Annotated in this window: 68 protein-coding genes and 1 tRNA gene (2 of these 69 running past the window's edge); 30 read left to right on the top strand and 39 right to left on the bottom strand. The window is 48.1% G+C overall.

The features are described from left to right. The 17 genes from BEN74_RS04715 to BEN74_RS04795 form a co-directional block, all read right to left on the bottom strand. Nucleotides 1-259, bottom strand: partial view of a phage portal protein family protein gene (locus tag BEN74_RS04715; protein ID WP_068913291.1) — the start only. Its footprint begins 1,229 nt before the window's first position; the window shows 259 of its 1,488 coding nt (coding positions 1-259); the start codon lies at nt 257-259; its stop codon lies beyond the left edge, outside the window. A 10-nt stretch (nt 260-269) separates the two neighbouring features. Further along, entirely contained in the window at nt 270-1,805 is a 1,536-nt protein-coding gene (gene terL / locus BEN74_RS04720) for a phage terminase large subunit (protein WP_068913293.1), read from the bottom strand. Continuing rightward, a complete protein-coding gene (locus BEN74_RS04725) occupies nt 1,806-2,276 on the bottom strand; it encodes a DUF2280 domain-containing protein (RefSeq protein ID WP_068913295.1) in 471 nt (156 codons plus the stop codon). Between the two features lie 51 nt (nt 2,277-2,327). Further along, the gene (locus tag BEN74_RS04730; RefSeq protein ID WP_068913056.1) at nt 2,328-2,969 is read right to left on the bottom strand and encodes a putative metallopeptidase; all 642 of its coding nucleotides are present in this window, start codon (nt 2,967-2,969) and stop codon (nt 2,328-2,330) included. Then, nucleotides 2,929-3,405: a hypothetical protein gene (locus BEN74_RS04735; RefSeq protein WP_068913054.1), complete on the bottom strand. Its 477-nt coding sequence runs from the start codon at nt 3,403-3,405 to the stop codon at nt 2,929-2,931. The genes BEN74_RS04730 and BEN74_RS04735 overlap by 41 nt, the downstream gene beginning before the upstream one ends. A 635-nt stretch (nt 3,406-4,040) precedes the next feature. Then, nucleotides 4,041-4,117: transfer RNA gene (locus BEN74_RS04740), tRNA-Arg, on the bottom strand. Nucleotides 4,118-4,439: 322 nt separating this feature from the next. Then, complete coding sequence (locus tag BEN74_RS04745; protein WP_068913051.1) at nt 4,440-4,850, bottom strand: antiterminator Q family protein; 411 nt, start codon at nt 4,848-4,850, stop codon at nt 4,440-4,442. 10 nt (nt 4,851-4,860) lie between these two features. Beyond that, complete coding sequence (locus BEN74_RS04750; protein WP_086374423.1) at nt 4,861-5,274, bottom strand: hypothetical protein; 414 nt, start codon at nt 5,272-5,274, stop codon at nt 4,861-4,863. Further along, a complete protein-coding gene (locus BEN74_RS04755; RefSeq protein ID WP_068911309.1) occupies nt 5,271-5,810 on the bottom strand; it encodes a hypothetical protein in 540 nt (179 codons plus the stop codon). The genes BEN74_RS04750 and BEN74_RS04755 overlap by 4 nt, the downstream gene beginning before the upstream one ends. Beyond that, nucleotides 5,801-6,055, bottom strand: coding sequence for a hypothetical protein (locus tag BEN74_RS04760; RefSeq protein WP_068911308.1), 255 nt, complete (start codon nt 6,053-6,055; stop codon nt 5,801-5,803). Before BEN74_RS04760 ends, BEN74_RS04755 begins: the two co-directional genes overlap by 10 nt. After that, on the bottom strand, nt 6,052-7,419 hold the full coding sequence (locus tag BEN74_RS04765) for a DNA cytosine methyltransferase (protein WP_068911307.1): 1,368 nt from the start codon (nt 7,417-7,419) through the stop codon (nt 6,052-6,054). The genes BEN74_RS04760 and BEN74_RS04765 overlap by 4 nt, the downstream gene beginning before the upstream one ends. A gap of 97 nt (nt 7,420-7,516) precedes the next feature. Then, nucleotides 7,517-8,236, bottom strand: coding sequence for a hypothetical protein (locus BEN74_RS04770; protein WP_068911306.1), 720 nt, complete (start codon nt 8,234-8,236; stop codon nt 7,517-7,519). After that, nucleotides 8,217-9,272 carry a hypothetical protein gene (locus tag BEN74_RS04775; RefSeq protein ID WP_086374281.1) on the bottom strand — a complete coding sequence of 352 codons (1,056 nt, stop codon included), beginning with the start codon at nt 9,270-9,272 and terminating at the stop codon, nt 8,217-8,219. Before BEN74_RS04775 ends, BEN74_RS04770 begins: the two co-directional genes overlap by 20 nt. Before the next feature lies 1 nt (nt 9,273). Then, a complete protein-coding gene (locus BEN74_RS04780; RefSeq protein WP_068911305.1) occupies nt 9,274-9,600 on the bottom strand; it encodes a hypothetical protein in 327 nt (108 codons plus the stop codon). Next, complete coding sequence (locus BEN74_RS04785) at nt 9,597-9,812, bottom strand: hypothetical protein (protein WP_228200393.1); 216 nt, start codon at nt 9,810-9,812, stop codon at nt 9,597-9,599. The genes BEN74_RS04780 and BEN74_RS04785 overlap by 4 nt, the downstream gene beginning before the upstream one ends. A gap of 136 nt (nt 9,813-9,948) precedes the next feature. Further along, complete coding sequence (locus BEN74_RS04790; RefSeq protein WP_068911303.1) at nt 9,949-10,440, bottom strand: phage regulatory CII family protein; 492 nt, start codon at nt 10,438-10,440, stop codon at nt 9,949-9,951. A gap of 59 nt (nt 10,441-10,499) precedes the next feature. Further along, nucleotides 10,500-10,730, bottom strand: a complete 231-nt coding sequence (locus tag BEN74_RS04795) for a Cro/CI family transcriptional regulator (protein WP_086374280.1) — start codon at nt 10,728-10,730, stop codon at nt 10,500-10,502. A gap of 124 nt (nt 10,731-10,854) precedes the next feature. On the opposite strand from BEN74_RS04795, the gene BEN74_RS04800 reads away from it, so the two are divergent. The 5 genes from BEN74_RS04800 (at nt 10,855) to BEN74_RS04820 (ending at nt 13,059) form a co-directional block, all read left to right on the top strand. Then, entirely contained in the window at nt 10,855-11,526 is a 672-nt protein-coding gene (locus tag BEN74_RS04800; RefSeq protein ID WP_068911301.1) for an XRE family transcriptional regulator, read from the top strand. 129 nt (nt 11,527-11,655) lie between these two features. Beyond that, nucleotides 11,656-11,919, top strand: coding sequence for a type II toxin-antitoxin system HicA family toxin (locus BEN74_RS04805; RefSeq protein ID WP_068911300.1), 264 nt, complete (start codon nt 11,656-11,658; stop codon nt 11,917-11,919). Beyond that, entirely contained in the window at nt 11,916-12,425 is a 510-nt protein-coding gene (locus BEN74_RS04810; protein WP_068911299.1) for a type II toxin-antitoxin system HicB family antitoxin, read from the top strand. The genes BEN74_RS04805 and BEN74_RS04810 overlap by 4 nt, the downstream gene beginning before the upstream one ends. Before the next feature lie 21 nt (nt 12,426-12,446). Next, entirely contained in the window at nt 12,447-12,752 is a 306-nt protein-coding gene (locus BEN74_RS04815; RefSeq protein WP_068911298.1) for a hypothetical protein, read from the top strand. Between the two features lie 31 nt (nt 12,753-12,783). Beyond that, nucleotides 12,784-13,059, top strand: a complete 276-nt coding sequence (locus BEN74_RS04820; protein WP_068911297.1) for a SinR family protein — start codon at nt 12,784-12,786, stop codon at nt 13,057-13,059. Here BEN74_RS04820 and BEN74_RS19665 read toward each other — a convergent pair. Then, nucleotides 13,043-13,417, bottom strand: coding sequence for a hypothetical protein (locus BEN74_RS19665; RefSeq protein WP_228200394.1), 375 nt, complete (start codon nt 13,415-13,417; stop codon nt 13,043-13,045). The genes BEN74_RS04820 and BEN74_RS19665 overlap by 17 nt on opposite strands. A gap of 201 nt (nt 13,418-13,618) precedes the next feature. On the opposite strand from BEN74_RS19665, the gene BEN74_RS04830 reads away from it, so the two are divergent. The 10 genes from BEN74_RS04830 to BEN74_RS04865 all read left to right on the top strand — a co-directional run bounded on the left by BEN74_RS04830 (nt 13,619) and on the right by BEN74_RS04865 (nt 19,227). Beyond that, nucleotides 13,619-14,149, top strand: coding sequence for a pentapeptide repeat-containing protein (locus BEN74_RS04830; protein WP_119285030.1), 531 nt, complete (start codon nt 13,619-13,621; stop codon nt 14,147-14,149). A gap of 67 nt (nt 14,150-14,216) precedes the next feature. Next, nucleotides 14,217-14,453: a hypothetical protein gene (locus BEN74_RS19295; protein WP_162898137.1), complete on the top strand. Its 237-nt coding sequence runs from the start codon at nt 14,217-14,219 to the stop codon at nt 14,451-14,453. After that, entirely contained in the window at nt 14,453-15,037 is a 585-nt protein-coding gene (locus BEN74_RS04835) for a hypothetical protein (protein ID WP_068911295.1), read from the top strand. The genes BEN74_RS19295 and BEN74_RS04835 overlap by 1 nt, the downstream gene beginning before the upstream one ends. An 11-nt stretch (nt 15,038-15,048) precedes the next feature. Continuing rightward, on the top strand, nt 15,049-16,170 hold the full coding sequence (locus BEN74_RS04840; RefSeq protein WP_068911294.1) for an ATP-binding protein: 1,122 nt from the start codon (nt 15,049-15,051) through the stop codon (nt 16,168-16,170). Then, nucleotides 16,167-17,372: a hypothetical protein gene (locus BEN74_RS04845; RefSeq protein ID WP_068911293.1), complete on the top strand. Its 1,206-nt coding sequence runs from the start codon at nt 16,167-16,169 to the stop codon at nt 17,370-17,372. Before BEN74_RS04840 ends, BEN74_RS04845 begins: the two co-directional genes overlap by 4 nt. Further along, on the top strand, nt 17,372-17,509 hold the full coding sequence (locus BEN74_RS19300; RefSeq protein ID WP_162898138.1) for a hypothetical protein: 138 nt from the start codon (nt 17,372-17,374) through the stop codon (nt 17,507-17,509). The genes BEN74_RS04845 and BEN74_RS19300 overlap by 1 nt, the downstream gene beginning before the upstream one ends. Continuing rightward, nucleotides 17,506-17,757 (top strand): hypothetical protein, encoded by a 252-nt coding sequence (locus tag BEN74_RS04850; RefSeq protein WP_068911292.1) that lies wholly within the window; start codon nt 17,506-17,508, stop codon nt 17,755-17,757. Before BEN74_RS19300 ends, BEN74_RS04850 begins: the two co-directional genes overlap by 4 nt. Continuing rightward, nucleotides 17,757-18,143, top strand: coding sequence for a hypothetical protein (locus BEN74_RS04855; protein WP_068911291.1), 387 nt, complete (start codon nt 17,757-17,759; stop codon nt 18,141-18,143). The genes BEN74_RS04850 and BEN74_RS04855 overlap by 1 nt, the downstream gene beginning before the upstream one ends. Then, entirely contained in the window at nt 18,143-18,328 is a 186-nt protein-coding gene (locus BEN74_RS04860; protein ID WP_068911290.1) for a helix-turn-helix transcriptional regulator, read from the top strand. Before BEN74_RS04855 ends, BEN74_RS04860 begins: the two co-directional genes overlap by 1 nt. A gap of 116 nt (nt 18,329-18,444) precedes the next feature. Next, nucleotides 18,445-19,227, top strand: coding sequence for an rRNA large subunit pseudouridine synthase E (locus BEN74_RS04865; RefSeq protein WP_068911289.1), 783 nt, complete (start codon nt 18,445-18,447; stop codon nt 19,225-19,227). A gap of 686 nt (nt 19,228-19,913) precedes the next feature. On the opposite strand, the gene BEN74_RS04870 is transcribed toward BEN74_RS04865, so the two are convergent. After that, nucleotides 19,914-21,257, bottom strand: coding sequence for a dicarboxylate/amino acid:cation symporter (locus tag BEN74_RS04870; protein WP_068911288.1), 1,344 nt, complete (start codon nt 21,255-21,257; stop codon nt 19,914-19,916). Nucleotides 21,258-21,670: 413 nt separating this feature from the next. On the opposite strand from BEN74_RS04870, the gene BEN74_RS04880 reads away from it, so the two are divergent. After that, a complete protein-coding gene (locus BEN74_RS04880; RefSeq protein WP_068911286.1) occupies nt 21,671-22,672 on the top strand; it encodes a glycosyl transferase family protein in 1,002 nt (333 codons plus the stop codon). A gap of 111 nt (nt 22,673-22,783) precedes the next feature. Continuing rightward, on the top strand, nt 22,784-23,152 hold the full coding sequence (locus BEN74_RS04885; RefSeq protein WP_068911285.1) for a DUF2004 domain-containing protein: 369 nt from the start codon (nt 22,784-22,786) through the stop codon (nt 23,150-23,152). A 171-nt stretch (nt 23,153-23,323) separates the two neighbouring features. Here the strand turns inward: BEN74_RS04885 and BEN74_RS04890 are convergent, their stop codons facing one another. Beyond that, a complete protein-coding gene (locus tag BEN74_RS04890; protein ID WP_068911284.1) occupies nt 23,324-23,596 on the bottom strand; it encodes a YeaC family protein in 273 nt (90 codons plus the stop codon). A 3-nt stretch (nt 23,597-23,599) separates the two neighbouring features. Beyond that, the gene (locus BEN74_RS04895) at nt 23,600-24,538 is read right to left on the bottom strand and encodes an NAD(+) kinase (RefSeq protein ID WP_068911283.1); all 939 of its coding nucleotides are present in this window, start codon (nt 24,536-24,538) and stop codon (nt 23,600-23,602) included. Nucleotides 24,539-24,689: 151 nt separating this feature from the next. Between BEN74_RS04895 and mrcB the strand changes: the two genes are divergently transcribed. Next, a complete protein-coding gene (gene mrcB / locus BEN74_RS04900) occupies nt 24,690-27,083 on the top strand; it encodes a penicillin-binding protein 1B (protein ID WP_068911282.1) in 2,394 nt (797 codons plus the stop codon). 14 nt (nt 27,084-27,097) lie between these two features. Next, nucleotides 27,098-27,646, top strand: coding sequence for a hypothetical protein (locus BEN74_RS04905; protein ID WP_068911281.1), 549 nt, complete (start codon nt 27,098-27,100; stop codon nt 27,644-27,646). A 39-nt stretch (nt 27,647-27,685) separates the two neighbouring features. Here BEN74_RS04905 and BEN74_RS04910 read toward each other — a convergent pair whose 3' ends face one another. Continuing rightward, nucleotides 27,686-28,585: an NUDIX domain-containing protein gene (locus BEN74_RS04910; protein ID WP_068911280.1), complete on the bottom strand. Its 900-nt coding sequence runs from the start codon at nt 28,583-28,585 to the stop codon at nt 27,686-27,688. Nucleotides 28,586-28,727: 142 nt separating this feature from the next. Here BEN74_RS04910 and hemP point away from each other — a divergent pair, with 142 nt between their 5' ends. After that, on the top strand, nt 28,728-28,898 hold the full coding sequence (gene hemP / locus BEN74_RS04915; protein WP_067670649.1) for a hemin uptake protein HemP: 171 nt from the start codon (nt 28,728-28,730) through the stop codon (nt 28,896-28,898). A 121-nt stretch (nt 28,899-29,019) separates the two neighbouring features. Here hemP and BEN74_RS04920 read toward each other — a convergent pair whose 3' ends face one another. The 3 genes from BEN74_RS04920 to BEN74_RS04935 all read right to left on the bottom strand — a co-directional run bounded on the left by BEN74_RS04920 (nt 29,020) and on the right by BEN74_RS04935 (nt 31,571). Then, entirely contained in the window at nt 29,020-30,363 is a 1,344-nt protein-coding gene (locus BEN74_RS04920) for a sensor histidine kinase (protein WP_068911279.1), read from the bottom strand. A gap of 3 nt (nt 30,364-30,366) precedes the next feature. Next, a complete protein-coding gene (locus BEN74_RS04925) occupies nt 30,367-31,032 on the bottom strand; it encodes a response regulator transcription factor (protein WP_068911352.1) in 666 nt (221 codons plus the stop codon). A 200-nt stretch (nt 31,033-31,232) separates the two neighbouring features. Beyond that, on the bottom strand, nt 31,233-31,571 hold the full coding sequence (locus BEN74_RS04935; protein ID WP_416240768.1) for a NirD/YgiW/YdeI family stress tolerance protein: 339 nt from the start codon (nt 31,569-31,571) through the stop codon (nt 31,233-31,235). On the opposite strand from BEN74_RS04935, the gene BEN74_RS19305 reads away from it, so the two are divergent. After that, nucleotides 31,570-31,716: a hypothetical protein gene (locus BEN74_RS19305; protein ID WP_162898108.1), complete on the top strand. Its 147-nt coding sequence runs from the start codon at nt 31,570-31,572 to the stop codon at nt 31,714-31,716. The genes BEN74_RS04935 and BEN74_RS19305 overlap by 2 nt on opposite strands. Nucleotides 31,717-31,737: 21 nt before the next feature. On the opposite strand, the gene BEN74_RS04940 is transcribed toward BEN74_RS19305, so the two are convergent. Beyond that, the gene (locus BEN74_RS04940) at nt 31,738-33,495 is read right to left on the bottom strand and encodes a GspE/PulE family protein (RefSeq protein ID WP_068911276.1); all 1,758 of its coding nucleotides are present in this window, start codon (nt 33,493-33,495) and stop codon (nt 31,738-31,740) included. A gap of 308 nt (nt 33,496-33,803) precedes the next feature. Between BEN74_RS04940 and BEN74_RS04945 the strand changes: the two genes are divergently transcribed. Both BEN74_RS04945 and BEN74_RS04950 read left to right on the top strand, forming a co-directional pair. Next, the gene (locus BEN74_RS04945; RefSeq protein WP_068911350.1) at nt 33,804-35,000 is read left to right on the top strand and encodes an MgtC/SapB family protein; all 1,197 of its coding nucleotides are present in this window, start codon (nt 33,804-33,806) and stop codon (nt 34,998-35,000) included. 180 nt (nt 35,001-35,180) lie between these two features. Continuing rightward, nucleotides 35,181-36,170, top strand: coding sequence for a hypothetical protein (locus BEN74_RS04950; protein ID WP_068911275.1), 990 nt, complete (start codon nt 35,181-35,183; stop codon nt 36,168-36,170). 13 nt (nt 36,171-36,183) lie between these two features. Here the strand turns inward: BEN74_RS04950 and tsaA are convergent, their stop codons facing one another. Next, nucleotides 36,184-36,909 (bottom strand): tRNA (N6-threonylcarbamoyladenosine(37)-N6)-methyltransferase TrmO, encoded by a 726-nt coding sequence (gene tsaA, locus BEN74_RS04955; RefSeq protein WP_171404880.1) that lies wholly within the window; start codon nt 36,907-36,909, stop codon nt 36,184-36,186. 105 nt (nt 36,910-37,014) lie between these two features. On the opposite strand from tsaA, the gene BEN74_RS04960 reads away from it, so the two are divergent. Next, nucleotides 37,015-37,794 (top strand): ferredoxin--NADP reductase, encoded by a 780-nt coding sequence (locus BEN74_RS04960; RefSeq protein WP_068911274.1) that lies wholly within the window; start codon nt 37,015-37,017, stop codon nt 37,792-37,794. 447 nt (nt 37,795-38,241) lie between these two features. Here the strand turns inward: BEN74_RS04960 and BEN74_RS04965 are convergent, their stop codons facing one another. Continuing rightward, on the bottom strand, nt 38,242-38,808 hold the full coding sequence (locus BEN74_RS04965; RefSeq protein WP_068911273.1) for a TetR/AcrR family transcriptional regulator: 567 nt from the start codon (nt 38,806-38,808) through the stop codon (nt 38,242-38,244). Nucleotides 38,809-39,045: 237 nt separating this feature from the next. On the opposite strand from BEN74_RS04965, the gene BEN74_RS04970 reads away from it, so the two are divergent. Both BEN74_RS04970 and BEN74_RS04975 read left to right on the top strand, forming a co-directional pair. Further along, complete coding sequence (locus tag BEN74_RS04970) at nt 39,046-39,885, top strand: hypothetical protein (protein ID WP_068911272.1); 840 nt, start codon at nt 39,046-39,048, stop codon at nt 39,883-39,885. Between the two features lie 700 nt (nt 39,886-40,585). Beyond that, nucleotides 40,586-41,374 carry a DUF2071 domain-containing protein gene (locus BEN74_RS04975; RefSeq protein ID WP_068911271.1) on the top strand — a complete coding sequence of 263 codons (789 nt, stop codon included), beginning with the start codon at nt 40,586-40,588 and terminating at the stop codon, nt 41,372-41,374. Between the two features lie 83 nt (nt 41,375-41,457). Here BEN74_RS04975 and BEN74_RS04980 read toward each other — a convergent pair whose 3' ends face one another. Next, nucleotides 41,458-41,946, bottom strand: a complete 489-nt coding sequence (locus BEN74_RS04980; protein ID WP_162898139.1) for a hypothetical protein — start codon at nt 41,944-41,946, stop codon at nt 41,458-41,460. A 76-nt stretch (nt 41,947-42,022) separates the two neighbouring features. Then, complete coding sequence (locus BEN74_RS04985) at nt 42,023-42,652, bottom strand: cation transporter (protein ID WP_068911269.1); 630 nt, start codon at nt 42,650-42,652, stop codon at nt 42,023-42,025. Between the two features lie 68 nt (nt 42,653-42,720). On the opposite strand from BEN74_RS04985, the gene BEN74_RS04990 reads away from it, so the two are divergent. Further along, complete coding sequence (locus tag BEN74_RS04990; RefSeq protein WP_068911268.1) at nt 42,721-43,158, top strand: Cd(II)/Pb(II)-responsive transcriptional regulator; 438 nt, start codon at nt 42,721-42,723, stop codon at nt 43,156-43,158. Between the two features lie 11 nt (nt 43,159-43,169). Here BEN74_RS04990 and arsH read toward each other — a convergent pair whose 3' ends face one another. The 4 genes from arsH to BEN74_RS05010 all read right to left on the bottom strand — a co-directional run bounded on the left by arsH (nt 43,170) and on the right by BEN74_RS05010 (nt 45,853). Further along, nucleotides 43,170-43,874, bottom strand: a complete 705-nt coding sequence (gene arsH, locus BEN74_RS04995) for an arsenical resistance protein ArsH (RefSeq protein ID WP_068911267.1) — start codon at nt 43,872-43,874, stop codon at nt 43,170-43,172. A gap of 109 nt (nt 43,875-43,983) precedes the next feature. Beyond that, complete coding sequence (arsB, locus tag BEN74_RS05000) at nt 43,984-45,030, bottom strand: ACR3 family arsenite efflux transporter (RefSeq protein WP_068911346.1); 1,047 nt, start codon at nt 45,028-45,030, stop codon at nt 43,984-43,986. A 10-nt stretch (nt 45,031-45,040) separates the two neighbouring features. Then, on the bottom strand, nt 45,041-45,514 hold the full coding sequence (locus BEN74_RS05005; RefSeq protein WP_068911266.1) for an arsenate reductase ArsC: 474 nt from the start codon (nt 45,512-45,514) through the stop codon (nt 45,041-45,043). A 15-nt stretch (nt 45,515-45,529) separates the two neighbouring features. Continuing rightward, nucleotides 45,530-45,853 (bottom strand): metalloregulator ArsR/SmtB family transcription factor, encoded by a 324-nt coding sequence (locus BEN74_RS05010; RefSeq protein ID WP_068911265.1) that lies wholly within the window; start codon nt 45,851-45,853, stop codon nt 45,530-45,532. 162 nt (nt 45,854-46,015) lie between these two features. Here BEN74_RS05010 and yegQ point away from each other — a divergent pair, with 162 nt between their 5' ends. Beyond that, a complete protein-coding gene (gene yegQ, locus BEN74_RS05015; protein WP_068911264.1) occupies nt 46,016-47,413 on the top strand; it encodes a tRNA 5-hydroxyuridine modification protein YegQ in 1,398 nt (465 codons plus the stop codon). Nucleotide 47,414: 1 nt separating this feature from the next. Then, complete coding sequence (locus BEN74_RS05020; RefSeq protein WP_068911263.1) at nt 47,415-47,669, top strand: YfhL family 4Fe-4S dicluster ferredoxin; 255 nt, start codon at nt 47,415-47,417, stop codon at nt 47,667-47,669. 179 nt (nt 47,670-47,848) lie between these two features. On the opposite strand, the gene BEN74_RS05025 is transcribed toward BEN74_RS05020, so the two are convergent. After that, the gene (locus BEN74_RS05025) at nt 47,849-48,262 is read right to left on the bottom strand and encodes a carboxymuconolactone decarboxylase family protein (protein WP_228200395.1); all 414 of its coding nucleotides are present in this window, start codon (nt 48,260-48,262) and stop codon (nt 47,849-47,851) included. 24 nt (nt 48,263-48,286) lie between these two features. On the opposite strand from BEN74_RS05025, the gene BEN74_RS05030 reads away from it, so the two are divergent. Continuing rightward, on the top strand, nt 48,287-49,222 hold the full coding sequence (locus BEN74_RS05030) for an AraC family transcriptional regulator (protein WP_068911261.1): 936 nt from the start codon (nt 48,287-48,289) through the stop codon (nt 49,220-49,222). 210 nt (nt 49,223-49,432) lie between these two features. Here the strand turns inward: BEN74_RS05030 and ahpF are convergent, their stop codons facing one another. From ahpF to BEN74_RS05050, 4 genes are all read right to left on the bottom strand, one after another. Next, a complete protein-coding gene (gene ahpF / locus BEN74_RS05035; RefSeq protein ID WP_068911260.1) occupies nt 49,433-50,998 on the bottom strand; it encodes an alkyl hydroperoxide reductase subunit F in 1,566 nt (521 codons plus the stop codon). Nucleotides 50,999-51,220: 222 nt separating this feature from the next. Further along, nucleotides 51,221-52,138, bottom strand: a complete 918-nt coding sequence (locus tag BEN74_RS05040; protein WP_068911259.1) for a hypothetical protein — start codon at nt 52,136-52,138, stop codon at nt 51,221-51,223. Nucleotides 52,139-52,192: 54 nt separating this feature from the next. Further along, nucleotides 52,193-53,326, bottom strand: a complete 1,134-nt coding sequence (locus BEN74_RS05045) for a toxic anion resistance protein (protein ID WP_068911258.1) — start codon at nt 53,324-53,326, stop codon at nt 52,193-52,195. A 17-nt stretch (nt 53,327-53,343) separates the two neighbouring features. Next, nucleotides 53,344-53,539, bottom strand: partial view of a tellurium resistance protein gene (locus BEN74_RS05050; protein ID WP_068911257.1) — the final stretch only. Its footprint extends 593 nt past the window's final position; the window shows 196 of its 789 coding nt (coding positions 594-789); its start codon lies off the right edge, out of view — the gene reads right to left on this strand; it ends in the stop codon at nt 53,344-53,346.

Below are 53,539 nucleotides of genomic sequence, written 5' to 3' on the forward strand. Positions count from 1 at the left end.
TTGATTCTGGTCGATCCATTGGCTCAACCCGCCATGATGCACTCTCGAGTTTATCTTGACGCTTTTCAATTGCCTGATAAATCTCGTCATCATACATCATGACTTTAAGCCGCGGGCGTGTGACCCCGGCTTTCCGCAAAACCTCATCGCCGTCTGGCATTTTGGTCAGATAGCTGATTAATGACAGCTCGGCGTCATGCGAATACAACCCGCCTGATTCTGGCTTCGCGTTTTCAGACTTCCTATTTTTCTTAGCCATAAATAAAACCTTAAGCTGCTGGTGGGCTGTAGTTAATCGCAATCACCGCGTCTTCAATCGCATCAATCAGAGTATCCACCTGGTCATCATGATCGTGAGTAAATGCAGCGTTGAATGCCTCACACTCTTCAAAGAACTCACCTACCCAGTGAGCATCTTTAGGCACCATCACAAAACGATCTTCAGGTTTATCCCTATAGTTCGCCTCAAGATGAACCTGCACATCCATAAAGCGGGATAACTTGTCTGTATTACGCTGCACTGGAATCACCGCAACTCCGGAGTAAGTGCCAAGTGTCTGGATTAATTGTGTTCCAGAGGCCTTATCCTCCACTTTCATGTAGCGAATAGGCTTCGTGTGCCAGGTATATTCTTTATGTTTATTCAGAAAGGCTTTTGCCTGGCGATTAAGCTCTGGTGCTTCCCATTTTCCGCGCAAAAGATCAATCAGGTATAGCTTGCCATCAACCCCCATGCCAACCAGAAGAAACACCGAGTAGTCATTGTGCTCTTTGATTTTCTGCGCCGTATCACCAAACACAGCGCGCCACAGCATCTCAGGAAGGTCTTTATAGAGCCCAAACCACTCAGACTTGATCAGGTCGCCACCCAACTTCTTAGGTTGCTGCATGTACTGGCTTGAGAATGTGTAGCGCGATACTGTGGCGCCATCCTTGTCCTTACCACCCTTTTCAAGTTGCAGCAAAGACTGCAATGATTCTTTCTTTGGCCAATAACTTTGGCGGCCCTGCTCATCGCGTTCAGCATCACGCGGCACCAACTTTTGAATGTGCTCAGGCAGGGTTGCTATGTAAGCATCATCAATCAGCGCCGGAATAGATATCTGCTCCCAATCTCCGGGTAAATTCCCGGTCATGACGAAATTTGTTGGGTCTTCAGTATGCAGGCGCTGCATGATCATGATGATTGGCGTGTCAGACTTGGCTTTACGCGAGTTCACCGTGTTGAGCAACTTGCGGTTTGCTGAATCCCGCTTAATCTTGCTGAAGGCATCCTCAGGCTTTAGCGGGTCATCAATGATGATGCAACCAGTGAACCCATCATCCGCCAATGTTCCTGCGCGGCGACCAGTTACCTGACCACCCATAGAGGCTACATAAACATGGCCAACATCATAGTCTTCAACCGTAATTTTCCACTCTTTCTTAGAGTCAGTGCTATTTGAAACGGTTAAATCCCACATCTGGCGGTAGTCTTTAGACTTCACAATGTCGCGCGCCGTATCCGATACACCCTCTACCAGCGACTGAGAGAAGGACAAATACAGAAACCGCGAACGCGCATTCAAAGCCAGTCCGCGCGGAATCAAATTGGTTGTCAGTTCAGTCTTGCCGGCCCCAGGCGGGACATTAATCACAACGTTCGCAATCTCGCCAGCAATGACCTGATCAATAATCCATGAGATATAAACATGGTGCCAGTTCACTGTAAATTTAAAGCCCATCCGAGGCTTGAAGAACCGCCGAGTGAAATATAAATGCTCATCTTCACACAGCTTCTTTTCAACCTGTGTTTGCAGATCCATTTAATATTCCTCTTGGGCTTTCCTCACCGCCTCATTGACTTGATCTTGAGTTGCCTGAACTACTGTTGGTTGAAACGGCTCACCATCTTTACCAGTGATTTCAATCTTCTTCTCGTAATAGCCTTTGACAATCTTCTGAATCTGATCTGAAAGCTTGATTGCATCACGGGTATTTCCCTGCTTTTTGATAAAGAGAGCGCTCAGAACTCTGAGCTGAACAATATCGTTTGCAGCTTCAATGTTGTAGATCGGCTGATCAATATATTTCTTCCGTGCTTCATGGAACAAATCCACAAATTCTTGAGATAGATCCGCACCCGCAGCCTTTGTTGGATCGTATGCCTCTACCTGTTGAGGGGATACATCTATCTTAAAGTTTTCCTTGATGGCCACTACAACTTCAGTAGGTGTCATAAACTGTGCAAGTGATCGAACAATAAAGACTTTTTCTGTTTTTTTAAGCCTTGCCATAAATCACCATCCATCAAGGTACATCAAGGAAAGTGGGCAAAAAATTTAAAGCTAACCTATTACACAGGTCCCACAACACGCAGCAATATTAGTTTCTGAAACAAACGGCGCATTCTTCGCAATTTCCAAAAGCCGTTTTACTGACTCATCCGCTCCCCAGCGTTTTGTTTCACCAAAGAACACTTCCACATCATGGCCGGCCAAGTAATGCTTCGGAAGCCCGGTGTGGTCACTATATTGAATCTCGCCATCTTCGTCGCGCTCTACACCGATGTGATACAGCTCATGCTCAATCAAGCGGCAGAACTCCAGATCATTTGAGTTTTCGCAGTAACTGGCGTCAATGGTAATGAGATACACCGGCACGGCGCCGAACCAGTCGCGCATCTGCTGTTCCTGGCGCGCTTTCTTCCATCCGCCCTGGTTAAACATCACCTTCTCACATTGGCCCAGCACCATGCGCTTTTTAGCCATGGCAGCTGATGAGGCCCATGCAAATGCTAAAAAGTTTTCATCGTCATGAAGCAGTTCAGCAATGTGGTCATGATCTGGGTTGTGCAGTTCACCGCCGATGGTCAGCCAGTTCGCCAATACCCATTCTTTAAGCTCTGGTGCTGGTGCAAGCAAAATAGCTTCTTGCTCTTCTGCCCGGTCAATTAAGTCTGTCGGCGGGAATGGTCTGATCTGTTCCATTGAATATCTGCCTTTTTAAATCTTTCAGCCATTGGGATGCTCGATAAGAATCAATCTGCAATGGGCCTGATTCTTCAATCCTGTAACGTTCCGCAGACTCCAATCGCACTACGGTAAAGCCCATTTCAGCTGCGTCATCGTAACGATCCAAGCTCCAAGCCTTATTTGCCAGTTTCCCACCGCGCCCACCAGACCAAGGCCCGCCTGAAATCTCAACTAAAATTCGATGTTCAATAAGATGAAAATCAAAACGCCAATGCTTGGTAGATTTAAATTGGAATTTCTTTTCGTATTTGATGCCAAGGACATTTAAAGCCTGTTCAAAGTCTTCTTCGGCCTCTAAGTATTTTTCTTTGGCCTTAGGTAAAGGTTTAGAGCGTGGTTTCGTTTTAGGTGGGCGCTTTTTAGTTTTCCCAAAATAGCTGTCAGCATCCATGTAGCGCTTCACGCAAATTCTTAATCTGCTCTTTTAGTCGAATCATCACACTATCAATTGCGATTAACTCACTGTGCCTCAAACCAGCCCGACTCAGATTCTGATACTTTGACAGCTCAGCGCTGCAAAATTCTAAGTCTTGTTTCGCTTGCACTTTATCTGTCATAAACACCACCAAATAAGAAAAGAAAACCCCTCAACATCTAGAATGCGAGGGGTTTTTATATGCCGTAATACGCCCGGCTAATCAGGCTTTCCTTTTCCGCAATGCCGACACTCGGCCTGCACAAAAATATCTGATTCATAGTCAAATGCATGAATGCAGAATAGGCGTTTTAAAAATTGGAGCATGTAAATCCCCTTTCAATTGAATCGAATTCGATCTAGTTAAAAGTTCAGCAAAAAAAAAGCCCACTTTTTAAAGGTGGGCTAAAATCAAGGACACCCTAACAGGATGCTAGAGCCTACAATTAGTTCCTAATGACTATTTTCTACACCAATCAAATAATTTTCAGTGGCAAAATATATCAAATGTAAAAATAATACCAACTAAATCACATTATTAAATTTTCTTAACCTATTGTTTAGAAAAAGCAAAAAATAATCAAATGATCAGATTTTCATTGTTAAATATCTGGCGCGCCATGCAGGACTTGAACCTGCGACCATCCGCTTAGAAGGCGGATGCTCTATCCAGCTGAGCTAATGGCGCATAAAAATGGTGCGGTGATCTGCCACACCCTTGCCTATAGTTCGATATTAATCAGCTCGGCAACTGATCTACCGCTACTCACAATCACACCAACCCAACATGCATGGTCAGCTTTACCTGTTTTCGTTCTCTTTTAAGGTCGGTTGCCAAGCCCTAGTGGGAATTGCCTATAGCATCTAGGCTTTTACTCAAGGCATGTTCTGCAAATTGGCTTTCTGCAGGCAATAAAAAAGCCCATCTTTTTCGATGAGCTTTCAATAAACTGGTGTAAGCATAACAACTTGCCACCATACACTAAATTTATACAAACATGGCTGCCATGTCAATCACTCAAGGCCTCTATTTTTCCATCCAAGTAAGCGAGCCCTTTTTCCACCTCAGCGCGCACTTTCGCTCTACTGCACCCATGAGCATTTGCTATTGACTGATCTGACCAATCATTTTCAAATTTCAAAATCAACAACCAGCCCCGCTCCGCCAAATATTCCCGCTCATCGTTATGCATCTTAGCCAGCAGCTGGCTCACCTGAACAGCCTCATAGTCGCTGATTTCACAGGCCATCGAAACTTTGCTGGCTCTTATTCTTTGCTTGTCGTTTTTATCAATGAGTATTGCCAGCGGATTAGCAGACACATTTGACTTTGTAGATCGCACCCATACCCCATACTGCTCAAGCCACTGGTGGGCCGAACGTTTAGACCAATTCATTTTTATTCCCACCATTGCATTCATCCAACCACCCTCACTTCATCCCAAAAATAAGCATCCCAGCATCACGCTGCTCTTGATTTGTTCTGCCTTGCCAACCCGTAATGCGGTTAAATTCTTTAGCATCTTTCTTGGTTTTAACAGGCCTGACTAAAACCACCTCTAAATTTAAGCTCTCCGCCATCTCTGCGAGCAGTTTGCCTGTTGCATGGTTCTCACCTACGTTTTTAGCAATTCGCTCTCCTACGCTCTTACGTTGCCCAATGCGATTGTGGAAGTTTGCCTTTTGATTCAACCAACCCGCTTCAATAACCACTTTCTTGATTTGATCCTGCTGACTGCGGAACAGATCCACAGTTTCAGCAAACGTTAAATTTTTAAGCTCGAGTGAGTGACTCAAAATGGCCACTCCTGATTTTTCCAAGTCCGGGTCAATACCAATGATCAAAACCCACCCCCATCAGTCCAGCGCTGTGCATTTAGCTCAAGAGGCTCCGACCTCTCTAATCCGCAGTAGGTGCAAATCAGCTGGCGCTCTAAATCTGCGGTTGTTGATATGTCTTCCCAGTCGTGGTCGCAATCCAATTCACTTTGCAGCTGCGCTTCCTTGACTTGCCAATCTTTCCATTTTTTCTGCTTAATCCATCCTGAATAATTACCACTTGGCAGTAAAGTCACTTTGCTTTTAGGGAATTTTAATGAATAAGCTTTCTCAAACCTTTCTCTTTGCTCACTTGGGTTTTGATCATGCTCAGCAATTGCTGCGCGGAGGTCATCAAGCAAAATGGAATCTTCCGCAAGATCCGGGTGAACTGGGAACCAGCCGTGATCCGGAAGCCACATTTGAAAAAAGTTGAAAAAGTGCTTGTAGTAATCAACGCGATTTTCAAATGTCCTACTAAAGCAGAAACACAGTGTTGCCCCCTCAGGCGCCCCAGCCACAATCTCCCGCATCTGATCGATTGTTAAATTTTTCACTGACATGCCTCCACCCTTTCACCAGTTCTGCGCTCTTCTTTTGTCGCGTGCCGAATTGATTCAATATCAGCGTAGCCCTGAAAAAACATATGCGAGCGTTTTGCTCCGCGGTATCCCACAGTCGCGCCATCAATCAGCAGGTCGATTTTGAGCAGGAAATCAATATGAAAATCCTTATAAACAACCAAGTCACCGAGCTTAAATTCGGGCTCAACCCAATCTACGGTTTTATTGTCGTGTTCGTCTTTCATGCTGCACCCCGATATGCATTCTCATGTTTAAAGTTCGCCTCAACCAAAGCGCGCGACAGCTGCGGGCAAACTGAATTGCCGCACATCCGCGCCTGCTCTGTTTTTGTTAAGCGGATCTCATTGCCCAGCTCATCAATTCCGCGCTCGAAAATGTATGAAGCCGGGAAGCCCTGCGCCTTGAAGAGTTCAGCCGGCTGCAGCATGCGGAAGCCAATATCTGTGATTTGATACTGCTGCTGATTGATCGTCACCAGGCCGAAGCGGTCACGGGTCGGAATAGTGCGCAGCGGCTTGTCCACGGCGTTGCCATCCTTTTCATTGCCGTAAAATGCCGTAAGGAAAGCACGGACTTCCGCAAAATGGCCGCCGCCGGCAGTAATAGTGTGCATTGGCTCTGCTACCCCTTGGCTAACACAGTTGTTTCTCAATTTTGAAAGATGGCTTACGATAATTGCGTGATGACCACCTTTCACCTGCGCACAAATTGTTCTTAAAGGCTCATTAGTTGCCATGGTTCTGGGGCTTGATGCATTCGCACATTCCGTTAGAACTGGAGCCATGCAGTTATTTACAATGAATGGTTCAGCACAATTAAAAAGATGCTTGTCCAGCCCGCGATAAATCCTCTTTAAGGTTGCTTCAACAAGTGGGCGTTTTCTTTTAAATATGCTTGGACACTCGATAGACCAATCAATACATTCTGCAGCAGTACGGTATGGTCTTAGTCTTCCTTTTTGTACCGCTACACTATTCGGATCACCATGTGTTGGAATTGGCCATGAAATTGGTAAATCATCCCTGCGAGCAACCATAAAGAAGCGTTTACGAATTGTTGGCGCACCGAAATCACAAGCCCTCAATACACGCCATTCAACTTCATAACCCTGATTACGAAGCGCTTTCACAAAACTGCGGAATGTTTCTCCCTGGTGTTTTGAACAAGGACGCCCATCTTCATTCGTGCGCCCCCAAGTCTTAAATTCTTCGACATTCTCCAGCATGATGACGCGCGGGCGGGTCTTGGCTGCCCAGCGCAGCGCAATCCATGCAAGACCGCGGATCTTCTTTTCAACTGGCTTGCCGCCCTTTGCCTTTGAGAAGTGCTTGCAGTCCGGCGACAGCCAAACCAGACCGACAGGCTGATTGCCGGTGACTTCAACCGGATCAATATCCCAAACAGATTCGCAATAGTGTTTAGTTTCTGGATGATTGATACGGTGCATCGCCAGAGCCTTAGGATCGTGATTGATTGCCACATCAACCGGGCGCCCGAATGCCTGCTCAAGTCCAGTGCTTGTCCCGCCGCCGCCGGCAAAGTTATCGATAATCAGCTCATGCGGTAAAAAAGACATTACGCTGCTCATAGCCACCCCAATGCAAAGTTTGAATTTTCAGAACTGCTTGCCACGGCGCAAAGCGCGATTAAGGCCCATAGGCAGATGAATAAAGCCGTTTCGCTGCTCATGTGATACCTCCAGTGAGCTTAAGCTCCCTTCCAGCCTGCATCAGGGCTTTAGGGAAGCTCAAACCATCAACCTGCAACTCCTTTGTGCGGCTTTCTATCCAAGCCTTTTCTTCAGCAGATTGCTCGGGAAGCATTGAGTTTGGCGCCATCGCCAAATTGACCTGTTTGCGTTCAACCGCTTTTGGCATTTCCCAAATTGACTGACATATTCCATTTTCAGCAAAAGCCTGAATTACCTCGACGTAATTGTCCTTGAATGCTTCGTAAGCCAAATACATCGCTCGATCTGCATTTTTCGCCCAAGTGATTTCCTCAAACATTTCATAACAGCGGTCATACGCATCTTTTTCCGCATTGGTAATTGCATGCTTGGAGTCTCCGCGCCATTTCAAAATATTCGCCAGCGCGGCATGCTTGCCTTTGAATGTATCCTGCAGACGCTGCTGCTCTGTACCAAATCCAGTAATGCCTAAACACCATTTGCGAAACATGGCAGGGTCTGGACAGAATCCATTATCGCGAACTTGTGACAATCCAAAATTCACTTGATCGTGAGTTAAGCCGTCAATGCAGATTTTCATTGCTGTGTTGATCTGCGCTGTAGCAATGCCATCAAAGGTCTTCTCAAATGACCGTGGCGCAATTGCCTTAAAAACCCCAACCAGCTGCGCTGAATTAATCGGGCCAAGGGCTTGGTTAGAAGCCGTAAGTTGCATTTCCTTGCTCCTCTTGTGCGATTAGCTCTTGAATTTCAGCCATTCGGGTTGACGACTGGGTTTGATTTCCAAAATTTCCACCTGCAGAAATGCGCGGTTCAAACAAGCCCTGATGATTACCCTTGATTGCTGTTTTCAGGGAAATATCCGATTTCTCAATCCCCCATGCTTTGAAATCATCATGGATGGTCTTGAGTGCATTTTTAGTCAGTGCAGTTTTTTTGTATTCAGAGCGGTTGGTTACAAACTGCTCCCAAAGATCTGGTGTGCAGAGTTTTTGAATATTGGTTCTGGTTAAATCAATAACTTCATCGAATGACAGCTTGCGCGTTTTCTCTTTGCGCTCTGCTGCAGATTTTGCTTTCTGCTCAGCTTCCAATTTTTGCTGATCAAGAAGATCCTGTTTTTTGATTTCTTGGTATTCAAAAAAATTAACCTGCAGAGGATTTTTATCCCGAAGGGTATTATTTAAATATCTAAAAGAATCTATAAAAAGAAACTCTATTGATGCACCACTAGTCGAAGCGCATTCCGCACCACTAATCGAAGCGGACTGCACCACTAATCGAAGCGCATCAGTAATCGAAGCGCTTCGATTACTGATGCGCAGTGCTTTAATTACCGAAGCGTCAAACTGCTCAAAATACTCAGCAAGAGATACCTCATTGATCTGATATTTATTCCCAAGTTTGTTGTTTTTTTCAACTACAGCAATCACCCCAAACCAGACTAATTCCTTAATTCCAGATGTAACAGTTCCAGAGCTGAGCTTGTTTGAGCCTTTGAGTTTTCCGCCTTGGATTTGCCGATGCGAGATGTGGTCGGACGACTTATTAAAGCCGTTTGTATACCCCATAATCACTGAGTAGACGTTTTTAGCAGCATCACTTAAGAATGGCTCTACCTCGAAATGATAAAGCCTGCTTTTCATGATAAAGCCCTTGGAGAGCTGATCTGACATTGCTTTCCGCTCGTTTTTAGGAAATTGAACCACCTCTCCTGCGGGCTGAGATGGTATTTGCGCCAAATTGCTCACATTAACCTCCCAGCTTCACTAAGCCGCGCTTTTCCAGCTGGCGGATAATTCGAGGCTCTATAAATTCGCCGTTGACCTTGTAGCGTGTTCTGGATTTTTCTTTGACCTGGATAAGCAAAACACCATTTTGCAGCTGCCGGCGGACCGCTATCGCCTGCCCCCCCATTTTGGTTGTGTGCTCCATGATGTAATAGGCCTCTTGGGCTGCGATTGCTTCATTCATCTTGGAGAGTGGCATTGCCGCCAGTTCCTTGGCTGTGTAGATCCGCACAGGCTCCAGCAATGGAATTACTGTTTCGGCAGGCACTTTGGATTGATTTGATTTCATACCCCTTCCTCCAGTCGCTTCCCTGCACCCAGCTCCGCAACGCTGGCTGGGCGAATCAAATGATTCAGTGCAAAGCTCCTGTTTCCATCCAGCAGCACGCTGTTTTCTTGAGCTTTGTGAACGGTCATCAAGTGATCCGGCTTCGCCGCATCAACAAAGACAACAACATCACCGGATAGAAAATCTGACTCAATCACTGTGCGTGTTCTCATGACTTGAACCAAACAATGCCCGCACTGCTCTTCTTTAAAATCCGTGCACTTGTTCGCGCATGGGTGTTGTGGTAAATTTGTCTGCATATTCAATGCCCTCTGAAGTTTTGAATTGTTAAAAGCCTGATTCTCAAGATCAGGCTTTTTCTATTTGCAAAGCTGATAAATACTTTGCACACTCGCCTTTCATGGCTTTACGTAGCGACTGAATTTTTTGTTCAATCTCTTCCAGGATGTGATCTGTTTCATCCATCTCTGCGGGGGTTACAACGCCATCTTCCAGAGCGTTTAAAACCTGCCTGTTTGCCGCACCATTTCCGATATTCATGCCCAGCAGCGACTCAAGAACACTTAGCTGATGCTCTTTGCCATCAATGTTGTTCACTGGCACAAGTACCATTCCAAGCATGTGCGCCCAAACTTTCAGGTTTGCTGGGTTCTGCGTGTAGATCAGCATTGCCTCAAACGCTTTCAGGCTTGGAAGATGCTGATCCATATTTGGGTTGCCATAGTTCAAAGCGGTCTTGTGCGAAACACCCAGCACATCTGCAACATCCTTTGGTGTTACTCCTGCGGACTGATGAATCATCTTGTGCAGCGCTGTTTTTGTCTCTTGCGAGATTTTCATATGTGAATCCTTGAATTTATTCACGTTTATTTAGGGCTTTGACCAATGCCATACTTTGGTTATGCAGATAGGTTCTGGAATTCCTTTAATGCTGGACATAGATCTGCGGCTTTAAATGCGCCTTGGGTGGCTTGCTCAGCACGCAATGCTGTTTGCGCAGACATTTTTTTCGTACCACACACCCAGCCAGAAACTGCCGGTTGTTTTACAAGCAGAGCTGTCGCTGTATTTTCTTGGCTTCCAAAGTGAGCAACAAGAGACTGGTACAGCGAAACTGAGTTTTTACTCATGGTTATATCTCCATAAATTTATAACCATATTATAACTATAGTTATCACCAGTCAATAACCATAGTTGTTTGAATAAATATAACTTGGGTTATATATTTAACTCATCAATAAAGAGTTTTGATTTATGTCACTTAGAGAGCGCTTAAAGGAATCTCGGCGGAATGCAAAAAAAACACAAGCTGAGGTTGCGGAGGCTGTCGGCATTACACAGCCTGCATACCAAGCCCTTGAGTCTGGCAAGAATCAAAAATCAGCATATCTACCAATGATTGCCAATGTTTTAGGGGTCGATCCTTATTGGCTAACCACTGGTAATTCTCCAGAGTCTTTTGATTCATCGGAAATTACTGACCCAATAGCTGTTACAGATGAGCTTAAAGATCAGTTTGTTTGGGTGGATGTTGTTGAGGCTAGTTTTTCTTGCGGTAATGGAGAGTCAATTGAGTTTCATTTCGATGCTATAAATGGAAAAATTCCATTTCCACCTACATTTTTAAAAGATCGGAATGTTACTGAGCAAACAATGAAAATCATTAAAGCCAAAGGTGACAGCATGGCTGACTTTATTAAGGATGGTGATTTGGTGGGTATTAATCTCTCTCAAACAGATGTAATTGATGGGGAGATCTATGCTGTCTACTTGGCTGGGGAAGGCATGATTAAGCAAGTATTCAAAGAGGCTGACGGCTCTTTGGTTCTCCACAGCCTGAATGAAAAATATCGGGATAAAGTTGTAACTGAAGAAAATGGAAAGAATTTTAAAGTCATGGGTCGCCAGATTTGGCGCGCTGGATAGCAGATTAAAAAACTGCGAACCCGACGCAGTCCTTTAGAACAGATCGGGTGGAGAAAGTTTAATATTTCTCTGTTATAATTCTGCAACTAAATTTTAGTTGCAAACAAATCGCTTTAGAAGGACAATATAATGACTAAAGCAGATAAGCTGCTACAGAGGTTTTTTTCCAATCCTCCTCCTAAAAACTTTAAGTGGGAGGATTTTGTGACAATGATGCAACGTTTAGGCTTTACGCTTGAGTTTAATGGTCGTGGCAGTTCACATTGTATTTTTTACAAAAATGATCCAAGAATTGTTTTGGATTTCTTAAAACCACACCCTGGTAATGAACTTAAAGTTGTATATGTTAAAAAAGCCAAAGAATTTCTTATTGAGCAAGGTATAGAATTATGAAAGAAACTTTAAAGTACAAAGGCTTTTATGGTTCCATGGAATTTAGCTTAGAAGATGAATGCTTGGTTGGAGAAGTTTTATTTGTTCAATCAAAAATTATTTTCATTGGTGATACTATTGCTGAGTTAAAACAAGCTTTTGAAGAAGCTGTAGACTCATATCTCGATCATTGTGAGGCCAAAAAAATTGAGCCAGAAAAGCCATTGAGTGGGACATTCAATGTGAGGATATCTCCTGATTTGCATAAAAAGCTATCTATTCAGGCTTTTGAAGATGAATGTACATTGAACTCATGTGTTGCTAATGCAATTCAATTCTATCTTGAACATTACAAGCTAGAGCTGCAAAGACAAGAGTTAGCCCATAACCTAAAAACAGCATCATTTGAGTTAACATCAAATGTAGTGCGTATACATGAACTTTATACGTCATCGAGAATTGATAGTCTTACAATGGTTTCAAGTTATGGATCTGCAAAGCCATTAACACCAAGTAAACATTCATGATGCATAAAGGATAAGTTTAAAATGAATAAAGAAAAAACTAAATACTCAATATCAACATCAGATATTGTTAAAACTATTATGGAAAAACATGACATACATAATGGTTATTATATTCTACTCCCTGAATTAACTGTGAATGTGGGTCCTCATGCAGTCACTTCAGATGATGAACAACAATCAGAGCAGCATATTGGTATAACTACAATTACTACAGGATATAGCCTAATAGAGGCACCTGATGATCTCAAAAAAAATGGTTGGGATGCGTCAGCAATTAATCCAAGGTCTCAAAAGTCAGACGAAAGCACAGAAGCTGATAAATCGTAGTAATTACCCATTTAAGTTAAGGTAAATTATAATGCTAAAATCTTATATGATTGGTTATGACCTAAATAAATCAGGAAAAAATTATTCAGGTCTTACTGAAAAAATTAAAGAAATATCTGGAACTTGGTGGCATCACTTAGACTCTACATGGATCGTAAAATCTGAAAAATCTGCTGTAGAAATTCGCGATTTATTGTCTCCTTTTATTGATGCCGATGATGAGCTTTTAGTTGCTGGTTTGTCTGGTGATGCTGCTTGGAAAGGGTTTAATTCCAAAGGATCGGAATGGATCAAGAAGCATCTTTAGGTTGTTGGCTACAACAATTAATACCATTATAAAAATCTTCTTGGTCTTTTAGAACCTTATTAATAAATTCTTGTGAAGCATCAACCTTAACATCGTGTTGAAGTGTGAGCGGTGCTTCATACAGCTTAATGCGTGTTCCCGCTGGAATAACACCGCATTTTATTTGATTGTTATCAGTATTATTATTCTTGGGTGGTGATACAATCAGCTCATAAAGGGCATCAACTGAGTGTTTGATCTCATCGGAATCGGTTACGCCAGCATCAATTAGTTTATAAATCATCTGATGCCGCCAAGTACGTGTAGCACCCACTGAATCACCATCTAATTGCTCTGTAATATTCTTAGGAAATTCCATAACAAACTCCATCTAACCCACCACCACGGTGGGTTTTCTTTTGTCTATCATAACTATTATTGCAAATAAAATATAATCATAGTGATATTTTTATAACTATAGTATTGACTATAAAAATAACTACAGTTATATTTACCTCGTACCCACAAAAAAGCCCTGACACTTTGAACGGGATCAGGGCTTCAACACAACGAGGTCATTATGACACAACACGAAATCAAAAACCGCTGGACTGGCGAAGTACTTTTCACTTGCGAAGTGCCTGAAGGCATGGAATCAGGAATGATTGCGCGTCATGCAGTGGAAACTGCAATTGCTCAGGACGCGAATCTTCATGGCGCGAATCTTCAGGACGCGGATCTTCATGGCGCGAATCTTCAGGACGCGGATCTTCATGGCGCGAATCTTTGGGGCGCGAATCTTCATGGCGCGAATCTTTGGGGCGCGAATCTTCATGGCGCGAATCTTTGGGGCGCGAATCTTCATGGCGCGAATCTTCAGGACGCGAAAAATGCCCCGCTCGTCATCAATGGCCTGTGCTGGATGGTTTATATCAGCGGAACTGGAATTATGCGAATTGGCTGTCAGGAGCACTCAATTGAGCGCTGGAAAGGATTCAGTGATGAATTAATAAGCCGCATGGACGGTTATGCACTGGAATTTTGGAATCAGCATAAAGTGATGCTTTTGAATATCTGCGATGCATACAAGCATGCAGAAGAAGTGAAATAGCAAGTTTAATCTGATACAGCCCCGGAACTTTGCCGAGAGACAGGGCCACAACAAACAGGATTTTATTATGAATCAAAACCCTTCCCATAGTCAAACCCCGCAGTTTGACGCTAACAAAAGTCAAACGTCACAGCGTTTGTATCAGCATCCTACTGCTGCAGAAATTCAAAGCAAGAAGAACATCTTCGGCAATATCTGCGCTGTTCTGCTTCTCTTAATCATCTTTACCGCGCTGGGCTACATGATTGGCATCGCTTCGGATAAAGAAGCTGTTGCCAAAGTTCAAGCGCTGCAGGTGAAATAATGAAAACCAATTTTACAAAACCATTCCGCGAAGACCTCGGCCCGGATAATGCCGGCTTCCACCGCATCCGCATGGGCAACACGGTTTACTGCGTGAAAGACAATGTGATTTACACGCTGAACGCCGCCGGCAAGTTGAGCTGCGTGGATGAGGCCACCTTGGCAGCCAAGTCTTGGATCCGCCGCAATGTGAATGAAGTACTTGGCCTGAAGAAATACAGCGCCCGCTTTGTCTGCAAGGCTCATAACGGCTATGTCGTTGATGTGAACGGTACCGAATACATCATCGGCGTTTCTGCAGAGCTCACCAAAGGCTTTGACCGCAATGTGTTTGACCGGTCCGCGCCAAGCTTCTTTTGGCAATGCGTGCTGGAAATTAAGAATTACATGCAGCAGCGCGCGCCGGCAGAAGTCGTGAATGCGCCGGCATTTCAAACCGCAGTTAAATCAGCCTTGAATCCGCAGCGCGCTGTTGACCGGGCAAAGAAAAAACACAACATGAACCGCTGGCACTCCCGTCACGAATGCGAGCAGTACAAGATCAAGCGCCACAACACTGATGCCTTCGGCACTACGTTTAAGTAAGGGGAAATAACATGGCTCTTGCAATTATTTCAGCTGACCAGGCGTTAAACGTCAGTGCAATCATCACCTATATCTATGCAGATCCAGGTGTAGGGAAAACATCCTTAGGTTTTACGGCTGACAAAGCTATTTCTTTCGACTTTGACCGCGGCGCGCACCGTACTGGTGAGCTTCGGCGCGGCGCTGTTGTACCGGTTCAGCAGTGGGCTGATATTGAAAATATTAAAGAGCAGGATCTGGCTCCATACAACACTGTCGTCATTGATACCGTTGGCGCAATGCTTGAATCCATTAAAACCCACCTGCTCAAGACGGCAAATAACCGCCAGCAAGATGGTGCATTGAAGCTCAAAGCCCAAGGCTTGGCCAACATGAAATTTAAGCAATACATCAATACCTTGCTGAGCTTCGGAAAGGATGTAGTTTTCATTGCCCATGCTTCTGAAGACCAGAACGGTGATCAGGTTATTTACCGGCCGGAGCTGGGCGGTAAGAACAGAAATGAGCTGTACCGCATTGCCGACATCATGGGTTATTTGACGACTGTAACCACGGGTGAAGGTAAAAATGCCCGCGTCATCAACTTCAAGCCGTCCCCAACACACCATGCCAAAAATTCAGGGGCTTTGGGCGGTGAAACAGGTGAGGTTTGGGTGCCGGACTTAAAAGTTAATCCAACCTTTTTGGCGGATCTGATCTCAGATGCCAAGGCCCACATCAACACATTAACCCCTGCCCAGCTTGCGTCTGCCAAGGCGCTTGAGGACTTTGAAAACTGGAAGCAGAGCTGTGAAGAGGCCATGCATGCTGGTGATTTAAATCAGCTTACAGAGGCCTTGGATAAAGAACATATTTATTACCAGAACATGCGCCAAGCTATGCTGGCGCGCGCTAAGGCCTTGAACTGCACCTTTGATAAAGAGCGCAGCGCATGGATCAGCCCGCCTGAGTTTAATGGCATCAATGAAGCTCAGCGCGATGACCTGCTGGCTTTTATAGATGAGCGCGGTTTAGACGTTAAGGCGGCATGCGAGCATTTAGGCATTGATTCACTGATGCAAATCGACTCCAGTCAAATCCAAGCAGTAAAACACGATCTTGAACAATTAGCGAAAGCGGGAGCAACAGCATGAAAATTTTAACCGGCAATGAAGCTTTTGCAGCAATGGCTGCTGGCCAAAAAATCGAATGCCGCCACGTCGAATCAAATCTTGATTTTGATGATATCCGCAACTTCCCTGCGACTGTTTTTATTGATACGGCGTATGAATTCCGCATTGCTGTGGTCTATATGACCATCGGATTGATGCAGGTTCCGGAGGCCATCAAGGAGGCCCCGGCTAAAGGCGTTCAATGCTTTGTTCCATCGGTTCTCACCGATAAGTTGAGCAAGACCTTCAAGTGGAGAAATTCTGATGCTGATCTGGCCTTTATGCAGCGTGGCATGGTTCATCTCTATGAGCAAAATGCAGTAATGCATGCTGCGGCACTGATTGCAGTCAGCGGCGGCGCGGTGCCGGCTGGAAATGGCTCCGCAGAAGCTGAGCCGGCCAAAGCTGACGATTCATTGCCCTGGGAAGATCCGGTAGATGCAGAAGTGCCCCAGGCTGTTGCTGCAAGCCAAGACAAAGCAGCGGCTGAAGCCTCAAATCATGTAGTAAAAAAGGCATTTAAGGATTCTGCAGCTCATGAAGCAGCTGAAATAGAAACTGATCCGGTGAAACTGGTTGAGAAGTTCACAGACCAAATTGCTGTCTGCACACAGGTAGAGTCCGCTTTGGCGCTGCGTTATACATTCTCAGCAAACGGCCATTTAGGACGTGAGCATGTTCAGCATCTATTCCAGTTAGTTGAGGAAAAGTGCGCTGAGCTGGATCCTGAAGCATACAAGCCGGCCATACCCTCTCCAGCGCCAGAACACGCCGATCTAAGCGTCGAAGAATTGCAGCGCCTGCAGGCCGAAGCTGAACAGCAAGTCGAGGATGTTAAGCAGAAAGCAGTTCTGGATGATCTTCTTGAACGCGCAGGCGCTGCCAAAACACCTGCAGAAGCAACGGCCCTCACCGGCTATACAAAGTCGTGGACCGAAGAGCAGCGCAAGCCACTGGTTGAGGCCATTCACAAGCGCCTGAATGAGTTGAATCCGCCGGAAGCAGCTGAGATAAAACAGCCTCCCTCATTAATGGTTCAGATTGAAAATGCAGCCGATCTGACCGAACTGGACTGTCTGGAAATTGAAGTTGCCGGCCGGCACGTTGGGGTTCAGCCAATGTTCATGCGCGCTGTCAACAAGCGCCGCGTTGAGCTGGAGAGTCAGTCTGGCGGGGGGTCTTAATGATCTACGAATATTCTGCAATTACCCGCGTGCTGATCATTCAGCACAATGGGCGGGTTAAAACTTACCGCAATATCAGCCTATACGGCATTGAAGATTGCATTCAAAACTTTGTAAATAGTTGGGGATATCGATGAAAAAAATTCACCCAAACCTCGCAATTCCATTTGAAGTCTATCTTCTGAATTTAGGCTGCAAAACGAATTTTGTCCGCCACCAAGCGCTGGTTCAATACTGGCGCAAAGGATTCAAAACGATGGAGATCAATGCATTTGGCGTTATGAATGCGCCAATGCAGGAAGCGTACCGCGGCTTTTTGAATATGTATTTAAAGCATGGCCGAAAGTTTATTGAGAGCCTAAGAAATCAAGTAGAGGTGGCGTGATGGATATTGAGTTGAAAAGAAAGACTTTTGGGGCTTGGCATGAGTCAGAATACGGCGAGCATATCATCTGGTTAAATGGCTCCCCTGTTAGTCATATTCATAATGACCGCTGGCAGGGATGGCTGACAGCAACAGCCAACGCCCAGGCGGTGCCAGAAGCAAATGCCCTCCTTGGCGCGACTCTGGACGCTGCTCAGAAACTGGGTAGCGGTGATTTTGTTTTGGTGCCGAGGGAGCCGACTGAGGCAATGCAGGACGCAGGATGTTCTGTTATGCCAACAGTGGATTGTCAGCCATATGATGCTGGCGTGGTATACAAGAAAATGATCGAAGCACAACTTGGGCTGCCGGCACCGGTGCTGCAAAGTTTGATGGAGGTGTCTTGATGGAAATTGATCGCAGAGTCCGCGCGAAAGAGTTCATGCATTTGCTATCCATTGGAAAAGATAAGTTTTATGCTCTTGTGAACTCTGGAGATATTGAACAGCCCATTCGACTTGCTGAAAGGGATGTGTTTTGGTACTCATCCTATGTAAAAAATAAAGTTGAAGAGCATAAAACCAGAATCTGATATAGTAGCCCACATATAGTGGGCTTTTTATTTACCCTGTCTCCTTCAAAACGGGTAATCAAACGGGTAACTTGACAAGGCACAAAAATTTTATTTATTTATATTAGTTGGTTATAATGAAAATTGTCATTCTTAACAAACCTTATGACGTCCTCTCCCAATTTCGTCCTGATGAAAAGCACCAGACTATGGCAGATTTCATTGACGATCCGGCTTTGCGCCTTGCTGGCCGTTTGGACATGGATTCTGAAGGTTTGGTCTTTTTAACCGATCACGGCGGCCTGAACCAGTACATCACCAATCCTGAAAATAAAAAGTTCAAAACTTATTTAGTTCAGGTGGAAGGTGACGTAACTGAAGAAGCGCTTGAGCAATTGCGTAAAGGCGTTGAGCTGAAGGACGGCATGACACTGCCGGCTAAAGCTGAGAAAGCTTCTGAACCTGAATGGCTGTGGGAACGCACGCCGCCTGTCCGTTTCCGCGCGTCTGTTCCAACCTCATGGGTTGAAATTTCAATTTGCGAAGGCCGCAACCGCCAGGTGCGCCGCATGACTTCCGCTGTCGGCTTCCCGACCCTGCGCCTGATCCGCACGCGCATTGGCGCAATTGATCTTGTGCAAATGGGCCTGAAGCCGGGTGAAACCAAGGAAATTGAGCCGCTTCTTTACCCGGACTTCCAAAATGTTCCTGCGGAAGAACCATACCGTTCGCGTTCATACGTGAAAAAACCGGGCGGCACAGGCGGCAAGCCTATGGTGCGCAAGAACAAAGACGGTTCTGTAAAGAAATCCGGTACCAAGCGCATTTGGCAAATGGATGACAGCGAAAAGCCGCGCCGCAAAACCAATGGCACAACGCGCCCGAACACCAAAGCGCCCCGCGGGCGCCGTTCGCGCTAAGCGCTGAATTCCGCCAAAGCTAAAGCTTCAATCAGCAAAGGGAACCGCTATTGGGTTCCCTTTGCTTTATCCGCTTTTGACTGGACTAATGCTGATCAGTTAAGGAATTTCAATATAAATTCCTTAAATTGGGATTATTCACGGCGGAGTCTTACTATCCTATCGTTAAGTAGAACAAACTTTGGATACTCGTGTGCGGCATGGATGCCGCATGTTGCCCATCACGGCAGGGATGCCGTGTATGGGCAACAAAAGACTTTTGTCTCCTTTGGATCTTTCCAAAGGAGGATCTTGCCTACGCAAAGACGTTTAAACTTTTAAAGTAAAAATGAGGCAGTGCAAGCACTGAAACTTAAGAGTGTATAAATTATCTTATTTTCATCAAAACTAAAAGATATACAATTGTTTTTTAAAAATATTTTTAAATATCTGAAAGTTGAAAAGAAAACACCAGTCAATGTCTTAACTGACTGGCTTTTTGACTGGACAGCTTTTTTCCTTCCCGCCAAGGCAATGCTTCAGACCCTGAATAAAATACGCGGCTCTGAAACAGCAAAACCTGAGCCTTCGCGCTGAAGTGCTGATTTACAGCGGCACTCCAATGCTTTAGGCTCAGGTTTTGTTCTCAAATCATGCTATGGCTCAGCAGCGGGCTATCCCCGAACCGCCGCGCCGCTTAGCCTGAATTAAGCATGCTGGGTGTTTTCTTCCGCCATTTGACGGTCCACATCTTCCGGATTCGCCAAGGCATGATTCAATTTATCCGTGTCCAGCTGGCCTACCCATTTCGCCACAACAATTGTTGCCAGGGAGTTGCCAACCAGGTTGGTCAATGCGCGCGCTTCAGACATGAAGCGGTCAATGCCGAGAATCAGCGCCAAGCCCGCCACTGGAATATGGCCCACAGCAGACAAGGTCGCCGCCATTACAATAAAGCCTGAACCCGTTACGCCAGCTGCGCCTTTAGACGAAATCAGCAAGACCGCCAGCAAAGTAATCTGATGGCTGAGATCCAGCTGCGTATTGGTTGCCTGCGCAATGAAAATCGCCGCCATGGTTAAGTAGATGGACGTGCCGTCCAGGTTAAATGAATAGCCTGTCGGAATAACCAAACCTACTACAGATTTTTCACAGCCGGCAATTTCAAGCTTTTTCAGCATGCGCGGCAGCACAGATTCTGAAGATGAAGTCCCCAGCACAATCAGCAATTCCTCGCGGATCATGCGGATCATTTTCAGGATGCTGAAACCGCAAATGCGGGAAATCGTGCCTAAAATCAGGAAAATGAACAGCAGGCAGGTAATGTAGAAGCAGATGATCAGCTGCGCCAGCTGCGCCAGTGAGCCAATGCCGTATTTGCCAATGGTATAGGCCATTGCGCCGAATGCGCCAATTGGAGCCAGCTTCATGATCATATTTACAATGTTGAAGAACACATGCGAAATTTGATCAATGAACTTCAATACCGGCTTGCCGGCCTCGCCTAATTTATGCAGCGCAAAACCGAACAGCAGCGCAAATAAAAGTACCTGAAGGATTTCGCCTTGAGCAAATGCGCCGACAACCGTATCAGGAATAATATTCATGAAAAAATCGGTTGTTGACTGCGCAACGCCAGATTCCACATATTTAGAAATGCCTGACGTATCTAAAGACGCAGGGTCGACATTCATGCCAACGCCCGGTTTTGCAATATTAATGACCAATAGGCCAATAACCAGCGCAATGGTCGAAACAATTTCAAAATACAGCAGCGCAATACCGCCCGTTTTGCCCACAGACTTCATGCTTTCCATGCCGGCGATGCCGCTGACCACGGTACAGAAAATTACTGGGGCAATGATCATTTTGATCAGCTTAATAAAGCCTTGTCCTAAAGGATATAATTGCTCGCCTAAGCCTTTTACATATTGTTCAGTACCGTTTACAGCATGAGTGCCGCTTGGGTAAAAATGCCCTACCAAAATACCCGCGATGATTGCAACAATTACCTGAAAGTACAGCGACTTATAAATTGGTTTTTTAGCCATGAGAATTCTTCACGATCTGCTTCTGAATCCAGAAGCTTCCATTTTTTGCCTATTTTGCAAAAATAAACAGCCCAAACTCATTTGCCGCCGACAAAAGAGCACCACAGCATTGAGACGACTCAATACTCAGAAAATTGAAAAAAAGTGTGATGTGATTTATGAAAAAATCACGCCATGCCAAAATTGCATTTGGCGGATGGTCAGGAGAGAGGAACACACAAAAATTACGGTTAAATTTTACCTAATTTTTCCGGTTTTGTTTCGCCTCAAATGTTAAATTTGATTAATTAATAAGCCAACCATACTAGACTATGGTCTATGAGCAAACCAATTTACTGGACAAAACGGGCTGAAAAATACCAATTATCACAGTAGACTATAAAACCTGACTGTATATTGCAAAAGCCGGCCTGATGAATACAAAACGTAATATCTATAAAGACTTTGAACACCCTTTTGCGCAGTTTGTCCGCATTGTCGGCAAAGGCAAAAATGGTGCCCGCTCCTTGACTTATGATGAAGCCTATCAGGCCTTCAGCATGATTTTAAAAAATGAAGTGCTGGATGTTCAGCTCGGCGCATTCCTGATGCTGCTGCGGGTGAAAGAAGAATCGGTAGATGAACTGGCCGGCTTTGTGCAGGCAACACGCGACCAGCTGCAGTTCAAGCCGCTGCAGGTCGATTTGGACTGGTCATCTTATGCCGGAAAGCGCAAGCATTATCCGTGGTTCCTGCTGGCGGCCCTGACGCTGGCAAAGCACGGCTACAGAGTAGTGATGCACGGCGCTTCCGGGCATACCGTCAACCGCCTGTACACTGAGCAGGTTCTGCAGTATTTGGGCTACCCTGTCTGCGAAAATGACAGTGAAGTTGAAGCGCAGCTGGCGCAGCGCAATTTCGCCTACCTGCCGCTGCACGCCATTTCGCCGATTCTGGACGAGCTGATTTCACTGCGCAATGTCATGGGCCTGCGCTCGCCGATCCACACTCTGGCCCGGCTGATCAACCCATTTAATGCCAAGGCAACAATGCAGGCGATTTTCCACCCGGCTTACCGCAGCTCGCATCAGCAGGCGGCCTTTAAGCTGGGCTATAAAAACAGCGCAGTCATTAAAGGCGAAGGCGGCGAATTTGAACGCAATCCGGATGCAAAAACCCTGATTTGCGGCATTAAGGACGGCGTGATGTATGAGCATGAGCTGCCTAAGCTGACCGACAACCGCAGCCCTGCTGAAGATGAACTGGATTTGGCAGTATTTCAAGCGGTCTGGGAAGGCCGGCAAAACCATGAATACGGTGAAACCGCCGCCGTGGAAACCATGGGCATTGCGCTGTACGCCATGGGCGCCTGCAGCAGCTATGAGGCCGCCATGGACAAAGCGAAAGCGCTGTGGGACACGCGTAACAGCCATTAGGCGCAGCATCAGTTTACAGTCTAGGCTGAGTTCCGCTAGGCATGGCGGAACTAAACTGCTAATTTAAAATGCGAAGGAATATTCTAAAAATAAAAAAATCAAGGAATAGCCATGGATAAGACACCCGATACGCAGCAAGGCAGCAAAGAGTTTTTAGCGCGGTCTGCGCTGTATGACGCAGTCAGCTTTAAAAATGCCTTTACGCAGAGCGTGATGCTGTTCATCCAGCACCATTTGGATGAAATTGGCGCTGAATACTGGACCATGCATTTCGGCTCGCCGAAACCCAGCGCAGAGCAGATTATTGACAAGCTGGAGCTGGATGAGCATGCGTTTTTAAGCGCTGAAGGCTTGACTGAAGAAGATATTGCCTATCATGAAAACCATCTGGACTTCATGCTGCCTGCAGGAGCCAGCCAGTATGTGCTGTGCGTCAGCTTTGAAAATGGCCAGGTGTATGAAATCAGCATGGAAAGCTGAAAGCCGGCATGGCGCTTAATATTGAATCAGTTAAGGAATTTCAATCTTCCCCTTACGCAACAGCAGGCGCTAGGGGAGATTTATCAATAAGTGAAACAAACTGGCATTAGGCATAATGCCGGCTTTTATGCCGATTGCTGAATCAAGCGGGCTGGCTGTTTAAGCCCAAGCTTAAATAAAGCGGATCGGCTTAAACTCAGGCTCAGTTTTGTGATGGTCATCTTCACAGACTTCGCCTTCTTCCTTGCTGCCGCGGTCAATATAGCCGCTGCGCTCATTTTCCGGCAAATGCTTTATTTCCCATGCATACACCGCCTGCATGCAGATTTGGCGCTGCTCCTGGCTTAAAGCGATACCGTTTGGCCATTTGCCAATTTCAACTGCGGTTTTCAAGCGCTCCACAATTTCAGGATTAAGTACGGCAAGCATCTGTTCAATATTCATGGGTTAATCCTGTTTAAATGAGTCAAAATCCTGGTTCCATCCGAGCTTGGTGCGGCACGCCATATAGAAGTCATAGCCCGGCGGATGAAGCAAATTCAGTTTAAAGGGATGCTTACGGATATGTAAGCTGTCTCCGACGCCCAGTGAAACACTGTTCTGGCCGTCCGCGCTGACCATTGGAAGCACGCGGTTTTCACGGATTAAAATTTTAATTTCACTGTGGCCGCCGACGACAATCGGCCGGGACGACAAAGTATGCGGATGCATCGGCACCAGCGCAATCGCGTCCATGCCCGGATGTACAATGGGCCCGCCGCCGGACAAGGCATAGGCGGTAGAGCCTGTCGGCGTAGACACAATCAGGCCGTCGCTGTGCTGGCGGTAGACATACTGCCCGTCAATATTCAGCTCAAAATCGATCATATGCACCGATTTTCCAGAATGCAGCACCACGTCATTCAGCGCAACCGCATCGTAAATGGTTTCGCCTTTGGAGCGGATTTCAATTTCCAGCAGAAAGCGCCGGTCCAGCTGAAACTCGCCTTTCAGCACCTGATCCAGCTTGAAAATCACTTCTGTCGGCTTAATATCGGTTAAAAAGCCCAAACGGCCGCGGTTCACGCCAATGACCGGAATATTGAACTTAACCAAAGCGCGGGCTGCATGCAGCAGCGAGCCGTCGCCGCCAACCACAATCACCAAATCGACAACCTCGCCCAGCAAGGCTTTGCTGACCGTTTGCGTATTGGAATAAGGCACCAGTTCAGCCGTTTCTGTATCAAAAACAGGATGCAGTCCCAGACTTAATAAATGATCGTGAATCAGGCATAAAGTTTCAACCACCGAAGATTTATCAGGACGCCCGATTAATCCGATGTTTCGAAATGCCTTGTGTGAAATTTGCACCTGCGCCATTGCTCCGCTACGCTTCACGCTTATCATAGCATTAACGCTTTTGATTTAAAAAAACTTTGAATTGCTAATTTATCTGACTGATAAATTCATCTTTTGCATACATATACAGTTTAATTATTGCAAATTGCGTAAAAGCTTCGCATGATTAGCGAAATTTCTCAGGATCTTATCAGCATTTATGAAGTCTGAACGCGGCATAGGTACTATTGCATTCATTTTTTGTGTTCTGGTGATTGGCGCATTCGTCGCTTTCAGTGTCTATCTGATCAAGATTGACAACATTGTCAGAGCCAAATTTGAAGGACAGCGCTGGGATATTCCCGCGAAGGTATTCGCGCGCCCGCTGGAAATCTATACCAATGCGCCTGTCAGCCAGGATGATTTGCGTGAAGAGCTGAAAATGCTGGGCTATGCGGGCGCCGAGAGCTATGCCAAAACCGGCAGTTTCGTGGTTTCCGGCAATGAAATGTACGTGCATACCCGCGGCTTTGACTTTGGCGACCGTGTTGAGCCTGAGCAGGTTTTAAAAATTTCCTTCGGCAAAGACCAAGTGACCGATGTCAGCGCGACCAAACCGTCATCCAGCGGCATTGCGCGTTTGGAGCCACTGCTGATTGGCGGGATTTATCCGCAGCATAACGAAGACCGCGTGCTGATTAAGCTAAACAAAGTGCCGAAGCCGCTGATTGAAGCTTTAATTGCGACAGAAGACCGCAATTTCTATCATCATCATGGCGTATCAATCCGCGGCACCGCGCGCGCGATAGTCAGCAACGTCACCGGCGGCAAGCGCCAGGGCGGCTCGACTTTAACCCAGCAGCTGGTCAAAAACTTCTATCTGTCTCCTGAGAAAACCCTGAAGCGCAAGGTGAATGAAGCGCTGATGGCCCTGCTGATTGAACTGCACTACGATAAAGATGAAATTCTTGAAGCCTACCTGAATGAAGTGAATCTGGGCCAAAACGGCAATTATTCAATTAACGGCTACGGCCTGGCCTCGCAGTTCTATTTCGGCCTGCCGCTGCGCGAGCTGAATATTTCACAGCAGGCTTTCCTGGTTGGCCTGGTTCAAGGCCCGACTTTATATAATCCTTGGCGCAACCCTGAAGCGGCCACAAAGCGCCGCAATATTGTGCTGAACAATATGCTGGTCATGGGCTATTTAACCCAGAAGCAGTATGAAACTGAAACTGCGCGCCCATTGAATGTCATTTCCAAGCCGACGCTTGGCCCTGCCCGCTTCCCGGACTTTCTGGATATTGTGCGCCGCCAGTTGCGCACAGAATATCAGGAAGGCGATTTAACCAATCAGGGCCTGCGCATTTTCACTACGTTAGACCCGATTGCGCAGACCCGCATTCAGAACAGCTTTAAAGATACGGTCGCGCGCTTAAGCAGCGCCAATCCGAAACGCTTGAAGGAGCTGCAGGGCGCGGTGCTGATTACCCATCCGGAAAATGGCGAATTGGTCGCAGCCGTCGGCTCGACTCAGGACTTCACCGGCTTTAACCGCGCTGTCGATGCAAAGCGCCAAGTCGGCTCCCTGCTCAAACCGGTAATTTATTTAAGCGCAATTGAATCCGGCCGCTACAACTGGGCCAGCCAGATTCAGGACAGCAGCATCAGCGTGCAAAGCGAAGGCAAGGCCTGGACACCGAAAAACTACAGCGGCGGCGAACACGGCGTTGTGCCTATGGTGCAGGCGCTGTCCAACTCCTATAACCTGTCTGCGGTGCGCTTAGGCCAGGAATTCGGCATCGCGACTTTCATCAACCATTTGAAGAAATTTGGCGTTACTTCCAGCATTCCGAACTACCCTTCCATTTACCTAGGCGCAGTAGATATGTCGCCAATGGAAGTGATGAGCCTTTACGGCAACTTCGCAACCGGCGGCTTCAAGTATCCGGTGAAATCCATCCGCACTGTGGTCGACAGCAGCGGACGCACGCTGGACCGCTACAGCCTGTCGGTGCAGCCGACGATTGATCCGGCGGCGGCTTATGTGCTGAATTACGGCCTGCAGCAGGTGATGGCTTCCGGCACCGGCCGTTCTGCCTACAGAACGCTCCCGACTTCACTGGAGCTGGCCGGCAAATCGGGCACCACCAATGACACCCGCGACTCATGGTTTGCCGGCTATTCAGGCAACTATGCCGCCGTAGTTTGGCTGGGGCTGGATGACAACAAAATTACCGGCCTGACCGGCTCTTCCGGCGCGCTGCCGGTATGGACGAATGTCATGAAGCAGCTGCGTCAAAAGCCGGTGAATTTGCGCCAGCCGAATGAGGTGCAGTGGCATTGGCTGGACCGCAATAGCGGCGACCTGTCCGCTTCCGGCTGCGAAGGCGCGATTTATATTCCGCTGCTGCGCAATTCAATTCCGAAGCGCGCAACAGCCTGCGGCCAGCCGCAGTATGAAGTACAGCCTTACACAAACGCTGCAGAAGCGCCTCAGGACCCTGCAGCGCAGAGTGATAGTATAGAAAACTACATTCGCGAAAGTGAAAGCGGCCAGGAAGCGGATTCATCCGACCAGCCCCGCGTCATTTCCAGCGGCAGCTACAATAACTGAGGTTAACGCCACTGATGCTTAAAAAGATCCTGATCAGCGCCGCCGTGCTGGGCATTGCGGGCTGCCAAAGCCTACCGTCCATCAGCAGCGATGCGCAGAAGCAGCCGGCGCCGAAAGAACAGAAACAGCCGATCCGGGAACCTTCCGGCGTAGTCATTCACCCGGATGACCGTCCGGAAATTCAGCGCCAGCGCATTGTGATTCCTGAGCAGCAGGAACGCGTGCAGAAGTTTGAGGACGGGCGCAGCCTGCCCGCCTTTAAAAAACTGATGCAGCAGACCCAGACTGCATACGCCAAAGGCCAGCTGAATGCAGCCGAAGACGCCGCCACGCAGGCGCAGCGCCTTGCGCCGCAATCTGCAGAGACCTTCCTGTATTTAGCCATGATTGCGAACCGCAAGAATCAGCCGGCCAATGCCGAAGCGCTGGCGCAGCGCGGCCTGAGCTACGCGCAGAGCAATGCCATGAAAAAGCAGCTTTGGAATGTCATTCTGAAGGCCGGCCAAAAGCAGAATAAGGCCTCCAGCATTCAAAAAGCCCAGCAGGCGCTTAAAGGGCTTTAAGCTTCCAGACCAAGTTTCACGCTTATATCTGATGATGCCTTACAGGAAGCGCATGCCTGCAATGCCGTAAGCATGATGCTGCTGCGCTTCAATCAATAATTCCTGCCTCATGCCGCCCAGCGCAAATGCCGGAATCTGCAGCTGCCGGGCGATCAGTTCAAACTGCTCCCAGCCCAGCGGCGATGCCTCCGGATGCGTTGCGGTTGCAAGCACGGGGCTGAGCAGAATTGCGTCGCAGCCGATAGACTGCGCATGCAGGGCCGACGCCAAGTCATGGCAGGCGGCGATATAGCGCCAGCCGGTTTTCAGCTCGCCTTTTTTCAGCTGCAGCAGCTGCGGCTGCTTCAAATGAATGGCGCCTATGCCTTGCTGCTGAATGCTGTTCAGCTGCTTCCACAGCTCAATATTGACAATCAGCCGGGATAGATGATCAATTTCGCAGCCTGCCAGCGCGATGGCATGCTGCTGATCGGCCTCTACCCGCCAATACAGCAGCTGCTGCCCGCTCAGCTGCTGCAGCGCAGCCAAATCATCTGAAATTTTAATCTGATGCGGCCAGTACAGGCGCTTCAGCATAGCCGTGTTGGCTTTGGGAAAGTTCAAATCCAACAGCTGATCGCGGCTGTACCAGGTCCACGGCTGCTGGATTTCATTCAGCAGCTGATCCGGCACGGCGGCGTGAAATAAATGCAGATTGACAATTACATCGTCATATTCATGGCGGATGAAATCGAATGCATGCCAGTCATGCAGTCCGATGCCGACCTCTTCAAAAACTTCCCGCCGGCAGGCTTCCACAGGCGTTTCCCCTGCTTCGACTTTGCCGCCGGGAAACTCATGCTTATTGCCCTGATGCTGCTGCGCGGTGCGCCAGCCGGCCAGCACTTTGTTTTGATGCAGCAGAATGGCGATTGCGACATGAAGATTGGGTTTAGACATTAGGCAGCATCCATTTTTCTTAAATATTACTGAGTGTAAACAGCTTTGAGTTTTTTATAAAATCTTAGTATTTAGCATTGACAGCCTTATTCGATAATGATTATCATTTAATTCGTTCACTACACACCACGGAGCCCCAGGCATGAACGCACCATTTAGCTTATTTACACGCAGCACCGAATCTCATCATGCATTGCCAATGCTGCATTCCAACAACTTGTTCGCATTAGGCCGTGAAATCCGCATTATGCATGCAGGAGAAGAATACCGTTTACGTTTAACGCGCAACAATCGGCTGATTCTCACAAAATAACTAGAACAGCGGGATAATAATAAACGTGGGAACAAGCAGTATGAATCAGCGCATACTGCTTTTTTATTGCAGATTTTGCAATAGTTTAGAAAACTTCACTTCATTCAGGCCACTGCACAAATCACTGCAGCTTAGGCAAAGAAATCTGCACGCATAAGCCGCCCAGCGCAGACTTGGAAAACGCTATTTTGCCCTGATGCAGCTCAATAATCTTCCTGCAGATAGACAGCCCCAAGCCGGTGCCCTGCGTTTGCGTGCCCAGCGCGCGGTAAAAGCGCTCGCCTAAGCGGGCCAGCACTTCATCGGTCAATTCCGAGCCATTGTCTTCAATGCGCCACAGCGCATGATGCTCCGTTTCACCTGCATAAATGCGCAGCTTGCCGTGGTCCTGCGCGTAGCGGATGGCATTGTCAATTAAATTGCGCAGGCAGGTGAACACCAGCTCAGAATTGGCAAAAACCGGACTTGGGCTGACATCCAGCGCAGCCTCAATATTTTTCCGCTGCATAAAAGGCGCCAAGGCCTGCAGCGCTTCGTGCGTCACATCCGCCAAATCAACCGCCGTTTTAGGCAGGTCTGCCGGGTTGGATGGATCGAGCCGCGCCAGCAGCAGCAGGTTTTCCAGCACCTGCGTGCCGCGGCTGACATCCTGCTGAATCTGCATCAGCTCTGCAGGCAGCTGCGGATGCTCCTGATATTTGCGCTTCAGCACCTGCACGCGCATTTGTATCGCGGATAGCGGCGAGCGCAGCTCATGCGATGCATCTGCGGTAAAGCGCTGTTCCGCCAGCAGAGCCTGCTTGACCCGCTCCAGCATGTAATTCAGCTGCTGCACCATCGGCTGCAGTTCGGCCAGCTGCGGTTCGGGCGAAATAATCGGCTCCAGGTCATCTGCGCTTTTTTCCGCAATCTGATGCGACAGCGCATGAATGGATTTGAACTGGCGCTTGACTGAAAAATGCACCATCAGCCACTGCAGGCACCACAGCACGGCCAAAACAGCCATATAGCCGGCCGCCGTAGACAGGATTTCTTCAAAGCGCACGTCGACAGGCTGCACCGCGTACAGGGTCATGCCCGACTCATGCTGCACATACACGCGCCACAGCACATGCTTATGCCACAGCAGCGAATAGCCCGGCTGCGCATGATGGCTGGCCAGATACTGAAATACGGCTTTTTCCGCATCTTCGGACTGAGTTAAGGTCTGCCCTGCATAAATCAGGCGGTAATGAATATCAAACTGGTCACTGAGTTCATCAATCTGCTTGCCGGATGACTGGCTGATATCCGCAAGCAGCAGCATATCGGAGATTTCATCCATGATCTCATCCTGCAGATGCATGGTCTGATACACGGAAATGCCCAGCAGCAGCAGCAGTGAAATTAAGCCGGCCGCAATCGAGCTGAAAACCGAAGTTTTGACCAGCTTGCGCTGCAGGGAAACCGCGCGCTGCGCCTGCATGCCTTAATCCTGCGGCCGGTTCATGCGGTAACCTAAACCGCGGATGGTTTTAATGTACTGGCTGCCGATTTTTTTGCGCAGCTGATAGATGAATACTTCAATCGCATTGCTTTCAATTTCATCGCCCCAGGCATACAGCGACTCTTCCAGCTGCTCGCGGGTAATCACATGCTCAGGCTTCTGCATCAGCTTATACAGAATCTGAAATTCTTTTGCGGTCAGCGCCAGCGCTGCGCCATCCTGAATCACAATTTTAGCCTGCGTGTCCAAGGTTAAATTGGCAAACTGAATCTGCTGGCTGTTAACGCTGTGCTTCTGGCGCATTTGGCTGCGCACGCGCGCGGACAGCTCTTCCAGGCTGAACGGCTTCACCAGATAGTCATTGGCGCCCAGGTCCAGCCCTTCAACCCGGTCTTGCACGCTGTCGCGCGCAGTCAGGAAAATCACCGGCGTATTCAGCTGCTTTTTGCGCAGCGCCTGCAGAATTTCATCGCCGGTGGCTCTGGGCAGGCCGCGGTCCAAAAGCACGCAGTCATACTGGTGCTGCTCCATAGCGGCGATGGCATAATCGCCGCGCTCAACCCAGTCGATGCTGTAGCCGTCCATCTCCAGCCATTCCTTGATGCTCTGCGCCTGAGATACGTCATCTTCCGCCAGTAAAATCCTCATAACCCCTCCGCTTGCGTTGCGCATTCTGCTTGATCTGAATGAAAATGAAATGCCTGAATCAGCTGTTTCCGCTTATCTTAACAGGGCGCGGCGCCTGTCCGCATGCAAATTCCGCATCTTCAGCGCAATGCAAAAACCACATGCGCCGGCATGTGGTTTTCCTGCTGAATCCGCGGAACAGATTCAATTCATCTGCTGAATTAAAATTTAAGCGCATCAACATCAATGCTGACATGCTTAGCCGGCTTGTAATCAATATCCACTTCGCCGCTTAAAGTCACCGGCGTTTTCGCTGAAACCTTTTTGCCGTGCCACAGCTTGTCATCAATCTCCACAGTCATGCTGCCGGTGCTGTCGCGGAATTCATATTTCTCATCGCCCAGCGCTTTCACCACATGGCCTTTCAATTCAACCTTGCTGTCATCCTTAAGCGTTAAAGCCTGCTTGACCGTAACCGCCTGCGCAAACGCCATATGGTTGACCGCCTGATGCTCCGCATGTGCGGGCGCAGCCGGCGCTTGAGCCGCAGGACTTGCCATGGATGCCGCAGCCGCCGCTGCAAAACCGGCTGCTAAAATTGCTTTTGCTAATACATTCATCTTTCTCGCCTCTGGGTCGTTGCTTTATTGCGTTGAAGTGATTAAACCAAATTCAAATGAGCGGAATCTTAAGAAAGCTGTTTGATACATGAACATAAAGTCCGGGCTAGTTCAAAGGCACCACGCGCAGCACTTCTTCCAGCGTAGTCACGCCCGCCACCACTTTGCGCGCGCCGGCAATCCGCAGCGGTTCAATGCCTTCCTTGCGCGCCTGCTGGCGCAGCTGCGCCAAGTCCGCATTCGCGCCAATCATCTGCTTGGTTTCCAGGCTCAGCGGCATGAATTCATATATGCCGACACGGCCTTTATAGCCGGTGTGGCGGCATTCTTCACAGCCCACCGCCTTAAAGACAAAACTCGGCGTTGCGACCGTATAGTCAAAAGTCAGATGCTTCCACTCCTGCTCGTTGATAAACGTTTCCTGCTTGCAGTGCGGGCACAGCTTGCGCACCAGGCGCTGCGCCAGCACGCCCAGAATGGTGGCGGCGGTTAGAAACGGCTGCACGCCCAAATCATGCAACCTGGTTAAGCTGGATGGCGCATCATTGGTATGCAAAGTCGACAGCACCAAATGGCCGGTTAAAGCGGCCTGAATCGCCATATTGGCAGTATCATGATCGCGGATCTCGCCGACCATGATGATGTCCGGATCTTGGCGCATCAGCGCGCGCACGCCGTCAGCGAAGCCCAGCTCAATGCCGGCATTGACCTGCATCTGGTTAAAGCTCGGCTCCAGCATTTCAATCGGGTCTTCAATGGTGCAGACATTGACCTGCTCTGTCGCCAGCTGCTTTAAGGATGAATACAGCGTGGTGGTTTTGCCAGAACCGGTCGGCCCAGTCACCAAAATGATGCCGTGGCTGTGGCCGGTCAGCTGATTCCACGACTCCTGCAGGCGCCCTTCAAAGCCCAGCTGCTGAAAGCTACGCACCAGAACATCGGGATCAAAAATACGCATCACCAGCTTTTCGCCGAATGCAGTCGGCAAGGTGGATAAGCGCAGTTCGGTTTCCTGCCCTTTCGGCGTGCGGGTTTTCAGGCGCCCGTCCTGCGGCTTGCGCTTTTCCGCCACGTTCATGCGCCCTAAAATTTTAATCCGCGAAATCACCGCAGTCAGGGTATTGGCCGGCATGTTGTAGATGGTGTGCAGCACGCCGTCAATCCGGAAACGCACCTTGCCGGTGTCTTTGCGCGGCTCTAAATGAATATCGCTGGCGCTCTGCTCAAAGGCGAACTGCAGCACCCAGTCCACCAACTTGACAATATGCTGGTCATTGGCATCCGGGTTTTGCGAATCGCCCAGCTGCAGCAGCGCTTCCACGCCTTTATTTTCACGGTCATAGGCGGAAGATTTTTGCGATGAATTGACCGCGCGGCTGACCTGATAGTATTCCACCAGATAGCGCTGCAGCTGCTCCGGATTCAGCAGCACCCGCTGAATTTTCCGCGGCGACAGCGTGCGCTCCAGATTGGCCGCCCATTCCGACTTAAACGGCTGGTCGGTGGCAATCAGCACATGGTCATTCTGAATTTCGACCGCAAGAATTTTATTGCGCATGGCGAATTCCTGCGACATGACATTAGTCAGCGCCTGCACATCCGCCTTCAGCGGGTCAATAATATAGAACGGCAGCTGGCTTTTTTCCGACAGCCACTGGCACAGGCGGTTCAGCGTTAAAGCCGTTTGCGGATGGCTCTGGTCGGGCAAATTAAAATTCGCAATCCATTGCAATGGATGCCATTTCAGTTGCTCACGCTGGCGGTGCGTGGTCTGGATCAGCATTTTATCCCGCTCAGTAATGCGCCCGTCTTTCTGCAGCTGCTCTAAGCACCATGAAGTGTCAATTTCAAAATTAAATGTCATTATTGTACTGTCCCCAAACATCCCCTCACTATAGCAAAATTCAGCAGCTGGATTCGGCCTTTTTGCAGCAGGCGCCCGGTTCGGAATAGCCGCAGCCATGAAACAGTTTATTTGCAATTACAGCAGCTTAATTGCGGAAAACCGCTGCAGCTTTTGACTGCATAAAAGATTGACCCCTGCATGATTTATCACCTATATTGCAAATGAGGCTTAATTTTTTAAACTGCTACTTTAGGGATAACCCTGTGAATTCAGCTGAGCTTGCCTTCCTGCAAAATACGCCTTTTCACGATTTGATTGCGGTCTTAATGGCGGCGCTCGGCTGCGGCTTGCTGATTGGCCTGGAACGCGAGCGCAGCAAGCAGCGGGAAAACCAGCACAGCTTTGCAGGCCTGCGCTCTTTCACAGCATGCGCGCTGCTGGGCGCGGTTTGCTTTTTATTCGGCGCAGCCGTTGGCCTTGCCGGAGCGGTCATTGTCGGCGGCATTGCAATTTTTTCCGTCAAAAATCAGCCCAGCGACCCGGGCACCACCACAGAGCTGGCATTTGTGCTGACCTATTTCATTGGCGCTTTATGCCTGTGGAATCCGCCCTTGGCGGCCGGTTTGGCGGTACTGCTGACCATTCTGCTCATGGCCAAGCACTCCATGCACAGCTTTGCCGGAAAATGGATTACCGAAGCTGAATTTAAGGACGGCATTTTTCTGCTGGCCTTGATTCTGATTGCCCTGCCCTTAACGCCGAATGCGCCGCTGTGGGGCTCGGCGCTGAATCCCTATATTATTTTAAAGCTGCTTGCATTGATTTTAGCTGTGCAGGCTCTGGCGCATATCGTCAAGCGCCTGCTGTCCTCAAAAAATGCCCTGATCTTATCTTCTGTCGCTTCCGGCTTTGTTTCCAGTACGGCGACTGTCGCCAGCCTAGGCATGGAAGTCCGCGCCGGCCGCGCCGACGCCAAAATCAATGCCGGCGCAGCGCTGATGTCCTGCGTCGCGACACTGCTGCAGCTGCTGATTATTGTGGCCGGCGTCAGCGTGCTGTGGCTGAAAACCATTATTGCGCCAGCCTTAATCGCCACTTTGATTTTGGCCGGCTGCGCCTATTGGCTGCTGAAAGACGCTGCGCCGGCTGAACAGAGCCTGCAGGCAGACTCCCGCATGTTCAGCCTGAAGGAAGCCGCCATCATTGCCGGAACATTAACGGTCATTCAGGCCGGCGTGTACGGCCTGAACCTTTGGCTGGGCGATGCCGGCCTGATTGCAGGCACGCTGCTGGCCTCGCTGTTTGAGATTCACGCCGCTATGGCGACCGTGGTCATGCAGGGCGCGCCGGCAGAAAACGGCGTGTTCTATGCTTTTATTCTGGGCCTCGCGGCGCATGCAGTCGCCAAGTCGGTGAATGCAGCCCTGACTGGCGGCCTGAAGTTTGCTCTGGCCTTTGCGCCTATTCAGATTTTCCACATGGCAGTTTTAATTGCCCTGCTGTGGTGGACGGTTAAGCTTTAGCAAGGCCGCATCCTTAAACCACAGCTAACAGATAGCTATTTTTATTTAGACATACTTAAATTGTTATTTTTATTTACATTTTTTAATTTTTCCGCCAACTTAAAATAATGCTTTTAACTTACCATCTTGGTCTTTATTTAAACTATATCCATAATTTAAATTATTTTAAGGAATTAAAAAATGCAGTATAAAAGCTTAAGCTTAGCAGTAACCGCAGCGCTCACTTTAGCAGGCTGCGGCGGCGGTTCATCAGGCGACATATTTACCGATGGCGGAAATGCAAGCGGGTTTCAGCAATTGGCTGACATCCGTGTCTATCATGACGTTCAAAATAATAAGATTTCACAATCCACAAGCATTATGACCATTACGAAAGACGGCAAAGCCTATGATGATTCCAGCAGCACCGTGCTTTCTTTTATTGTCACTAAAAATGGCTTATATGATGAATCAAGCGTCAAAGACACTTATGGCAAACTTATTGGCGCCGCTTCGGTCAGCAAAAACCAATTTACACTCTATCCCTACTCAAGCATAGGTTCTAAAGGCTTAGCATTTACAACGAATTACAGCATATTGAACATTGGCGGACAGGGCATGGCTGAAAAAATTGCGCCATTTCCTTACTGGGTTGCTGTGAATAAATTAGGCAGTAAATATCAATATCCGCAGCGTTATTTGGATTTCCTGCTCTATCTGAATAAAATGAAATTTCCTGCAAATACCCAATGCATGCAGTCTATTGAGGAAACATCAAGTGAAGACCGCTTATTCATTAAGGATATAACTGAAAATAATCCAGCTGAGCAAGCCTTCTTGAAAAAACAATGGGAAGACTACAGTACCAGAAACAGCCCGAATATTTCAAAAATCATCTACAAAGACAGCATTGCCTATTCACTGTTTGATCCTTTTGATAAAACAACCCAAACTGTTGTGCAGTACAAAGATTACACCTACTACTCTGCCGTGCATAAAAAAGCAGGCATTGGATACAGCCTCCAGCAGGAGCTGGACAAAATCGCAACCAATCCAGATTTTGACAAAGTCAGCGCCAATCTACGCGACCAGTACCGCAGCCTGCTGCAAAAATCCTGCACCAGCTTCACGCCTGCAGTAAAAGCTGCACTGCAGCAGCATATCAACACATTCAATCAAACCCTGAAATAATCGGCCGGCTGCCTTACAGGGGCTGCGCAGCCATCAGTTCCTGTACTTCAACATGCGCAGCGGCAACTTTAAATTTCACATTCACTGCAGCAAACAGCATGCCGTAAACCCGCTCCTCATCCTCCTGATAGGCGGGGCGCGGGTCCAAAGCCAACACCTGCTCCAGTTCATTGACTGTTTGCGCTGTGAGCCGGTTTTGCTTCAGCAGCGCCTGCTTTTGCTGTTCCGCCTCCGCCAGCCACAGCACCTGCTTGCGCGCCGGCTCATCCTGCGCATAGGCGCTTTGCGCATCATGAACCGCATCTGAATATTGAATATAGGGCTTGATATCGACAATCGGCGTGCCGTCCAGCAGGTCGCTGCCGGTTACATAGACCCGCACCGATTTTCCGTTTTTTTCGACTTTCCGCAGCTGCACCACAGACAGGCCAACCGGCGCCGGCCGGTACATGCTGCGGGTGGCAAACACCCCGATTTTCTTATTGCCGCCCAGACGCGGCGGACGCACCTGCGGCCGGAACGCGCCGCCGTCCTGCTGATTTTTATTGTCATGGAACTGCCACAGCAGCCACAGATGGCTGAAGGCCTCAATGCCTTCAAAAGCCAGCAGGTCATTATACGGCGCAGCCATTTCAATATAGGATTCAATCTGAACCAAATTCGGCTGGCGCGGAATTCCAAACTTTTCCTTATAGGGAGAATGCATATAGCCAATAATTGGCAAATTTAACCCAGTCATAATCAATTTTTTTGATAAGTTCAATTAAATATATTCAGTTTATCGAGAATGATTTTAGATTAGAATAGCAAGCTGTTCTAATTTGATAAATTATTGAGACCTTTAATGGCTGCTTTCAACGTCGAAAAGATTACTCAGGTGCACCACTGGAATGACACATTATTCAGTTTTAAAACCACCCGCGATACTGCGCTGCGTTTTAAAAACGGTCAATTTGTGATGATTGGTCTTGAAGTGAATGGTAAGCCTTTAATGCGCGCATATTCTATTGCCAGCGCAAACTATGAAGAAGAGCTGGAGTTTTTCTCAATTAAAGTGCCGGACGGCCCTTTGACTTCTATCTTGCAAAAAGTAAAAGTTGGCGATGAAATTCTGGTTTCTAAAAAACCGACAGGCACTTTGGTTCTTGATGATTTGAACCCGGGCAAAAATCTGTACCTGCTTTCTTCCGGCACCGGCCTTGCGCCGTTCCTGGCAACCATCCGCGACCCGGAAACATACGAACGCTTTGAGAAAGTGATTGTAGTTCACGGCACGCGCTTCATTTCTGAACTGGCGTATCAAGACCTGATTTTAAATGAACTGCCAAACAATGAGTTCTTTGAAGAATTAGGCATTAAAGACAAATTGGTTTACTACCCAACGGTAACCCGCGAAGAATATCCAAACCAAGGCCGTGTAACGACAGTAATTGAAACGGGCGAAATTTTTGAAAAAATCGGCCTGCCGCGCTTCAACCCGGAAACTGACCGCGCAATGCTTTGCGGCAGCCCTGCATTCCTGGATGACGTTGCTGCGCTGCTTGATCAGCATGGCTTAAAAGAATCTCCACGCATGGGCGTACTGGGTGACTACGTGATTGAACGCGCATTCGTCGAAAAATAATTCCCCCTTTCAAAAAAGACTGGAGCATATGCCTCCAGTTTTTTTGGCCATTTTTTGTCAGTTTTTAACAAAAAAATCTCATATAAAAAGAAAAAGTCTTGTTTTTACTCAGTGAAGTAAATATAATTCAGCCACAGAACAGACAGGTCTGTCTATTTTTATATTTGCTGAATATAGAAGATAATTTAATCATCCAGAGGGTCTAAAGAAAATAAACATAAGAAGAAGTTTTAAGCTTCTCGCCCTCTGTAGTTTATCAGCCATTTTTTAAATGACTGAGCAATTACAGAGCATAATGAACTTATCAGCAGAGCGCGGTGAACAGCGATCATCGCGCTTTTTTATTTCCGAAATTTGAGCTGAAGGATGCCTGCTTCCGGTTAAGCATGCGCCGCCGGCCATATCAACATTCAATGGCCGGCAGCCGCTTCATTATCCCGCCGCAAATCAAGCTGCGGGAATTTCCAGCTGAATCAGCTTTTCCACCCGGTTCCAGTAATCATCAATATGAACGGCATTCGGGTCAATCTGCGCCTGAATTGTCATGCCGTCCAGAATGCTGGACAGCAAAGCGGCCAGCTGGTCTGCCTGCTGCACGCCCAAGCCCTGCAATGCATCGCGCAGGCGCCCGCTCAGCCATTCCTTATAGTCAATTGCCGGCTGCAGCGAAGAAGGATAAATTTTTGAAATCTCTTCCACCGCTTTTTGAAACATGCAGCCGTTAAAGTCCGATGTATGGAACCACGCGTGATACCAGAAAAAAGCCGTTCTGATATGCTCCATATAGTCCTGCGGATCGCAGGCTGCGATTGCTGCGCCTAAAGACTCCTGCAAATTAATATTCCTCCTAATCAGGCACTCTTCAATCAGCTTCGCTTTAGATGGAAAGTATTTATAAAACGTCATTTTCGCGACGCCAGACTCACTAATAATCCGATCAACTCCTATAGAGTTGTAGCTATGCGAGTTAAAAAGATTCAGTGCAGTATTAATTATGTCATCTTTTTTTGACATGGTTTACCTGCCGTACAGAATGTGCGATTTGATCATTGGTTCATGACAACCTAACTGTGAAAGCTATTATAACAGCCCGCCATTATACTGATATTATGCTGACCTGAGCAATTTTATCCAAGAATAAATTCACCATACAAGTAGTTGAATTAATGATATTATTTAATTAAATTTAACTATAGAAGATTGCTGTATTTTTAACTATTATCAAATGATTAAAACCACAATTACTCCTATATGAATACACTCTCCTTTACCCAATCTGAGCACACCCGCGCAGAACTCCTGCACTTTATTCAGCACTCACTGAGCCCGGAACTGTGGGAAAATAATGCATATGCCGTAAGCTGGCTGAAACAGCGGACAAAATCGCATGCTTTATTCCGGCATCCTATGCTGGAGCGCCTCAAGGCATGCCAATTAAGCCTGCAGCAGCTTAAAGCCATTCATATCAACTATTTCACGGCCATTGTCAGAATTTTTACCGATGCGCTGAGCATGCTGATTTATCAGGCCGCTGCGCTGGAAAGCAATGCCAACATCCATGCAGAAAAGCGCATTCCTGCAAAAATTTATGCGCGCTATCTGCTGTCTTTAAATTTGTTTGATGAATTGGGCTTTAATACCCATCAGCTTGCGCAAAGCTCGCCGTCAAAATCCCATCTGATTTATTTTTTAGACTTAATGCGCCAGCTGGAGCTTGACGCCGCCCAGCAGCATGCCGAAGCGGAAGCCTATGCGCTACAGGCGTTTATTCAGCAGCATATGCATTCATATGCGGATTTGCTGCTGATTCTGGCCTGCACTGAACTGCAGGTCATTAAATTCAGCGAGGCACTGCGGATCAATATGCAAGCCTATGACCCCGCATTTGCGCTGGGATATTACGCCTGCCACGGCATCGCAGACGGTTCATCCCAGCATCTGGCCAATGATGACAACCATGAAGACGACATTTGGGTGCTGCTGACCCAATGCTTTGCCGGTGAGCACAGCCAGCATTATCAGCAAATGCAGATGCAATACCTTGAACTGTGGAATGATTTCTGGAGCAGGATGCATAAAATGGCATCATAAGAATTTAATTTTAAAGGTTTTAAGCAATAGATAGCAAACAGCTGGAATAATGCGCGCAAAGGCTTCAATTCAGCTGAATAATGCCGTATATAGCTAAATCATAAAGTCTGTATTACGAATAATTTCCTATAAAATATGATTGCACTAAATTTTAGTCGCGTTAACGATTTCGGCAATTAACAATAGCGCTTGCACTGCCTCATTTTTCCTTTAAATATTTAAATAGCTTTGCGCAGACAATACCTCACTTTGGAAAGACCCAAAGTGAGCAAAAGTCTTTTGTTGCCCATACACGGCGTCCCTGCCGTGATGGGCAACGTGCGGCATCCATGCCGCACTCGCGTATCCAAAGTTTATTTTACTCAAGGGCTTAGGAGGCTGAAAGGATTTTCGCGGAGTCATTTAAGAAAATTTAGCCATCATATAGCTGAGTTTTGAAATCTATATCACACATCATCTCCCATAAAATATGCTTTCATTAGTTTCTGTATGATAGCTATTTGAACAATTAGCTATAGATTGCGCCAAGGGCAATTGCTCAAGCATCTGATGGCACTTCCGCACGAATTCCTGAATTTAAAACAGAAAAGCAGCCGGTTCATTGCTTGGCTGTCATGCGGGCGCAGGCCCGGTTTTTATTTACTCTTTATTCAAATTTGCCTAAGATGTCCGCAACAACAAAAATGGTTTAAGCCAAAATATGACAATTGCGCCCTTACGTTTTCAAGATTTCCTGCATCCGCGCCCCAAGCCTAAAGGCATTGATGTGCAGTGCAAACTGCAACATTTCGCGCTGATTACCTATGCCGTAGACCCTGAGCGTTTCCAGAATATTATTCCTGAGCGCTTTAAGCTGGATACCGTTCAATACCACGGCAAAGCGCAGGCGCTGATGTCGGTAGTGCCCTTTATTGATGTGGATTTCACTTCCGCCGTTTACCCTTTTCCCAAATTTGAAATGGGGCAAACCAATTACCGCGTTTATGTGATTGATCAGGAAACACAGGAGCGCTGTGTCTGGTTTATCGGCACCACTTTGGATTCATGGACCCTGATGGTGCCGCGCCATGTCTGGCAGCTGCCTTGGCACCCCGCAGGCTTTAAATTTGACTGCCGGCAGGATGCTAACGGCTTATACAGCCAGTATAAAATGCAGACTGAGTCAGCATGGGCCAGCGCTGAACTGCAGCTGGCGCAGTCGCCTGATGATGGCTGGCAGTTTGAAGGCTTTCCGGATTTGGAAACCTATCTGGTGTATTTAACCCATCCGCTGGCCGGCTTTTATCACCGCAGGGACGGCAAGCTCGGCACCTACCGCGTTTGGCACGGGCGCCTGCAGCCGCGGCCGGCAAAACTGCAGCATGCGCGCTTTGAACTGTTAGACCGCATGAATCTGGTGCCTTTTGAGCATCAGCTGCAGCCGTACAGCGCGCTGATTGAGCCTGTGAATGAGTTTACTATTTACCTGCCGCCGGCAGTGCTGGACTGAATAAGAACCGGGGCCAAAGCCCCGGTTTTTTCTGCAGATTCAACTAAGCCAAATGCAATTCAGCGCCTATGCTTAAAGTTAATTCACAGGGCTAATTCACTTTTATCGCACACCACAGTAAATCCCAGCGATTCAAAATCAGTATTGTCAAACCTGTACACCAGCTCATCTGCCGTTAATTTAACAATGCTGAAAACATCATCGCCGGCCGGTTCAACCAAGTCCTTGGTGATGTGATAGCGCTCATCAAAAGCAGGATTATCAATTGAAAAATTATAAAATTTCAGATTCTTAAAGATCAGCTTATCGCCCTGCAGCACCCAATTCGACTTGGCCTCGTATTTTAAAAAGGCTTCGTCACTTTCATTGGAAAAATGCACAATGCCAGCCTGCGGGGAAGCGCCGCTTTTCTGGAAATCGACATTGCTGAATTCAACCAGCTGATACTCCTCTACATCCAAGCTGGCGATACACGACCATTTTCCCCATAATTTTTTCTGATCAATCATTTCTGTCTGGGCATGACCTAAAAGCGCAACCATGGAACACATGAATGCCAATAATAATTTCAATTTTATTATCTCTTTAAAAATTAATCCGCTATTTTAAGCAAAATCGATTTTAAAAGCACCGCGCGGCGCCGCATATTTAGCTGGCCGCACTCAGCTGGGTGCTTTTGCGTTCTTCTATCGACTTCTTAATCACCCGGTAGCCGCCGCTTAGGCCCAAGCCCGCCATGATCACCGCCACAATAATATCCGGCAGCATGCTGCCTGTGCCGAATACCCCAACCGCGGCCAAAATCACCGCCACATTGCCAATCGCGTCATTGCGGCTGCAGATCCAAACCGACTGCATATTGGAATCGCCGTCGCGGAACGCATAAAGAATATAGGCAGCCACGGCGTTGGCGATTAAAGCCAGAACGCCAATCGCGCCCATAGTCACGGCTTCCGGCGCAATGCCCTGTGCATAGGCGTAGATCACCTTGCCAATCACCACCAAGCCGAATCCGGCCATCACCAAGCCTTTCACTAGCGCAACCGTAGCGCGCCAGTACAGGCTGGCCCCCAAAACCGCCAAAGAAATGGCGTAATTCACCGCATCGCCAAAGAAGTCCAGCGAGTCTGCCCAAAGCGCGGAAGAATGCGCATAAGCGCCGCCAATCAGTTCAACAAGGAACATGGCGAGGTTGATAAACAGCGCAATCCACAGCGCGGTTCTGAATTTACTGTCCGGTTTTGGCGCTACCGGTTCATGACTGCAAGTACAGGCCATTTGCACAATCCTCTATCTGTATTATTCTTATTCAAAACTATGGACTAACTCCAAGGTCAAGCCGCCTAATGAAAAATGAGCCGAATTATTTAATTAAAGATCTTGCGGATAAAACCGGCCTGAGCCATGACACTATCCGCTTTTATGAAAAGAAGCAGCTGATTCAGCCCAGCTTCCGCGGCAGCAACAACTACCGCTACTACAATGATGACGCCTTAAAGCGCCTGCTGTTTATTAAGCGCTGCCGCGCTTTGGACATGACCTTAAAAGAAATTCAGTCGCTGATTGCGCTGGAGCAGAACCCGGAGCAGGACTGCTCTGCGGTCAACAACTTAATTGATGCGCATCTGCAGCATGTGGAAAGCCGGATTGCCGAACTGCTGACCTTCCGGCTGCAGCTGCAGCAGCTGAGGCAGTCCTGCTCCACGCAGTCGACCGTTGACCAGTGCCAGATTTTAAAGAAGCTGGAAAACGCCGCCGAGCAGAACTGCAGCGCAGCGAAATAATCCGCCGGGCTCTACAAGGATTTTTGATTGACCCGCTGAGACAGCTCGGCTGCGGATTCCTTGCGCTCTGAATAGCGGCTGCAGAGGTAAGCCGCCTGCCCGCGCGTCAGCAAAGTAAATTTGTACAGCTCTTCCATGACATCCACAATGCGGTCGTAATAGCTGGACGGCTTCATGCGGTCATTTTCATCAAATTCCAAAAAAGCCTTCGGGATGGAAGACTGATTGGGAATCGTCAGCATGCGCATCCAGCGCCCCAAAACACGCATTTGATTCAGCGCATTAAACGACTGCGAGCCGCCGCAGACCTGCATCAGCGCCAAGGCCTTGCCCTGTGTGGCGCGTATGGCGCCGGCAGCCAAAGGAATCCAGTCAATTTGCGCCTTAAAGATTGAGCTCATTGCGCCGTGGCGCTCCGGCGAGCACCAGACCATGCCTTCCGCCCAGGCCAGCAGCGCGTGCAGCTCCTGCACTTTAGGGTGCTGCATATCTGCATCTTCCGGCAAAGGCAGGCCTTTGGGATGGAAAATTTTCACTTCTGCGCCAAAACGCTCAAGAATGCGCCCTGCTTCCAGCACGGCCAGGCGGCTGAATGAGCGTTCACGGTTGGAGCCGTACAGCAGCAGAATCCGCGGCGGATGCGGCAGCGTTTTGGCTTGAACCTGCTCAAAACTTGGCGTTTCCAGCAAATCTGCATCAATATTCGGTAAAGACATTTCTAAACTCACGGCATTTTTCAGCTTTAGCTCCCCCTTGTTCCTGCTTAAGCGGGCTTAGAGGGAGATTTTTTAAGGGATAATTTATAACTGCGCGGCAATTGAATCTTCAGCTGCGCTCATTTGGATAGAATTTCCTGCGCAGCCAGAGCGAAACGCTGACCAAAGCAATCAGCACCGGCACTTCCACCAACGGGCCAATCACTGCGGTAAAAGCCACCGGTGATGCCAGGCCGAACGAGGCAATCGCAACCGCCAGCGCCAGTTCAAAGTTATTACCGGCAGCGGTAAATGAAATGGCTGCGGCGCGCGGGTAATCGCTCCCCATCCATTTGCTTAAAAAGAAGCTCAGCAGGAACATCAGCACAAAGTAAATCAGCAGCGGGACGGCAATGCGCAGCACATCCATCGGCAGGCTGACCACTTCCCCGCCCTTTAAGCTGAACATGGCCGCAATGGTGAACAGCAGCGCCAGCAGGCTCAGCGGACTGATTTTCGGCAGAAAATGGTTTTGATACCAGTCCAGCCCTTTGCGCTTGAGCAGAATTTCACGGGTCAAAAAGCCCAGCAGGAACGGAATGCCCAAGTACAGCAGCACCGCTTGGCTGATGGTCCAGAAACTGACATCCACCGCCAGCCCTGCCGCGCCGAAATAAGGCGGCAGCACGGTTAAAAACAGCCATGCATAGGTGCTGAAGAATAAAATCTGGAAAATGCTGTTAAAAGCCACCAAGGCGGCGGCGTATTGGCTGTCGCCGCAGGCCAGATTGTTCCAGATCAGCACCATGGCAATGCAGCGCGCAAGGCCAATCAAAATCAGCCCCGCCATATATTCAGGAAAATTGTGCAGGAAAATCACCGCCAGCAGGAACATCAGGCAAGGCGCAATCAGCCAGTTCTGCAGCAGGGACAGCGCCAGAGTGCGCCTGTCCTGAAAAACCTGTGGCAGCGCCCTGTAGTCAACTTTGGCCAAAGGCGGATACATCATCAAAATCAGTCCGATGGCAATCGGCAGATTGACCGTTCCTACGCTCATCTGATTCAAATTTTCTGACGCCTGCGGAAAAAATACCCCTATCGCCACCCCGGCGGCCATGGCAATGAAGATCCACAAGGTTAAATTGCGGTCCAGAAATGAGAGTTTTTGGGCTGCCATGCGCTTCATCTCAGGCAATTTCTGAAATTTTCTGGATTGCAACTGTCAATTCCTGATCAGACAGATTGGCAAAATCTAACGCAAAGAAGGCATCCAGGCGACGGTTAATATGCTCAACGGTCTGCATAAACGCCTGCATTTTTTCCTCGTCAGGCAAGTCTAAATGCGATGGATCATCCAGGCCCCAATGCGCTTTAATGGCTTTGCCTAAATACAGCGGACAGGGTTCCTGCGCTGCTGAACCGCATACGGTAATGACAATGTCAGGATTGAACGGCTCGCATTCCTGCATGTTTTTGCTGTAAAGATTCGCCGTTTCCAAACCTAGGCTTTGCAAGGTTTTCAGCGTCAGTGGATGCACCTGTCCGGAGGGCTGGCTGCCGGCGCTGCAGGCGCTGAAACCGTCAGGCGCGCGCGCGTTGAATAATACCTCTGACAGAATGCTCCGGCAGCTGTTTCCTGTGCATAAAAATAAAAAATTCATAATATTTACAATGACCTAATTACAGCAGTTTAAATTTGAACATAATTCAGCATCGGCCGGATTAAAGCGCGGATGCTGGGCGGCGGACAGTTTTAAAACCTCCAGGCACCAGACGGGCAATTGATCATGCAGGCGGTAATGCACCCACTGCCCTTGGCGCCGATCCTGCAGAATTCCGCCATTGCGCAGCAGTGCCAAATGGCGGGAAATTTTGGGCTGGCTCAGCTGCAGCCCTGCGGTTAAATCGCAGACGCAGCGCTCGCCCTGCTTCACAATCATCATGACAATATCCAGACGGGTCGGGTCCGCCAGAGATTTAAAAAATTCGGCCTGATTCATAATATATGCATATATGTATTTCCATATATATTAGCGCATAAAAAGTGACAGTTCGATGACCAAACTGCAGAAACCGGCGGTTAATTCCGAGTTATTTACTGGGTTGAATCATTTTTTTATATCCCTACAATAAAGCAATAAATTTTTTATGCCTTTATTGACATGACCATTGCACACGTTACTGAACTTCTTTCACCTGCCGGCTCGCTGAAGAATATGCGCTATGCATTTGCTTATGGCGCGGACGCGGTGTATGCAGGTCAGCCGCGCTACAGCCTGCGCGTGCGCAACAATGCGTTTGATCATGACAATCTGCAAATCGGCATTGCTGAAGCGCATGCGCTGGGCAAAAAGTTTTATGTGGTGGTTAATATTCAGCCGCACAACTCCAAGCTGAAAAACTTCATCCGCGATTTAGCGCCTGTGGTGGCGATGAATCCTGACGCCCTGATTATGTCCGATCCGGGCCTGATCATGATGGTGCGCGAGCATTTTCCAGACGTGCCTGTGCACCTGTCTGTGCAGGCCAATGCTGTCAACTGGGCGACAGTGAAGTTTTGGAAAAACATGGGCTTAACCCGCGTGATTTTGTCACGCGAACTGTCCATTGACGAAATTGAGGAAATTAAAAATAACGTGCCGGACATGGAAGTTGAAGTTTTCGTGCATGGCGCGTTATGCATGGCTTATTCCGGCCGCTGCTTACTTTCCGGCTATATGAACAAACGTGATGCAAATCAAGGCGCCTGCACCAATGCGTGCCGCTGGGACTATAAAATTCACGAGGCAGCTGAAGATGAAACTGGCGATGTTATTCCAGTAGCACAAATCGAAGAATCATCATGCTGTCAAAACAAAGATGCCGATGAGCAGCACGCCATACAACAACACCAATTTGGCGAACCGGTTTTATTACAGCGCAATGAAGAAGAAATGTTCGCAGCCGAAGAGGACGAGCATGGCACTTACTTCATGAACTCCAAGGATCTGCGCGCAGTGCAGCATGTCGGCCGCCTGACGGAAATGGGCATTCATTCACTGAAGATTGAAGGCCGCACCAAGTCCTATTTTTACTGCGCCCGCACCGCGCAAATTTACCGCAAGGCCATTGATGATGCACTGCAAGGCAAGCCTTTCGATCCTGCATTGATGTCGCAGCTGGAAGGCTTGGCCAACCGCGGCTACACCGAAGGCTTCCTGCGCCGCCATGTGCACAGTGAATATCAGAATTATGAAACCGGCTCTTCGCGCTTTGACCATCAGCAGTTTGTCGGCGAAGTTTTAGAACGCAATGGCAATTACCTCAAAATTGACGTGAAAAACCGCTTTGTGGTGGGCGATTCTTTAGAATTGATGACGACCTCAGGCAATATCACTTTTGAACTGACCGAAATTTTAGATAAAAAAGGCAATTCAATTCCTGATGCGAAAGGTTCCGGCCATATTGTCGATATTCCTGTCCCTGCCGATGTGGACATGAACTATGCCCTGCTGATCCGCAATTTGCCGGATTCAGCAATGGATATTTCCGCAGCATCTTTGGCCTACGCAGCCAGCTGATATGGCCTTGCGTATTACACAGCAGTGCATCAATTGCGACATGTGCCTGCCGGAATGCCCGAATGAAGCGATTTTTGAAGGCGCAAAAGTCTATGAAATTGAGGCAGCGCGCTGCACGGAATGCGTGGGCTTTTATGAGCAGCCAACCTGCATGGCGGTCTGCCCGATTGACTGCATTGAGCTGCATCCTGAACACAGTGAAACGCAGGAGCAGCTGATGCGGAAATTTGAAGGATTGAACTTATTCAGCAAATAACCTTGGGGAAGGCTGATAAGAGGAACGGAGCTTTGCTCGAAGTTCCCGCAGAACAAAAACAATGCAAAATAACAGAATTGACACGCTGTGTCGGGAAAAAGCCAAAGCAGCTGGGGATGCTTTGGCTTTTTCTTTATTTAACATCTATCAGTGATAAATTTTCAAAACATCCTGACAGACTATTCCGGCTTCTGCACTTCACATGCCTCTAATGCGCGCAATGCAAATGTATACGCCGCTCCAGCATTCAGCGAAATAGCTGTTGCTAATGCTCCCGCCACTTCCGATTCGGTTGCGCCTGCCTGCATGGCAGCCTCTGCATGTACAGAAATGCAGCTTTCACAGCGTGTAGTAATAGCGACCGCCAAAGAAATTAATTCACGTGTTTTCAGATCTAAACTTTCTGCCGCAGCCGCATCACCTAACGCTTGATAAGCCTGAAGCATTTTTGGATGCTTTTTCCCTAAGCTGCCGAATGATTTTTTAACGTGCCGAGTATGCTCTTTCCAATCTTTAAACATTGCGTTCATCTCTTTGAATTGATAGCTTAGTATTGCAATTTTTAGATAACCATTCTCAACCAAAAATATCATTCAGCACTTAAAAAGTATCATCCCATGTTAGATCAACTAATTGAACTTGCTCAAATTCAAGGCGGCATAGACACTGAATGCCGATTTGGCGGCACATGGCAATACTCAACCCCATTAATGCAAAATACTGCAGTCATCCATATTGCCCGCTCTGGACAAGGCTGGTTATACCTCAAGCATAAGAAAATCAAAGTTAAAACAGGAGATGTGCTGTTTTTCCCGCATGGTTCAGCTCATCAGTTAATCCATTTTCAGGAAAATACAGACCAGATATCGTTTCAAGAAGAAACATTCAGCGCGCCCGCTGAAATTGAAAGCATCAAACAGGCTTCAGGATTAACGCTTAAAACCAATCATATGCAGCAGCAAAATCTTAATCTATTTTGCGCGCATTTTAGCTATGCAAAGCACGCGGATTTATTTATTCAATTACCTGATCTGGTTCAGCTTAATATTAAACAGTTATTGCTTGAACCTTTATTAAACTTGCTTGAACAGGAAACTATTCAAGAAATTGGGCAAATCAAAGTAATTAATGCGCTGTCTGAAGTTTTGTTGGTTTATATTTTCCGCAGCTTTTTAAATCAGCAGTCGCAATCTTCTCAAGAAATCAGTGCCATTCCTCGGCTCATTGAATGGAACAGTTCCAAATTGAACCGGCTGATTCATGCCATATTGCAGTTTCCGGAATCTAAATGGAGTTTAGATGATATGAGTCAATTCCTGCATTGTTCAAGAATTCAGTTAATTCGCATTTTTAAAAAGGATTTAAATATTACGCCGCATGCATTTTTATTAAAGATCCGCTTGCAGCATGCCGCCTTACAGCTAAAAATAAGCCACCTGCCTATTTACAATATTGCCTTAAACCTCGGCTTTCAATCTGAAACTCATTTTGGACGAGTTTTTAAACAGCATTACGGCATGACGCCTCATCTGTATCGCAACACCACCCAGTAATTACAATTGAGCGCGTTTTTAGAATAAGCTTTTTACAGATCAAAAAATAATTTTACTTCCGGGTTAAATAAAAAAGGAGCTTCGGTGTTAGCACCCAAAGCTCCTATAAAACGGAAATATACCGAGATATTAAAATCGGCTTTTATATGCTAACTAAAGTGCGTACACCTTAGTTTGCGGGTCTGGATCTGCAGTGATCCGCAGCCGAAATTACTGCCCTGAACGGATGATGTAGTCAAACGCCGACAGCGATGCTTTCGCGCCTTCACCGGTGGCAATGATGATCTGCTTGTACGGCACAGTGGTGCAGTCGCCGGCAGCGAATACGCCCTTCACATTGGTTTCATTGCGCTCGTTAATCACAATCTCGCCGCGGCCAGTCAGTTCAACTTTAGATGCTTTCAGGAAGTCGGTATTCGGCAGCAGGCCAATCTGCACAAAGATCCCTGCCAGTTCAACTGTGTGTTCTGCATCCGTTGCGCGGTCTTTGTATTTCAGCGCTGTAACTTGCGAACCGTCACCCACCACTTCTGTAGACAATGCATTCAGGATCACCGTGGTGTTCGGCAGGCTGTACAGCTTGTCCTGCAGCACCTGATCCGCGCGCAATTTAGTATCAAATTCAACTAAAGTGACATGCTCCACAATGCCGGCAAGATCAATGGCTGCTTCCACGCCGGAGTTGCCGCCGCCAATTACCGCTACGCGCTTGCCTTTGAACAGCGGGCCGTCACAGTGCGGGCAGTAAGCCACGCCGCGGGTTTTGTATTCTTTCTCGCCCGGGACATTCATCTCCCTCCAGCGCGCGCCGGTCGAAAGAATCACGGTTTTCGATTCCAGCTTCGCGCCGTTTTCCAGCGTGACTTCAACCAGGCCATTGGCGGTTTCATCCGCGCCTTTGATTTCAGATACGCGCTGCAGGTTCATGATGTCTACGCCGTATTCACGCACATGCGCTTCCATTTCGGCAGCGAATTTCGGACCTTGGGTCTTCTGAATTGAAGTGTAGTTTTCAATGTCCATGGTGTCCATGACCTGACCGCCCATGCGCTCCGCCACGATGCCGGTTTTAATGCCTTTGCGCGCAGCATAGATGGCAGAGGTATTGCCTGCCGGGCCGCCGCCAATCACCAGCACATCAAAAGCTTCTTTAGCATTCAGCTTTTCCGCGTCTTTGGCTGCGGCGTTGCTGTCCAGCTTGGCGACAATTTCTTCCAGCGTCATGCGGCCCTGGCCGATATGCTCGCCGTCCTGAAATACCATCGGCACCGCCATGATTTTGCGCTCTTCCACTTCGTCCTGGAAAAATGCGCCGTCAATCATGGTTGCTGTCGCGCCCGGGTTGTAGATGGCGATCAGGTTCAGCGCCTGCACCACGTCCGGACAGTTGTGGCAGCTTAAAGAAACGAATACATCAAAATCCGCCGTCAGGTTCAGGCCTTTGATTTGCGCCAGAATTTCATCAGACACTTTCGGCGCGTAGCCGGAAACCTGCAGCAGCGCCAAAATCAGCGAGGTGAACTCATGGCCCATCGGCAGGCCGGCAAAGTTGACCCGCGGCTGCTCGCCGGCTTTGGCGATGCCGAAGCTCGGCGCGCGCTTATTTGTGCCGTCAAAGCGCGCAGTCACCAAATCCGACAGGGCTGCGATTTCAGTCACCAGCTCCTTAATTTGAGCTGATTTGTCCGAAGCATCCAACGACGCCACAATTTCAATCGGGCTTTCCAGACGCTGCAAAAGTGTTTTAAGTTGTGCGGAAGTATTTTGATCCAGCATTACTGAGGCCTCCAAAGGAGCAAGTATTTATTTGATAAGGTGAGAATAGGCTATTTTCATAAATAGGTAAAACAGTTTGTTTTTATAACAACAATCGAAATATTAGATTATTAGTAAAAAACAAACTGAATAACAATAGTTTATATATATGGCCTTATTCGGTGAATGCAAGAATCTTTCCTTAAAAACATGACAAATCATGCTTCGGCAGTGCTAAAACGCCTATCTGATGCGCTGTTCAATCCGCACCGCGCGGCTTTTGATCCGCGCTGACAGAGTAAACAGCGTCAGGCTGATCACGGCAGCAATTGCAATAATCGCCAGCAGAGCCCAGTAAGCCGCGCGGTTCAGCAATTCGGCTTGCGTGGCCTGCTTGCTGACGCTTTGCGCCATGGGCGTCAGGGTTTGGCCGAACAGCTGATTCTGCATTGTCCACAGCTGCTCAGGCTTAAAGCCGTAATCCAGAAAATCCGGATCATTTTTTTCCGCCTTGATTAAGGCCTGCACCTGAGGAATGGCCGCCGCCCGGTCAGCGGGATGATGCAGCAGCGCAGTCTGCGCCAGCAGATAAGACTTGACCGGCGCATCAAGCTGCGCATCCGCCAAATAGCGCGCAATTTCACTGTCCTGTATGTTTTTATCATACTGCACAATCTGCTGATAGGCTTCGTACTGGTCGCTTTTCAAGTCATGCTGCGCATAGCTTAGGCCTGACCAGATGACAATGAAAGCCAGCAGCCAGCCGACAAATTTCAGCACAAAAGACTGAAAGCGGAGATAGAAAAACCTGAATTTCCGCAGCAGGTAAACCGCAAAAAATGCCCCGAAGAATGAAGCGAACAGCTTTAAAAACAGCCAGCCGAACCAGGACAGCAGGCTGATGAAATAATCCGACTGCTGTCCCAGCGACGCCAGATTGGCATCGGCGCTGGCCGGCATATGCAGCTGTTCAACCTGCAGGGTCAGGCCAAAAAAGCTGTAGACGAAATCCTGCAGCGCAAACAGCCCAATCACTGAGGCCGTCAGCACGGCGCTGGACGCCACAGCCAGCAGCATCAAATTGCGCTGGCGCTTTTTCAGCGCCTGCAGGCCTGTTTCCAGCTGCTGCGGATTGACAGCATATTCATCTAAGGGAGGCAAATCGCTTCTCCTGAACGGCATATAAGGGGCCTCCCCAAGCGCAGCAGCACCGGCTTAGTTCGGCTTCGGCCCGCTTGAGCTGGACTCAAGCACCAAATGATTCAAATTATCCTGAAGCGCGCGCAGGCGCTGCGCGGCTTCTGCGCGCTTCTGCACCCCTTCTTTCTGAATCTGCAGCACATCATTAACGGTATTAATGAGGGTGTTCTGCACATGTTCAAGCGTTTCAATATCAATAACCGAGCGCTGATTGGCTCTGGCGGTATCCACCGAGTTCTGATGCAGCAGGTCTGCATTGCGCTTCAACAGCTCATTGGTCGCGTCATCAATGGTATTGGCCAGCTGCACGCTGTTCTTCTGCTCCTGCAGCGAAATCGCCAGGCTGATCTGATTTTTCCACGCCGGCAGGGTAATGTTTTTAATGGCGTAGAACTTGTCCACCAGCATCAAGTTATTGGACTGGATAATCCGGATCATCGGCAGTGTCTGCATCGCGGACTGCTGCAGCACCTGCAGGTCGCTGACGCGCTTTTCCAGATTATTGGCCAGATGGTTCAGGTCATAAATTTTCTGCGTGGTGTTCTGATCCTGCTCCTGCGCCGCAAGGCGTGAAATTTCCTGCTGAATTTCCTGCTCTTTAATTTTTCCGGCGGCAATATAAATCCCCAGCTGCTTGTACTCTTCCTGCACGCCGCTGAACATTTTATCCAACGTGCTGACGCGGGACTTCAAGCCGTTCTGCGAGCTTTCAATTTCCTTCACCAAAGCGTCAATCTGCTCTTTGGTGGTATTGAAATGCTGATCAAAACTCTGCTTCGCGCCCTTAAATTTGCTGAGAATGCTGCCGAAAAAGCCGGAATTCTGCGATTTATTTAAAATGCTACTGGTATTCAGCTGCTGCGCCACCTGCACCACCTGATTCAGCTTCTGCCCCGCCGCGTCCAGATCTTTGTTCTGCACCAGGCTCAGCAACTCATCGGTATAACCGGAGGTTTTAGACGCAATATTTTTGCCGTATTCCGCAACTGAATTGTGGCTGATTTCGGCCAATTCCTTGCGCGCAGCCATCACCTCATTAAAGTCTGCAGGCTGCAGGCCTATCGCCTGCAAATCCAGCTGCTGGAATTTCTGCTCCGCCAGCGCTGCCGCGGCTTCTGCGGGCAAATCGGTTCGTTGTGGATCGGTCATAGCTCACCTTGTACTGATTATGGTTTAGAGGGCTTCTCTAATGATTTTCTTAACGTTTTAATTAAATTTTCGCGGCTGCTGTCCAGCTTTTCCAGCGACGCGTCCGGGCCATTTTTCTGGCTTTGCTGCACATGATACTGCCATGCCGGAATAAGCACCTGCTGCGCTTCCTTGAAGCGGTCCAGCAGCGCAAAGGACAGCTGCTGGCTCAGC

Source organism: Acinetobacter sp. WCHAc010034, assembly GCF_001696615.3.
Taxonomy (GTDB): Bacteria; Pseudomonadota; Gammaproteobacteria; order Pseudomonadales; family Moraxellaceae; genus Acinetobacter.

Bases quoted from the DNA above. Each gene is read 5' to 3' on its own strand.
- terL (WP_068913293.1), bottom strand. From the start codon at position 1,805: ATGGATCTGCAAACACAGGTTGAAAAGAAGCTGTGTGAAGATGAGCAT.
- BEN74_RS04725 (WP_068913295.1), bottom strand. From the start codon at position 2,276: ATGGCAAGGCTTAAAAAAACAGAAAAAGTCTTTATTGTTCGATCACTT.
- BEN74_RS04730 (WP_068913056.1), bottom strand. From the start codon at position 2,969: ATGGAACAGATCAGACCATTCCCGCCGACAGACTTAATTGACCGGGCA.
- BEN74_RS04735 (WP_068913054.1), bottom strand. From the start codon at position 3,405: ATGGATGCTGACAGCTATTTTGGGAAAACTAAAAAGCGCCCACCTAAA.
- BEN74_RS04745 (WP_068913051.1), bottom strand. From the start codon at position 4,850: ATGAATGCAATGGTGGGAATAAAAATGAATTGGTCTAAACGTTCGGCC.
- BEN74_RS04755 (WP_068911309.1), bottom strand. From the start codon at position 5,810: ATGTCAGTGAAAAATTTAACAATCGATCAGATGCGGGAGATTGTGGCT.
- BEN74_RS04760 (WP_068911308.1), bottom strand. From the start codon at position 6,055: ATGAAAGACGAACACGACAATAAAACCGTAGATTGGGTTGAGCCCGAA.
- BEN74_RS04765 (WP_068911307.1), bottom strand. From the start codon at position 7,419: ATGAGCAGCGTAATGTCTTTTTTACCGCATGAGCTGATTATCGATAAC.
- BEN74_RS04770 (WP_068911306.1), bottom strand. From the start codon at position 8,236: ATGCAACTTACGGCTTCTAACCAAGCCCTTGGCCCGATTAATTCAGCG.
- BEN74_RS04780 (WP_068911305.1), bottom strand. From the start codon at position 9,600: ATGAAATCAAATCAATCCAAAGTGCCTGCCGAAACAGTAATTCCATTG.
- BEN74_RS04785 (WP_228200393.1), bottom strand. From the start codon at position 9,812: ATGAGAACACGCACAGTGATTGAGTCAGATTTTCTATCCGGTGATGTT.
- BEN74_RS04790 (WP_068911303.1), bottom strand. From the start codon at position 10,440: ATGAAAATCTCGCAAGAGACAAAAACAGCGCTGCACAAGATGATTCAT.
- BEN74_RS04795 (WP_086374280.1), bottom strand. From the start codon at position 10,730: ATGAGTAAAAACTCAGTTTCGCTGTACCAGTCTCTTGTTGCTCACTTT.
- BEN74_RS04800 (WP_068911301.1), top strand. From the start codon at position 10,855: ATGTCACTTAGAGAGCGCTTAAAGGAATCTCGGCGGAATGCAAAAAAA.
- BEN74_RS04805 (WP_068911300.1), top strand. From the start codon at position 11,656: ATGACTAAAGCAGATAAGCTGCTACAGAGGTTTTTTTCCAATCCTCCT.
- BEN74_RS04810 (WP_068911299.1), top strand. From the start codon at position 11,916: ATGAAAGAAACTTTAAAGTACAAAGGCTTTTATGGTTCCATGGAATTT.
- BEN74_RS04815 (WP_068911298.1), top strand. From the start codon at position 12,447: ATGAATAAAGAAAAAACTAAATACTCAATATCAACATCAGATATTGTT.
- BEN74_RS04820 (WP_068911297.1), top strand. From the start codon at position 12,784: ATGCTAAAATCTTATATGATTGGTTATGACCTAAATAAATCAGGAAAA.
- BEN74_RS19665 (WP_228200394.1), bottom strand. From the start codon at position 13,417: ATGGAATTTCCTAAGAATATTACAGAGCAATTAGATGGTGATTCAGTG.
- BEN74_RS04830 (WP_119285030.1), top strand. From the start codon at position 13,619: ATGACACAACACGAAATCAAAAACCGCTGGACTGGCGAAGTACTTTTC.
- BEN74_RS19295 (WP_162898137.1), top strand. From the start codon at position 14,217: ATGAATCAAAACCCTTCCCATAGTCAAACCCCGCAGTTTGACGCTAAC.
- BEN74_RS04835 (WP_068911295.1), top strand. From the start codon at position 14,453: ATGAAAACCAATTTTACAAAACCATTCCGCGAAGACCTCGGCCCGGAT.
- BEN74_RS04840 (WP_068911294.1), top strand. From the start codon at position 15,049: ATGGCTCTTGCAATTATTTCAGCTGACCAGGCGTTAAACGTCAGTGCA.
- BEN74_RS04845 (WP_068911293.1), top strand. From the start codon at position 16,167: ATGAAAATTTTAACCGGCAATGAAGCTTTTGCAGCAATGGCTGCTGGC.
- BEN74_RS19300 (WP_162898138.1), top strand. From the start codon at position 17,372: ATGATCTACGAATATTCTGCAATTACCCGCGTGCTGATCATTCAGCAC.
- BEN74_RS04850 (WP_068911292.1), top strand. From the start codon at position 17,506: ATGAAAAAAATTCACCCAAACCTCGCAATTCCATTTGAAGTCTATCTT.
- BEN74_RS04855 (WP_068911291.1), top strand. From the start codon at position 17,757: ATGGATATTGAGTTGAAAAGAAAGACTTTTGGGGCTTGGCATGAGTCA.
- BEN74_RS04860 (WP_068911290.1), top strand. From the start codon at position 18,143: ATGGAAATTGATCGCAGAGTCCGCGCGAAAGAGTTCATGCATTTGCTA.
- BEN74_RS04865 (WP_068911289.1), top strand. From the start codon at position 18,445: ATGAAAATTGTCATTCTTAACAAACCTTATGACGTCCTCTCCCAATTT.
- BEN74_RS04870 (WP_068911288.1), bottom strand. From the start codon at position 21,257: ATGGCTAAAAAACCAATTTATAAGTCGCTGTACTTTCAGGTAATTGTT.
- BEN74_RS04880 (WP_068911286.1), top strand. From the start codon at position 21,671: ATGAATACAAAACGTAATATCTATAAAGACTTTGAACACCCTTTTGCG.
- BEN74_RS04885 (WP_068911285.1), top strand. From the start codon at position 22,784: ATGGATAAGACACCCGATACGCAGCAAGGCAGCAAAGAGTTTTTAGCG.
- BEN74_RS04890 (WP_068911284.1), bottom strand. From the start codon at position 23,596: ATGAATATTGAACAGATGCTTGCCGTACTTAATCCTGAAATTGTGGAG.
- BEN74_RS04895 (WP_068911283.1), bottom strand. From the start codon at position 24,538: ATGATAAGCGTGAAGCGTAGCGGAGCAATGGCGCAGGTGCAAATTTCA.
- mrcB (WP_068911282.1), top strand. From the start codon at position 24,690: ATGAAGTCTGAACGCGGCATAGGTACTATTGCATTCATTTTTTGTGTT.
- BEN74_RS04905 (WP_068911281.1), top strand. From the start codon at position 27,098: ATGCTTAAAAAGATCCTGATCAGCGCCGCCGTGCTGGGCATTGCGGGC.
- BEN74_RS04910 (WP_068911280.1), bottom strand. From the start codon at position 28,585: ATGTCTAAACCCAATCTTCATGTCGCAATCGCCATTCTGCTGCATCAA.
- hemP (WP_067670649.1), top strand. From the start codon at position 28,728: ATGAACGCACCATTTAGCTTATTTACACGCAGCACCGAATCTCATCAT.
- BEN74_RS04920 (WP_068911279.1), bottom strand. From the start codon at position 30,363: ATGCAGGCGCAGCGCGCGGTTTCCCTGCAGCGCAAGCTGGTCAAAACT.
- BEN74_RS04925 (WP_068911352.1), bottom strand. From the start codon at position 31,032: ATGAGGATTTTACTGGCGGAAGATGACGTATCTCAGGCGCAGAGCATC.
- BEN74_RS19305 (WP_162898108.1), top strand. From the start codon at position 31,570: ATGGATGCCGCAGCCGCCGCTGCAAAACCGGCTGCTAAAATTGCTTTT.
- BEN74_RS04935 (WP_416240768.1), bottom strand. From the start codon at position 31,571: ATGGCAAGTCCTGCGGCTCAAGCGCCGGCTGCGCCCGCACATGCGGAG.
- BEN74_RS04940 (WP_068911276.1), bottom strand. From the start codon at position 33,495: ATGACATTTAATTTTGAAATTGACACTTCATGGTGCTTAGAGCAGCTG.
- BEN74_RS04945 (WP_068911350.1), top strand. From the start codon at position 33,804: ATGGCGGCGCTCGGCTGCGGCTTGCTGATTGGCCTGGAACGCGAGCGC.
- BEN74_RS04950 (WP_068911275.1), top strand. From the start codon at position 35,181: ATGCAGTATAAAAGCTTAAGCTTAGCAGTAACCGCAGCGCTCACTTTA.
- tsaA (WP_171404880.1), bottom strand. From the start codon at position 36,909: ATGACTGGGTTAAATTTGCCAATTATTGGCTATATGCATTCTCCCTAT.
- BEN74_RS04960 (WP_068911274.1), top strand. From the start codon at position 37,015: ATGGCTGCTTTCAACGTCGAAAAGATTACTCAGGTGCACCACTGGAAT.
- BEN74_RS04965 (WP_068911273.1), bottom strand. From the start codon at position 38,808: ATGTCAAAAAAAGATGACATAATTAATACTGCACTGAATCTTTTTAAC.
- BEN74_RS04970 (WP_068911272.1), top strand. From the start codon at position 39,046: ATGAATACACTCTCCTTTACCCAATCTGAGCACACCCGCGCAGAACTC.
- BEN74_RS04975 (WP_068911271.1), top strand. From the start codon at position 40,586: ATGACAATTGCGCCCTTACGTTTTCAAGATTTCCTGCATCCGCGCCCC.
- BEN74_RS04985 (WP_068911269.1), bottom strand. From the start codon at position 42,652: ATGGCCTGTACTTGCAGTCATGAACCGGTAGCGCCAAAACCGGACAGT.
- BEN74_RS04990 (WP_068911268.1), top strand. From the start codon at position 42,721: ATGAAAAATGAGCCGAATTATTTAATTAAAGATCTTGCGGATAAAACC.
- arsH (WP_068911267.1), bottom strand. From the start codon at position 43,874: ATGTCTTTACCGAATATTGATGCAGATTTGCTGGAAACGCCAAGTTTT.
- arsB (WP_068911346.1), bottom strand. From the start codon at position 45,030: ATGGCAGCCCAAAAACTCTCATTTCTGGACCGCAATTTAACCTTGTGG.
- BEN74_RS05005 (WP_068911266.1), bottom strand. From the start codon at position 45,514: ATGAATTTTTTATTTTTATGCACAGGAAACAGCTGCCGGAGCATTCTG.
- BEN74_RS05010 (WP_068911265.1), bottom strand. From the start codon at position 45,853: ATGAATCAGGCCGAATTTTTTAAATCTCTGGCGGACCCGACCCGTCTG.
- yegQ (WP_068911264.1), top strand. From the start codon at position 46,016: ATGACCATTGCACACGTTACTGAACTTCTTTCACCTGCCGGCTCGCTG.
- BEN74_RS05020 (WP_068911263.1), top strand. From the start codon at position 47,415: ATGGCCTTGCGTATTACACAGCAGTGCATCAATTGCGACATGTGCCTG.
- BEN74_RS05025 (WP_228200395.1), bottom strand. From the start codon at position 48,262: ATGATATTTTTGGTTGAGAATGGTTATCTAAAAATTGCAATACTAAGC.
- BEN74_RS05030 (WP_068911261.1), top strand. From the start codon at position 48,287: ATGTTAGATCAACTAATTGAACTTGCTCAAATTCAAGGCGGCATAGAC.
- ahpF (WP_068911260.1), bottom strand. From the start codon at position 50,998: ATGCTGGATCAAAATACTTCCGCACAACTTAAAACACTTTTGCAGCGT.
- BEN74_RS05045 (WP_068911258.1), bottom strand. From the start codon at position 53,326: ATGACCGATCCACAACGAACCGATTTGCCCGCAGAAGCCGCGGCAGCG.